Annotated in this window: 51 protein-coding genes (2 of these 51 running past the window's edge); 18 read left to right on the forward strand and 33 right to left on the reverse strand. The window is 55.8% G+C overall.

The genetic code is table 11. The features are described from left to right. The 3 genes in view from ACT3TF_RS09935 to lptF are tightly spaced (at most 11 nt apart) and all read right to left on the reverse strand, a layout consistent with a single transcriptional unit that may run on beyond the window. On the reverse strand, nt 1-314 hold the 5' portion of the coding sequence (locus tag ACT3TF_RS09935; RefSeq protein ID WP_096282136.1) for an RDD family protein. 160 nt of this gene lie to the left of the window's left edge; 314 of the gene's 474 nt are visible here — the first part of the coding sequence; the start codon lies at nt 312-314; its stop codon lies off the left edge, out of view. A gap of 4 nt (nt 315-318) precedes the next feature. Then, a complete protein-coding gene (lptG, locus tag ACT3TF_RS09940; protein WP_096282437.1) occupies nt 319-1,383 on the reverse strand; it encodes an LPS export ABC transporter permease LptG in 1,065 nt (354 codons plus the stop codon). Nucleotides 1,384-1,394: 11 nt separating this feature from the next. Next, nucleotides 1,395-2,474, reverse strand: coding sequence for an LPS export ABC transporter permease LptF (gene lptF / locus ACT3TF_RS09945; protein WP_096282137.1), 1,080 nt, complete (start codon nt 2,472-2,474; stop codon nt 1,395-1,397). A gap of 146 nt (nt 2,475-2,620) precedes the next feature. Here lptF and ACT3TF_RS09950 point away from each other — a divergent pair, with 146 nt between their 5' ends. The 3 genes from ACT3TF_RS09950 to ACT3TF_RS09960 all read left to right on the forward strand — a co-directional run bounded on the left by ACT3TF_RS09950 (nt 2,621) and on the right by ACT3TF_RS09960 (nt 5,962). Continuing rightward, a complete protein-coding gene (locus ACT3TF_RS09950) occupies nt 2,621-4,141 on the forward strand; it encodes a leucyl aminopeptidase (RefSeq protein ID WP_444672151.1) in 1,521 nt (506 codons plus the stop codon). A gap of 161 nt (nt 4,142-4,302) precedes the next feature. Next, nucleotides 4,303-5,442, forward strand: a complete 1,140-nt coding sequence (locus ACT3TF_RS09955; protein ID WP_096282139.1) for a branched-chain amino acid aminotransferase — start codon at nt 4,303-4,305, stop codon at nt 5,440-5,442. Nucleotides 5,443-5,530: 88 nt separating this feature from the next. Continuing rightward, nucleotides 5,531-5,962 (forward strand): DNA polymerase III subunit chi, encoded by a 432-nt coding sequence (locus ACT3TF_RS09960; RefSeq protein WP_096282140.1) that lies wholly within the window; start codon nt 5,531-5,533, stop codon nt 5,960-5,962. Nucleotides 5,963-6,049: 87 nt separating this feature from the next. On the opposite strand, the gene ACT3TF_RS09965 is transcribed toward ACT3TF_RS09960, so the two are convergent. Continuing rightward, nucleotides 6,050-6,505 carry a Spy/CpxP family protein refolding chaperone gene (locus ACT3TF_RS09965; RefSeq protein ID WP_096282141.1) on the reverse strand — a complete coding sequence of 152 codons (456 nt, stop codon included), beginning with the start codon at nt 6,503-6,505 and terminating at the stop codon, nt 6,050-6,052. A 170-nt stretch (nt 6,506-6,675) separates the two neighbouring features. Here ACT3TF_RS09965 and ACT3TF_RS09970 point away from each other — a divergent pair, with 170 nt between their 5' ends. Next, nucleotides 6,676-7,836: an MFS transporter gene (locus ACT3TF_RS09970; protein WP_096282142.1), complete on the forward strand. Its 1,161-nt coding sequence runs from the start codon at nt 6,676-6,678 to the stop codon at nt 7,834-7,836. A 61-nt stretch (nt 7,837-7,897) separates the two neighbouring features. After that, the gene (locus tag ACT3TF_RS09975) at nt 7,898-10,744 is read left to right on the forward strand and encodes a valine--tRNA ligase (protein ID WP_444672153.1); all 2,847 of its coding nucleotides are present in this window, start codon (nt 7,898-7,900) and stop codon (nt 10,742-10,744) included. A 130-nt stretch (nt 10,745-10,874) separates the two neighbouring features. Here ACT3TF_RS09975 and ACT3TF_RS09980 read toward each other — a convergent pair whose 3' ends face one another. Next, nucleotides 10,875-12,185 (reverse strand): serine hydrolase domain-containing protein, encoded by a 1,311-nt coding sequence (locus ACT3TF_RS09980; RefSeq protein ID WP_441683941.1) that lies wholly within the window; start codon nt 12,183-12,185, stop codon nt 10,875-10,877. Nucleotides 12,186-12,320: 135 nt separating this feature from the next. On the opposite strand from ACT3TF_RS09980, the gene ACT3TF_RS09985 reads away from it, so the two are divergent. The 8 genes from ACT3TF_RS09985 to ACT3TF_RS10020 all read left to right on the forward strand — a co-directional run bounded on the left by ACT3TF_RS09985 (nt 12,321) and on the right by ACT3TF_RS10020 (nt 21,657). Then, complete coding sequence (locus ACT3TF_RS09985) at nt 12,321-13,364, forward strand: aminoglycoside phosphotransferase family protein (RefSeq protein ID WP_444672154.1); 1,044 nt, start codon at nt 12,321-12,323, stop codon at nt 13,362-13,364. A gap of 56 nt (nt 13,365-13,420) precedes the next feature. Beyond that, the gene (locus tag ACT3TF_RS09990) at nt 13,421-14,641 is read left to right on the forward strand and encodes an ABC transporter substrate-binding protein (protein WP_444672155.1); all 1,221 of its coding nucleotides are present in this window, start codon (nt 13,421-13,423) and stop codon (nt 14,639-14,641) included. A gap of 3 nt (nt 14,642-14,644) precedes the next feature. Then, on the forward strand, nt 14,645-16,324 hold the full coding sequence (locus tag ACT3TF_RS09995) for an ABC transporter permease (RefSeq protein ID WP_441683947.1): 1,680 nt from the start codon (nt 14,645-14,647) through the stop codon (nt 16,322-16,324). Further along, entirely contained in the window at nt 16,321-16,953 is a 633-nt protein-coding gene (locus ACT3TF_RS10000) for an ATP-binding cassette domain-containing protein (protein WP_444672156.1), read from the forward strand. Before ACT3TF_RS09995 ends, ACT3TF_RS10000 begins: the two co-directional genes overlap by 4 nt. A 25-nt stretch (nt 16,954-16,978) precedes the next feature. Then, complete coding sequence (locus tag ACT3TF_RS10005) at nt 16,979-17,641, forward strand: TIGR04283 family arsenosugar biosynthesis glycosyltransferase (protein WP_407647781.1); 663 nt, start codon at nt 16,979-16,981, stop codon at nt 17,639-17,641. Then, on the forward strand, nt 17,631-18,266 hold the full coding sequence (locus tag ACT3TF_RS10010; RefSeq protein WP_444672157.1) for a TIGR04282 family arsenosugar biosynthesis glycosyltransferase: 636 nt from the start codon (nt 17,631-17,633) through the stop codon (nt 18,264-18,266). Before ACT3TF_RS10005 ends, ACT3TF_RS10010 begins: the two co-directional genes overlap by 11 nt. Nucleotides 18,267-18,385: 119 nt before the next feature. After that, nucleotides 18,386-20,530, forward strand: coding sequence for an FAD-dependent oxidoreductase (locus tag ACT3TF_RS10015; protein ID WP_444672158.1), 2,145 nt, complete (start codon nt 18,386-18,388; stop codon nt 20,528-20,530). Then, entirely contained in the window at nt 20,527-21,657 is a 1,131-nt protein-coding gene (locus ACT3TF_RS10020; RefSeq protein ID WP_444672159.1) for an FAD-dependent oxidoreductase, read from the forward strand. The genes ACT3TF_RS10015 and ACT3TF_RS10020 overlap by 4 nt, the downstream gene beginning before the upstream one ends. 13 nt (nt 21,658-21,670) lie before the next feature. Here ACT3TF_RS10020 and ACT3TF_RS10025 read toward each other — a convergent pair whose 3' ends face one another. Both ACT3TF_RS10025 and ACT3TF_RS10030 read right to left on the reverse strand, forming a co-directional pair. Beyond that, nucleotides 21,671-22,132 carry an META domain-containing protein gene (locus ACT3TF_RS10025; protein ID WP_235041276.1) on the reverse strand — a complete coding sequence of 154 codons (462 nt, stop codon included), beginning with the start codon at nt 22,130-22,132 and terminating at the stop codon, nt 21,671-21,673. 52 nt (nt 22,133-22,184) lie between these two features. Further along, complete coding sequence (locus tag ACT3TF_RS10030) at nt 22,185-22,625, reverse strand: VOC family protein (protein WP_441671776.1); 441 nt, start codon at nt 22,623-22,625, stop codon at nt 22,185-22,187. A 129-nt stretch (nt 22,626-22,754) separates the two neighbouring features. Between ACT3TF_RS10030 and ACT3TF_RS10035 the strand changes: the two genes are divergently transcribed. Beyond that, nucleotides 22,755-23,825, forward strand: coding sequence for a metal-dependent hydrolase (locus ACT3TF_RS10035; protein WP_444672161.1), 1,071 nt, complete (start codon nt 22,755-22,757; stop codon nt 23,823-23,825). 26 nt (nt 23,826-23,851) lie between these two features. Here ACT3TF_RS10035 and ACT3TF_RS10040 read toward each other — a convergent pair whose 3' ends face one another. The 8 genes from ACT3TF_RS10040 to rho form a co-directional block, all read right to left on the reverse strand. Further along, on the reverse strand, nt 23,852-24,583 hold the full coding sequence (locus tag ACT3TF_RS10040) for an MliC family protein (protein ID WP_444672162.1): 732 nt from the start codon (nt 24,581-24,583) through the stop codon (nt 23,852-23,854). Between the two features lie 59 nt (nt 24,584-24,642). Further along, a complete protein-coding gene (locus tag ACT3TF_RS10045; RefSeq protein WP_444672163.1) occupies nt 24,643-25,155 on the reverse strand; it encodes a DUF3087 family protein in 513 nt (170 codons plus the stop codon). 68 nt (nt 25,156-25,223) lie between these two features. Beyond that, nucleotides 25,224-26,381 carry a 3-deoxy-7-phosphoheptulonate synthase gene (locus ACT3TF_RS10050; protein ID WP_444672164.1) on the reverse strand — a complete coding sequence of 386 codons (1,158 nt, stop codon included), beginning with the start codon at nt 26,379-26,381 and terminating at the stop codon, nt 25,224-25,226. Nucleotides 26,382-26,383: 2 nt separating this feature from the next. Beyond that, a complete protein-coding gene (locus ACT3TF_RS10055) occupies nt 26,384-26,542 on the reverse strand; it encodes a hypothetical protein (protein ID WP_441683965.1) in 159 nt (52 codons plus the stop codon). A 136-nt stretch (nt 26,543-26,678) separates the two neighbouring features. Continuing rightward, nucleotides 26,679-26,846, reverse strand: a complete 168-nt coding sequence (locus ACT3TF_RS10060) for a hypothetical protein (protein ID WP_441683967.1) — start codon at nt 26,844-26,846, stop codon at nt 26,679-26,681. Between the two features lie 212 nt (nt 26,847-27,058). Continuing rightward, nucleotides 27,059-27,799, reverse strand: a complete 741-nt coding sequence (locus ACT3TF_RS10065; protein WP_441683969.1) for an FAD-binding oxidoreductase — start codon at nt 27,797-27,799, stop codon at nt 27,059-27,061. Between the two features lie 57 nt (nt 27,800-27,856). Continuing rightward, entirely contained in the window at nt 27,857-29,353 is a 1,497-nt protein-coding gene (gene ubiD, locus ACT3TF_RS10070; RefSeq protein WP_441683971.1) for a 4-hydroxy-3-polyprenylbenzoate decarboxylase, read from the reverse strand. Between the two features lie 76 nt (nt 29,354-29,429). Further along, the gene (gene rho / locus ACT3TF_RS10075) at nt 29,430-30,689 is read right to left on the reverse strand and encodes a transcription termination factor Rho (protein ID WP_007111700.1); all 1,260 of its coding nucleotides are present in this window, start codon (nt 30,687-30,689) and stop codon (nt 29,430-29,432) included. A 501-nt stretch (nt 30,690-31,190) separates the two neighbouring features. Here rho and ppx point away from each other — a divergent pair. Further along, complete coding sequence (ppx, locus tag ACT3TF_RS10080) at nt 31,191-32,741, forward strand: exopolyphosphatase (RefSeq protein WP_441683973.1); 1,551 nt, start codon at nt 31,191-31,193, stop codon at nt 32,739-32,741. On the opposite strand, the gene tilS is transcribed toward ppx, so the two are convergent. The 18 genes from tilS to rpsB all read right to left on the reverse strand — a co-directional run bounded on the left by tilS (nt 32,716) and on the right by rpsB (nt 53,611). Then, nucleotides 32,716-34,002: a tRNA lysidine(34) synthetase TilS gene (gene tilS, locus ACT3TF_RS10085; RefSeq protein WP_444672165.1), complete on the reverse strand. Its 1,287-nt coding sequence runs from the start codon at nt 34,000-34,002 to the stop codon at nt 32,716-32,718. The two genes, ppx and tilS, sit on opposite strands and share 26 nt — an antisense overlap. Then, entirely contained in the window at nt 33,983-34,939 is a 957-nt protein-coding gene (gene accA, locus ACT3TF_RS10090; protein ID WP_441683977.1) for an acetyl-CoA carboxylase carboxyl transferase subunit alpha, read from the reverse strand. The genes tilS and accA overlap by 20 nt, the downstream gene beginning before the upstream one ends. Nucleotides 34,940-35,056: 117 nt before the next feature. Next, entirely contained in the window at nt 35,057-38,563 is a 3,507-nt protein-coding gene (dnaE, locus tag ACT3TF_RS10095; RefSeq protein WP_444672166.1) for a DNA polymerase III subunit alpha, read from the reverse strand. A 79-nt stretch (nt 38,564-38,642) separates the two neighbouring features. Continuing rightward, on the reverse strand, nt 38,643-39,269 hold the full coding sequence (gene rnhB / locus ACT3TF_RS10100) for a ribonuclease HII (protein ID WP_441683981.1): 627 nt from the start codon (nt 39,267-39,269) through the stop codon (nt 38,643-38,645). Then, entirely contained in the window at nt 39,259-40,431 is a 1,173-nt protein-coding gene (gene lpxB / locus ACT3TF_RS10105; protein ID WP_444672168.1) for a lipid-A-disaccharide synthase, read from the reverse strand. The genes rnhB and lpxB overlap by 11 nt, the downstream gene beginning before the upstream one ends. 17 nt (nt 40,432-40,448) lie before the next feature. Further along, nucleotides 40,449-41,216 (reverse strand): acyl-ACP--UDP-N-acetylglucosamine O-acyltransferase, encoded by a 768-nt coding sequence (gene lpxA / locus ACT3TF_RS10110; RefSeq protein ID WP_444672169.1) that lies wholly within the window; start codon nt 41,214-41,216, stop codon nt 40,449-40,451. Next, nucleotides 41,213-41,656: a 3-hydroxyacyl-ACP dehydratase FabZ gene (gene fabZ, locus ACT3TF_RS10115; protein WP_096282168.1), complete on the reverse strand. Its 444-nt coding sequence runs from the start codon at nt 41,654-41,656 to the stop codon at nt 41,213-41,215. The genes lpxA and fabZ overlap by 4 nt, the downstream gene beginning before the upstream one ends. A gap of 151 nt (nt 41,657-41,807) precedes the next feature. Then, entirely contained in the window at nt 41,808-42,842 is a 1,035-nt protein-coding gene (gene lpxD, locus ACT3TF_RS10120; protein ID WP_441683987.1) for a UDP-3-O-(3-hydroxymyristoyl)glucosamine N-acyltransferase, read from the reverse strand. A 53-nt stretch (nt 42,843-42,895) separates the two neighbouring features. Continuing rightward, complete coding sequence (locus ACT3TF_RS10125) at nt 42,896-43,396, reverse strand: OmpH family outer membrane protein (protein ID WP_096282170.1); 501 nt, start codon at nt 43,394-43,396, stop codon at nt 42,896-42,898. A gap of 83 nt (nt 43,397-43,479) precedes the next feature. Further along, nucleotides 43,480-45,831 carry an outer membrane protein assembly factor BamA gene (gene bamA, locus ACT3TF_RS10130; protein ID WP_444672170.1) on the reverse strand — a complete coding sequence of 784 codons (2,352 nt, stop codon included), beginning with the start codon at nt 45,829-45,831 and terminating at the stop codon, nt 43,480-43,482. A 100-nt stretch (nt 45,832-45,931) separates the two neighbouring features. Then, nucleotides 45,932-47,290 (reverse strand): RIP metalloprotease RseP, encoded by a 1,359-nt coding sequence (gene rseP, locus ACT3TF_RS10135; protein ID WP_444672171.1) that lies wholly within the window; start codon nt 47,288-47,290, stop codon nt 45,932-45,934. 47 nt (nt 47,291-47,337) lie between these two features. Further along, nucleotides 47,338-48,546: a 1-deoxy-D-xylulose-5-phosphate reductoisomerase gene (gene ispC / locus ACT3TF_RS10140; protein WP_444672172.1), complete on the reverse strand. Its 1,209-nt coding sequence runs from the start codon at nt 48,544-48,546 to the stop codon at nt 47,338-47,340. Next, nucleotides 48,543-49,385, reverse strand: coding sequence for a phosphatidate cytidylyltransferase (locus ACT3TF_RS10145; RefSeq protein ID WP_444672173.1), 843 nt, complete (start codon nt 49,383-49,385; stop codon nt 48,543-48,545). The genes ispC and ACT3TF_RS10145 overlap by 4 nt, the downstream gene beginning before the upstream one ends. Further along, nucleotides 49,378-50,166 carry a polyprenyl diphosphate synthase gene (gene uppS / locus ACT3TF_RS10150; protein ID WP_444672174.1) on the reverse strand — a complete coding sequence of 263 codons (789 nt, stop codon included), beginning with the start codon at nt 50,164-50,166 and terminating at the stop codon, nt 49,378-49,380. Before uppS ends, ACT3TF_RS10145 begins: the two co-directional genes overlap by 8 nt. A 92-nt stretch (nt 50,167-50,258) precedes the next feature. Beyond that, complete coding sequence (frr, locus tag ACT3TF_RS10155; RefSeq protein ID WP_441683999.1) at nt 50,259-50,816, reverse strand: ribosome recycling factor; 558 nt, start codon at nt 50,814-50,816, stop codon at nt 50,259-50,261. Nucleotides 50,817-50,820: 4 nt separating this feature from the next. Continuing rightward, a complete protein-coding gene (gene pyrH, locus ACT3TF_RS10160; protein WP_096282177.1) occupies nt 50,821-51,600 on the reverse strand; it encodes a UMP kinase in 780 nt (259 codons plus the stop codon). Nucleotides 51,601-51,749: 149 nt separating this feature from the next. Further along, on the reverse strand, nt 51,750-52,619 hold the full coding sequence (gene tsf, locus ACT3TF_RS10165) for a translation elongation factor Ts (protein WP_441684001.1): 870 nt from the start codon (nt 52,617-52,619) through the stop codon (nt 51,750-51,752). Nucleotides 52,620-52,861: 242 nt separating this feature from the next. Beyond that, nucleotides 52,862-53,611 carry a 30S ribosomal protein S2 gene (gene rpsB, locus ACT3TF_RS10170; protein ID WP_235041250.1) on the reverse strand — a complete coding sequence of 250 codons (750 nt, stop codon included), beginning with the start codon at nt 53,609-53,611 and terminating at the stop codon, nt 52,862-52,864. 348 nt (nt 53,612-53,959) lie between these two features. Between rpsB and map the strand changes: the two genes are divergently transcribed. From map to dapC, 3 genes are all read left to right on the forward strand, one after another. Further along, a complete protein-coding gene (map, locus tag ACT3TF_RS10175; protein WP_441684003.1) occupies nt 53,960-54,751 on the forward strand; it encodes a type I methionyl aminopeptidase in 792 nt (263 codons plus the stop codon). After that, entirely contained in the window at nt 54,751-57,426 is a 2,676-nt protein-coding gene (locus tag ACT3TF_RS10180; RefSeq protein WP_444672175.1) for a [protein-PII] uridylyltransferase, read from the forward strand. The genes map and ACT3TF_RS10180 overlap by 1 nt, the downstream gene beginning before the upstream one ends. Nucleotides 57,427-57,517: 91 nt before the next feature. Continuing rightward, a protein-coding gene (gene dapC, locus ACT3TF_RS10185; RefSeq protein ID WP_096282182.1) for a succinyldiaminopimelate transaminase crosses the window boundary here: on the forward strand, nt 57,518-57,671 show its beginning. Its footprint extends 1,043 nt past the window's final position; only the first 154 of its 1,197 coding nucleotides appear in the window; its start codon is at nt 57,518-57,520; its stop codon lies off the right edge, out of view.

Below are 57,671 nucleotides of genomic sequence, written 5' to 3' on the forward strand. Positions count from 1 at the left end.
TAGCCCTCTCGCGTTTGCACACGCAGCCGCCATGCCTGCATTCCCAGAGTCATGCCGCCGCGCGTCCAGGAGAAAACAAAAAACAGGCTGACAAACACGACCAGCATGATTCGCAGGCTCCAAACATCGCAGGCGGTGGCGCCAATGTCTTCAGGCGACTGGCCCAGCATATAGCGGAAAAACATTAGGTGAACCACCGTCACTGCAATCCAGATTGCCGTAACCAAAAAGCCGTCGTAGAGCATGGCGCCTAAGCGGCGGCCTAGGCCTGCTGGCCACGCATCACCCAACTGAGTAAAGCGTCGCGTGCGCATCTTGCTAACCGTTGCGGCGTAAGAAATAGATCCCGACCCCGGCACACACAAGCGTCGGCACTAAGACGGCCCACACGGGTGAGAATCCGAAAATCGTTGATGCAGGCGCCAGTAGGTCTTGCACATATTTAAAGCTGAGGCCGGTAATTACCCCGTAAAACACGCGGGTACCCGCGGCCACGGTGCGCAGCGGGCCAAACACGAACGAGGCCGCAATCAGCACTAATGAGCCCATGGTGAGTGGCATTAGCATTTTCTGCCAAAAATACAGCAGTGCCTGATCATTTTGCAGGCCTTGATCAGCGAGAAACTTCGCGTAGTACCAAAGCTCACTGGGCGCCTGGCTTTCTATATCGCGCAGCAAGCGCTCAAGCTGCGTGGGGGTAAAGGACGTTTCCCACCCCATGCTTGCGGCCTGGTCGGACTCAGTGTGATTATCGAAGATGCGCGTCGTAGAGACGTTTTCCAAACGCCAGGCGCCGTCTTCCCAAAGCGCGCGCTGGGCATAGGTGGCTTCCACTAGCTGCCGGTCATCAAAGCGGTAGCGGGTTAAATCAAGCACCACATCATCAGCACGGATCGCCCCGAAGCGGTAGACGCTGTCGCCCTCAATCTGCCAGCCACTGCGGCTAGTCAGCATCGTGCCTTCGCCCTGAATCTTTTCTAAGCGCCACGCCTCAGCGTGTTGTTCGGTGCGCGGGCTGACGTATTCAGCCACCAGCAACACCACGACGATCACCAGCAGCACAGGCTTCATCACGCCCCACACAATACGTGCGAGGGAGCGCCCAGAGGCGCGCATAACGGTGAGCTCGTTATTAGAGGCCATGCTGCCCAAGCCAATTAACGCGCCAATTAACACTGCCACCGGGGCATATTGATAGAAGCGCCACGGCGTACGCATCAGCAAGTAAAACAGCGCATCAAGGGCAGTATAGCCAGCCTGGACGTCGCCTAAGTTATCGATATAGGCAATCGTAATATCCAAGCCCAACAGCACGAACTGAACCACAACAATAGCCGCCAGCACGTTGCGGGCGATATAGCGGTCCAGGCGGTCAACCATCAGCAGATTCACCATCAGCGCATTCCCTTACGTTGCGAGTGCCACAGCAGCAGCAGGCCCAATCCTAAAAACAGCCCATGTACCGGCCATACACCCAGCGTGGCGGACCACGTTTCACTGCCGATGGCGTCGACCACCGCAAGTAAAAGGCTCAGATACGCGACGTATAAAAATACCGCCGGTAGCAGCTTGCCAAAACGCCCCTGACGGGGATTAACACGGGAAAGCGGCTGCGCCATTAGGGCTAATATAAACACCATTAGCGGGAGCCCTGCACGCCACTGCCACTGTGCCTGTGCACGCGGGCTTGGATCATTCCATAGCGCTGGCGTAGTGGCATACTCCAGGGAATCCAGCGACTGCCGATTACTGTTTAGCCCTAAACGCAGCGTATAGCGATCAAAGGTGAGCCGTTCAGCGCTTTGCTGCCCGGGGGTGACGCCATAGCGCTCGCCTCTATCTAGCACCAGAAAACGGCTGCCCGTATCGATCCGGGTTTCCTGATAGCCAGAGGCGGCACGGGTAATATAGTCGTGGGTATTTTCATCGCCGGGCTGATTCTGCTCGTGCACCAATACATCCTGCATCTCAGTGCCATCACTGGTAAAGCTGCCTATGTACGCGGTGCGGCCGCCACCAAACTCCTGAAAGCGCCCCGGTGCGAGCACAGACACATCCAAACGGCTGCGCTGCTCCTCCAGTACGGTTTCCGTTTGCAGCGCGCCATAGGGTGTCAGCCATAGGCTGCACATGCCTACCAGCACCGCGACAACACTGGCCGGCAGCAGCGTTACTTTCAACAATCGCGTCGGGCTCATACCGCAGGCGACCATGACAGTGATCTCACTGTTCATGTAGAGCTGCCCGTAAGCCAGCAAAATGCCTAGAAAAAACGACAGCGGCAGTATCAGTTCCATAAAGCCAGGCAGGTGAAACATCATCAGGCTGCCTAAAATAGTGACGGGAAAGTCACCCTCCGCCGCATCTGCGAAATAACGGATAAAACGGCTGCCCATGATCACCAACAGCAGAATGCCGGCAACCGCCGCCATGGTGAGTAACACTTCGCGAGTTAAATACCGAAATAAAATCAACGCGCTCTCCGGCTAGTCGTGCAGGATGCCATGCAATACCCGCATGGCTTGGGTACACTAATGAAACTATTCTCACTGCCTTTTCAAATTCAAAAGCAACGAGGCATTATCCCGAATCCCTCGATGCTTGTCTTGTTGGAGACGTCATGGAATTTTCCGTTCAAACTGCTAATCCGGCCAAAACCGAAACCGCCTGTCTCTTAGTGCCGGTTTTTAAAGGTAGTGACCTACTGCCCAGCGTCGCCAAACTGGACGACGCTAGCGAGCGTCTGATCGGCCAATTGATGGAGCGCGGCGACTTTGATGCCTCGCTAGGCAGCGTACTCATGATACCGTTTGCGCCAGGCCTCGGGGCACAGCGGCTGTTATTGGTCGGCTTGGGCGAACGCGAAAAATGCCAGGAAGCGGCCTACATTAAGGCGCTGGATGCCGCCATGGCCGCGCTGGTGAAACTGCCCATTGATGAAGCCAGCGTCATTTTTAATGATATACCTTTAACCGACCGCGACGCGGCCTGGAAAGCTCGTAAAGTATTAGAAGCCGCTGAGCGGGCTATTTATCGCTTCGATCAGTTCAAATCGACGCCTGCGCCAGCCCCCAGTCTTACCAAACTCACACTCGTCATTAGTGACGCCAGCACGCAGCCTATCGTTCAGCAAGGTGCTCTAGTAGGCAACGCAATTGGCCAAGGCATCAACTACACCCGCACGCTAGGTAATCTGCCTGCCAATATCTGCACCCCCAGCTACCTAGCCGAGCAGGCGCAGCAGCTAGGCCGCGAGTCAAACGGTGCGCTGGACGTTGAGATTCTCGATGAAGAGGCGCTCGAAGCACTGGGCGCACGCTCATTACTGTCCGTAGGTCGCGGTAGCAAAGAGCCAACCCGCCTGATCGTAATGAAATATACCGGTGCTGAAAACGCTGAAGACGCGCCCCATGTGCTGGTCGGAAAAGGCATTACCTTCGACACCGGCGGCATTTCGCTCAAGCCTGGTGAAGGCATGGACGAAATGAAATTCGATATGTGCGGCGCCGCCAGCGTCTTCGGGACCGTCAAAGCGGTACTGGCGATTAAGCCAAAGCTCAACCTAGTCTTTATCGTTGCCGCCGCGGAAAACATGCCCGACGGCCATGCCACCAAGCCTGGCGATATTATCAAGACGATGAAAGGCTTGACCGTTGAAGTGCTCAACACTGATGCAGAAGGCCGCTTGGTGCTATGCGATGCGCTGACCTATGCCGAGCGCTTTACGCCGGCAAGCGTGGTGGATATCGCCACCCTCACTGGCGCGGTGATTATTGGCCTGGGCCACCACGCCACCGGTCTGCTTTCCAACAACGACGATTTGGCACTCGACTTATTAGATGCAGGTGAAGCCGCGTGGGACCGCGCGTGGCATTTACCGCTGTGGGACGAGTACCAGGAGCAGCTAGACTCTAACTTTGCCGATCTTGCCAATATTGGCGGTCGTCCAGCGGGCACGATCACCGCAGCGTGCTTTTTGTCACGTTTTGCCGATCACTTCCCCTGGGCACACCTAGATATCGCAGGCACCGCGTGGCATTCCGGCAAGCAAAAAGGCGCAACGGGTCGCCCTGTTGGCCTATTAACCCAGTACTTGCTTGATCGTGAAACCGACACTCAGGTCGAAAATAGTGACGCTTAACGCCTCGTTCATGCGTGAAACGGTTGCCTTTCTGCGCCGCAACCGTTAAACCTGGACATATCAAGCAGCACCGAGCCGAGGCTCGGTGCTGCTGTATCGAATTCACCATCGTATCCAACCGTGCCCAACCCTGGGCGTGGTTCTAGCGGAGACAAATAGCCGTGCCCACTGCAAGCTTTGAAACGGGTTTTGAAACGAGTTTTGAAACTCTGCCATCCAATCAGCCGATGGCAGATGATATTCGTGGCAATATCCTAAGTAACCCAGGTTTTGGCAAGTATTTCACTGACCACATGGCCCACGTTCGCTGGACCCAAGACGCCGACTGGCACGGCCATCAGGTGCGTCCGTATGGCCCGTTGATGCTAGATCCTGCAGCGTCAGTGCTGCACTACGGCCAGGAAATTTTTGAAGGCATTAAAGCCTATCGCCATGCTGACGGTTCGATCTGGACGTTTCGCCCTGAGAAAAACGCCGAGCGTTTTCGCCGCAGCGCGCGTCGTTTGGCACTCCCAGAACTCTCCGATGAAGACTTCATTGGTTCGCTAAAAGCGCTGCTGGCCCAAGATCATGCTTGGGTCCCCACGCCCGCCAGCACCTCCGACGAGTGCAGCCTTTACCTACGCCCCTTTATGATCGCTTCTGAAGCGTTTTTAGGCGTTCGCCCGTCTCAAGAGGTCGATTACTACGTGATCGCTTCACCAGCGGCGGCCTACTTTAAAGGCGGCGTTGCGCCGGTATCGATCTGGCTTTCCTCGAACTACAAGCGCGCGGCCGCAGGCGGCACTGGCTTTGCCAAGTGTGGCGGTAACTACGCGGCGTCCTTAGCTGCGCAGAAAGAAGCTGAAGCTCATCAGTGTGGCCAGGTTGCGTTTCTAGATGCTGCTGAAAACAAGTGGGTTGAAGAGCTGGGTGGTATGAACCTGTTCTTCGTGTTTAAAGATGGCCGTTTGGTAACGCCACGTTTAACCGACACTATTTTGGAAGGCGTGACCCGCAACTCGATACTGACGCTGGCCAAAGAGGAAGGCTTAACGCCAGAAGAGCGCCCGATCAGCATTGATGAGTGGCGCGAAGGCGCGGCGTCGGGTGAGATCATCGAAGTCTTTGCCTGCGGTACCGCCGCAGTGATCACCCCGGTGGGCGAGCTGGTTTCCGAAAACGAGCGTATTCGCCTCAAATCTGCCATTGAAGGCGCTGGTGACAGCAACGAAGTCGCTATGCGCATTCGTAGCAAGCTGCTCGATCTGCAGTATGGCCGTAGTGAAGATACGCACGGCTGGCTAACTAAGCTGGTTTAACGCCGAAGCGCTTCTTCTCGCCGCCGCATTCTTTGCGGCGGCGTCGTTTGGAGCCGCTTACTCTAGACCCGACTTATCTGGAATCGCTATGGCGCGCATTGATTTTTACATCCTGCCCGACACGACCCTAGAAGCCCGTTTGCAGTTTGCCTGTAAGCTCGCCGAGACCATCTGGCGTAAGGGCTATCAGCTGCATTTGCACTGCGAGGACAAAGCGCTCGCTGAGCAGGCCGACAGCGCGCTGTGGAATTTTCGCCCCGATGCCTACCTGCCCCACGCGTTGGAAGGTAGCGAAATGGCCGCCAGCGTGCCCATTACGCTTGGCTGGCAACAGCTTCCGGTACCTGCGCAAGAGACTGCGCTGCTTAACCTGCACCCCGATATTCCCGACGGCGTAGAAAACTACGCGCGGATCGCCGAGATCATCAATCAACACCAACAAGTGCTGGTCGCCAAACGCGCCTGCTGGCAGCGCTATAAAGAGCTCGGCCATGAAGTTGTGCCGCATAAATTGGGGTAATGGCTGAACGGCACCCATAAACACGTGACCCCGCACTTGGCGGGGTCATCAGCAGAACCAGGCAATCTCTGTCAGTACGTCGTCGCCTTAGCCTCCCTGTTGCTGCATCTGCTCCTGCATCTGTTGCATTTGCTCCTGCTGCTGAGCCATGGCCTCATCCAGTTGATCGCGCTGCTCCTGAGTGAAAACGCCTTCGATCTGAGACTGTATGATAATGCTATCCGCGGTCATCTCGGCCGTTAGGTCACCAAGACGCTCTGCATCCGCCCGAATGGCAGCTTCGTCGTAATCAGGCTGAACGTGCTCACTGAGTTGCTGTTGCAACTGCTGGGCTTCCTGCTCATTGGCACCAACGTCGTCTTGCATCTGGGTCAAAAGGTTGCTGAGTTCTTCCTTCTGCCCATCATTCAGATCCACCATTTCGTCGAGTTGGTTAACCTGGTCATCGACACTGGGGGCACCACCACCCATTTGCTGAGCCATAGCGGGCACACTGAACACCAGGGCGGCGACTGCTGGAACGAAAAGTTTAGCTAACTGCATAAAAACTCCAATTGCGTACAAAATGAATTTCCTCCCCGGCACAATCCTGGCGGGTCTTGCGGTACTCTCGCTCTCCGACAATGCTGTTTTCAAAAAATTCGTCGCAATGAAAAATTGTTGATTACCATTAGGGGCCTTGCCGCGCCCGTTACACTATTGGAGACTCAAACGTGCTCACGCGCTACCCCTTGGCCGTTATTGTCATCGCCCAGCTATTTGGCACCTCGCTGTGGTTCAGCGTTAACGGCGTTGGCCTGGCGCTCCAGGAGGCCGTAGGCCTGAGCGAAAGTGATCTGGGCCTATTAACCATCGCCGTTCAAGCCGGCTTTATTACCGGCACCCTACTAATGGCCACCACAGGCTTGGCCGATCGTGTCCGCGCCAGCCACCTGTTTGCGATTTCAGCGGTGCTGGGCGCATTGATCAATGCCGCCTTTATTGGCGTCGCCGAGAGCGTGACGCTCGCCGCAGTGGCGCGCTTTGCCACCGGGCTTTGCCTGGCAGGCATCTATCCGCTCGGCATGAAGCTAGTCGTGAGCTGGACGCCAAGCCATGCTGGGGCGGCGTTAGGCTGGCTAGTCGGCATGCTGACCCTAGGCATTGCGTCCCCACACCTGCTGCGCGGTTTAACGCTGCATCTTCCCTGGCAGTGGCCGCTGCTGCTGGCGTCACTGCTGGCACTGGTCGCCGCACTGATGATTGCTCGCTTGGGCGTTGGCCCTCACCTACCGGCCATCGCCAAAAGCGGCCAGCCGTGGGCGGGGTTAGCAGCGTTCAAACAGTCCCGCTTTCGCGCCGCTGCGCTGGGCTACTTCGGCCACTGCTGGGAGCTGTACGCGCTTTGGGCACTGGTGCCGTTTTTAGTCGCCCGGGAGCTAGAGCGCCTAGGCGCCGCCAGCAGTGCCCAGCCGTGGCTGAGCTTTGCCGTTATTGCCTTGGGGCTACCCGGCTGTGTGCTGGCGGGTAAATGGAGCCGTCATATCGGCAGCGACAGAGTGGCCTGTATCGCATTGGCGGTTTCTGGCGCGCTGTGTTTGATATACCCGCTGCTTGGCAACGCCTCGCCCTGGCTGCTTTTAGCGCTGTTAGGCATATGGGGGATTAGCGTGATTGCCGACTCTGCCCAGTTTTCAGCATTGGCCAGCGCCGCCGCGCCGCCTGAACGTTTAGGGGCGGCGCTGGCGATGATGAATGCCATTGGCTTCGGGATTACTATTCCCTCCATTGCGCTGGTCACCGCACTGTGGTCAAGCCAGTCGCTAGCGGTCATTTGGTGGCTGCTGCCAGGCCCGATTCTTGGACTCATCGCGATGCGCACCCGAAGCACCTGACGAGCCAGCACCTCTCGCGCTATACTTGTGCACATTTTTTGCCAGCCGTGAGCCGACTCCCATGGAAAAGACCTACCAACCCGAGCAGATCGAAACCCGCTGGTACGAACGCTGGGAAGCCGACAACCGTTTCGCCCCTTCCGGTAAGGGCGCGCCTTTTTCGATCATGATCCCCCCGCCTAACGTCACCGGCAGCCTGCACATGGGCCACGCGTTCCAGGACACCATTATGGATACCCTGACGCGCTGGAAGCGGATGCAGGGTAACAACACGCTGTGGCAGGTAGGCACCGACCACGCCGGTATCGCCACGCAAATGCTGGTGGAGCGTAAACTCGCCGCGGAAGAGGGCAAAACCCGCCACGACTTAGGCCGTGATGCGTTTATCGATAAAGTGTGGGAATGGAAGGAAGAGTCAGGCGGGCAGATTACCCGCCAGCTGCGCCGCATGGGCGCAAGCGTAGATTGGAGCCGTGAACGCTTCACCATGGACGACGGTTTCTACACAGCAGTACAAGAAGTATTTGTTCGTCTTCACGAAGAAAAGCTGATTTATCGTGGCAAGCGTTTGGTCAACTGGGACCCGACGCTGCACACCGCCATTTCTGATTTAGAAGTAGAAAACAAAGAGCAGCAAGGCAGCTTCTGGCATTTCCGCTACCCGCTGGCAGACGGTGTGCAAACCGCTGATGGCAAAAACTACGTGGTAGTCGCCACCACCCGTCCTGAAACGCTGCTCGGTGATACCGGTGTAGCCGTGAACCCAGACGACGCCCGCTACGCCTCATTGATCGGCACCTTTATTGAGCTGCCGCTGGTTGGTCGGCGTATTCCGATAGTGGCCGACGAACACGCGGATATAGAAAAAGGCTCGGGCTGCGTCAAGATTACCCCCGCCCACGACTTTAACGATTACGAAGTCGGCAAACGGCATAACCACCTGCTGATTAACGTTTTCTCCAAAGATGCGGCGATCCTTGAACGCGCAGAAATCTTTGACCTGAAGGGTCAGCCTCATCCTGACGAAGATGCCAGCCTGCCTGCCAAGTACGCCGGCCTGGATCGCTTCGAAGCGCGTAAGCAAATCGTTGCGGACATGGATGCACTTGGCCTGCTGGAGCAGGTAGAAGCCGTTAACAACACCCTGCCCCATGGCGATCGCTCAGGTGACGTGATTGAACCGCTGCTCACCGACCAATGGTTTGTGGCAGTGGAATCTCTCGCCAAGCCTGCCATTGAAGCGGTGGAAAACGGCGATATTCAGTTCGTACCCAAGAACTACGAAAACATGTACTTCGCCTGGATGCGCGACCTGCAAGACTGGTGTATCTCCCGCCAGCTGTGGTGGGGACACCGCATTCCAGCGTGGTACGACACCGAAGGCAATATCTACGTTGGCCGCAGCGAAGAAGAAGCACGTGAGAAGCACGGCCTTGGTGCCGACGTGACGCTTACCCAAGACGAAGACGTGCTCGACACCTGGTTTAGCTCGGGCCTGTGGACCTTCGGCACTCTCGGCTGGCCAGAACAAACGCCAGAGCTTGAGACGTTTCATCCTTCCAGCGTGCTGGTCACCGGCTTTGACATCATCTTCTTCTGGGTTGCTCGGATGATCATGATGACCCTGAAGTTCACCAAGCAGGTGCCGTTCAAAACGGTGTATGTGCACGGTCTAGTGCGTGATGGTCAGGGTCAGAAAATGTCCAAATCCAAGGGCAACGTACTCGATCCCATCGATTTGATCGACGGCATCACCTTGGATGAACTGCTCGACAAACGCACCGGCAATATGATGCAGCCGAAGCAGGCGAAGGCCATTGCCAAGGCAACTAAGGACGAATTTAAAGACGGCATCGAAGCTCACGGCACCGATGCGCTGCGTTTTACCTTCCTCTCCCAAGCCACCACAGGGCGCGATATCAAGTTTGATATGAACCGCTTGGATGGCTACCGCAATTTCTGCAATAAGCTGTGGAACGCCTCGCGCTATGTGCTGATGAATGCCGAAGGCGAAGATTGCGGGATAGACGGCAGTGACGTTAAGCTCTCTCTGGCTGACCGATGGATTATTTCGCAGCTGCAGAAGGTTGAGTCTCATGTCACTAAAGCGATGGATGAATATCGTTTCGACCACGCCTCACAAGCGCTGTATGAATTTGTCTGGAACGAGTACTGCGACTGGTATCTGGAGCTTTCCAAACCGGTGATGTGGGACGAAAATGCCACTGCAGAAGCGAAAAGAGGCACCCGCCGCACGCTGGTGCGCGTACTCGAAACGATTCTGCGCCTCGCCCACCCGATGATGCCCTATATCACCGAAGAGATTTGGCAGCGCGTCGCGCCGCTGGCGGGCGTGTTTATGGGTGAAGGTGCTTCGATCATGCTGCAGTCTTGGCCGGAAACCGACGCAAGCAAAATTGACGATCAGGCAAGCCTGGATATCGAGTGGCTGAAAGGCGTCATCATTGCCGTGCGTAATATCCGCGCCGAGATGAACATCTCCCCCGGTAAACTACTCGACGTGATGCTCACCAAAGGCAAGCCCGAGGACATCGAACGTCTGGAAAGCAACCGTCACTTCCTGTCTAAACTCGCCAAGTTGGAAAGCGTTAGCTGGCTTGAAAACCCCAACGACGCACCGCTTTGCGCCACGCAGCTTGTGGGTGATATGGAAGTGCTGGTACCGATGGCAGACTTAATCGATAAAGATACCGAGCTGGCCCGCCTAGCCAAAGAGATCGAAAAGCAGGATAAATTCATCGACGGCATCGAGAAAAAGCTCGGCAACGACGGCTTTATCGCGAAGGCGCCGGTTGCCGTGGTCGACAAAGAGCGCTGCAAACTCGCGGAATTCCAAGCCACCAAGCAGTTGTTGGAAGAGCAAAAGGTGAAGATCGAGGCGTTGTAAGGCTATTCGGGCGCGCTGAAAACGCTAAGCCTAGTATTGAAAACGGCGCGCCCTCTTTGAATGGGCGCGCCGCTTTTTTGGCTTTAGTACTGAGTTACTTTAGTACTGAGTTACTTTAGCACTGAGTTGCTTACGGTGTTTCTTGCTGGTCATCCAAGTGCTCAACGATAGCGTCGAAAAACACCATGGGGTCAACGACCTCTTTACCCACGGGTTTGGGCTCGGCGGCGTTCTGGGCGATGACTATATTGTGGGCCGGATTGATGTAGACGTACTGGCCTTGAATGCCCACCGCAGAAAATGCCTGGTCTTCTCGAGACTGCGGAGTCCAGCCGGTCCACCACATGTAGCCGTAGTCTAAGTCATCGCCGCCTTCCAATGTTTTGGGCGTAGACGCCTCCTCCACCCACCCCTCAGGCAGTAAGCTCTCGCCATCGATGACACCGTCGTCGAGAATAAACTGACCGAAGCGGGCATAGTCACGAAGCGTCGCACCAATACCGCTGCCGCCAATTTCTACACCATCCGGCGACTCAAGCCACCAGGTCGCATCACTTTGCATGCCGTAGGGCTGCCACAGTTTCTCCGAAAGGTATTCCGCCAAGGGCCTGTCGATAGCGCCGCGGATAAACTCGGCAAGAATCTGCGTTTCACCAGTGCTGTAGTTGTTGATCGTGCCGGGCTCAGCGGCTCGTGGCAGCTCTGACATTACCTCCATGGCGCCACCCGGGGTCTGGGCGATCTGGGCACGCAACAATTCCCGGCGGTCCGAACTCACATCGGTATAGGTCTCGTTCCAGGCGACCCCCGATGACATCATAAGGATGTCGCGCAGACTGACGCCGTCATAGGCACTGCCTTCAAGTGCTGGCACGTAGTCCACCACCTGGGCATCGAGGCTCTCGATCAGGCCATCCTTGATTGCCATGCCCGCAAGCGTTGAGGAGATAGACTTGGCCACAGACATCGACATCCAACGCGTATTCTCATCGTTACCCCGCTGGTAAGTCTCATAAACGACGTCGCCATCTTTCATGACCAACAGACCTGCAACGCTGTTCAACGCCAGGTAGTCATAGAGATCATACGTTTTATCATCGCTCTCAACGGAGAGTCCCTCCAAAGAAGCATCAGAGGTCGGCAAAGGGCGAGGAGACTCTCCAGCGGCAATGGTCCGCGAAGGAAACAATCGATCGATATTACGAAACGTATTGACGGCCATATCCGGCGTTAAGTGGCCACTGTAGACGTCTTCCACGTCGCCAATGGGCTCTTCGGCGTGACGATACTCAGCGCCAATCGCGCCGTTGGAAAGTAGCAGGCAGATCGGCAAAACACCCAGCATGCACCAGCGTTTCCGACGTTCTATCGCCCTTTCTTGCAGAGCATTTCGGCAACTACGATTAATGGGCGTGAGCTGTACCCATGTGATATTCAGCATCTCGGTTCTCCTAGCATGTTGTATTTTGCGTCCTGCTATCGCAGCTTAACTACTTTTTCTTACCAACCGTGTAAGGTTAGTCTCAAAACTCTGACTTACTAGCATCGCTGATTCAGCAACGACACGGACTGCTTTATGCCGACACCTATCGAGGCGCGACTAGAGGCGCTGGCAAGCGAACTTAAGCGGGCAGGGATTTCGTACCGCGAGCTATCGCCGATGGCGGATACCGGGCTTGCTCACGATCACGTATGGGTTCACCGCAGCGATGGTGACGACTGGGTGGCACGACTGCCAAAGCAGAGCCAAATGAACCTGCCACCACAAGAAAACCTGGCCTACCAAGCCGCCTGTTATCAGCGCGCTAGCCCAGGTGGTCATATGCCAAGGTTTTATGGCACCTTGCCACCCAGCGATACCCTGCCACGCGGCGGGCTATTGGTCGAGGCTATCCGTGGTCGCTTAGCCCAACTGCCGGATGATCTACCCGCCATTGCGGATGCCTTGGCGAACCTGCATCGCCAACCGCTGCCCAGTCTCGCGGCGCGAAAACCGCTGCTTGCGCCTGACGACCCGTGGCAAGCAATGGTCACTGAAGTGCGCCAGCAGGCTAACTGGCTGAGTGATGCCCAGCTTTCAAGCAAAGTCACGCAACGCATTCAGCAAGAACTGGATATGCTCTCGCCCCGCTTGCGCGATGCCACGCCTACGCTCATTAGCTTTGATACTCACCCTGGCAACTTTTTAATCCGTGACGATGGCCGCGCTGTCTTAGTGGATTTGGAAAAGTGCCGCTATGGTTTACCGGGCATTGATCTTGCGCATACCTCGCTTTATACCTCGACTACGTGGGATATCAATAGCCAAGCGGTACTGTCGCTGGGCGAGGTGATTACGTTTTACCGCCGCTGGCAAACCGCCATGGGCGAAACACCCAGTGCAGAGACCTTGGTCGCTTGTCGTCGCGCCACCTGGCTCTGGTCGCTGACATGGTGCACCAAATGGCGAGCCCAGCACTTAAACGCCAAGGATGCCCAACAGCGCGGTGAAGACTGGTCGGCGGAACTCACCGATGCGGCCGTCATTGAGCACGTCCGTGATCGCGTTGAGCATTATCTATCCTTACCCATTATTGACCATGTTCACAGCGAGCTGCAGTGCTTACAGGCCTCCCTGTAGCGCTTTACGCTTTTTCTATTGCCAATCCTAAAATATCAGTCCCCACGAGGTGTGCGATGCCGATGAACCGTAATTCCTTTCGTGCCACTATTGCCATAGCGATGATGCCCATGGCTGTTACTGCCATGGCCAACAACCCCGATCCCAACGATTGGCAAAGCGTAACGGCGCAAGCTGAAGGCCAAACCGTGTATTGGAATGCCTGGGGCGGCGAAGCACGTACCAATGCGTATATCGAGTGGGTGGCACAGCAAGTTGACGAGCTTTATGGCATCGACCTAGTTCACGTCAAGCTAGGCGATACGTCAGAATCGGTGTCACGGGTTTTAGCAGAGAAACAGGCGGGCAATGACGACGCAGGCAGCGTCGATATGATCTGGATTAACGGCGAGAACTTTGCCGCGATGAAAAGCAGCGACCTACTGTTCGGGCCTTGGGCGGACTCACTGCCCCACTACCCGCTTACCGACCCAGACAATACGCCTGCCGTGCGTTACGACTGGACGATTCCCGTCGACGGGCTAGAGTCCCCCTGGAGCAGCTCCCAGGTAGTGTTTTATTACGATACAGCGCTGGTAGAAGACCACCCTCACAACATGCCAGAGCTTCTGGACTGGGCTAAGCAACACCCTGGAGAGTTTACCTACCCACAGGTGCCTAACTTCCTGGGCAATGCGTTTATTACCCAGGCCCTGCTGGAGCTAGTCGACAACACAGATCTGTTCTATGAACCGATGCAAACAGACGACTTTGACCAGGCCACCGCACCTCTTTGGGCGTATCTAGACGAGCTTCATCCACAGTTATGGCGTTCGGGCAGGGCCTTCCCCTCTAATAGCGCCGATTTACGCGGCTTAATGGGCGACAGCGAAATTGGCATTGCCCTTTCGTTCAGCGCCACGGAAGCATCGGGCGCTATCGCCAACTATGAGCTTCCCGAAACGGTACGCAGCTATGTTCACGACAGCGGCATGATCGGCAATATGAGCTTTATGGCAATTCCTTATAACGCCGAGCACAAGGCGGGAGCCATGGTGGTGGCCAACTACCTGATGTCCCCCGAGGCTCAGGCGGAAAAACACGATCCTGAAGTGTGGGGCAGTGGCACTGTATTAGCGATGGAGCAGCTCACTGACGAAGAGCGCGCACTGTTTGATGATATTGACCTAGGCATTGCCACACTCCCGCCTAGCGAGCTTGGTGAAGTGCTCGGCCAGCCGCATCCCAGCTGGGTGGATGCCCTCGCTGACGCGTGGCAACAACGCTACGTGAACTAAGCCATGCTTTTTCTGGCGCCCTGGGTCTTGATAAGCGCGCTGGTGGTGCCGTTAGCGGCGGGCCTTGCGATGATCATCCTTCCGGCGTTTGGCTATTTGCCGGTACTGGGCGGTGAAACCTTTCACTTTGATGCCTGGCGGACTCTTTGGGCGTACCCAGGGCTTCACCGCTCAATACTGCTGAGCTATGCGAGTGGGCTGATCACCACCCTGGTAGCGCTTAGTGTCGTGGTACTGTTCCTGGCGGCCAACCGTGGCACTTGGTTAGACCGCAGCATTCGACGACTGGTCTCGCCGCTACTAGCGATTCCTCATGCGGCAGTGGCGTTTGGTTTAGCGTTTCTTATCGCTCCTTCCGGGCTGTTTGTACGATGGATATCGCCTGGGTTGACCGGCTGGGAACGCCCACCGGATGTGTTGATCGTCAATGATCCTTGGGGGCTCTCATTGATGGCCGGGCTGATGCTTAAAGAAGTGCCTTTTTTACTCTTGATGTGCCTTGCAGCCCTCCCCCAGCTAGGCACAGAAAAGCGCTTAATGATGGCGCGCTCTCTGGGCTATACGCCCACGATTGCCTGGTTAAAAACCGTGCTGCCCTCACTTTACCCGCTGATTCGGCTGCCGGTGTATGCAGTGATCGCCTATGCCACGTCGGTTGTCGATATGGCGCTCATTCTCGGCCCCACACTGCCGCCAACCCTTAGCGTGTCGATTCTTAGCTGGTTCAATGATCCGAATTTGGATCGACGCTATATGGCCTCTGCAGGGGCGGTATTGCAACTTGGGGTCACTCTGGCGGCGCTATTAACCTGGTGGCTGGGCGAACAGTGCGTAAGGCGATTCAGCCATTACTGGCTCGTGAATGGTGCCAGGAAAGCTGGCTCTACAACTATCGCCATTAGCGGCCGGATGCTGTTAACAACGACAACGCTGCTGGTCATCAGCGCGATAGGAGGGTTGGTCGTATTTTCGCTCGCCGGTTTTTGGCGCTTTCCTGATGCTTTCCCTGGCACTTTCACGCTGGATCACTGGCAACGCATTTTGCCGAGTGTGATAACACCACTGATGAATACGCTAAGCGTGGGACTTGCCTCAACGCTCATTGCTGGCGTACTGGTCGTGGCAACGCTTGAGAACGCTGTGCGTCACCACTTGCCGGTTAGCCGCTCCCAGTGGCTGCTGTATTTACCTCTTATCGTTCCCCAGGTCGCCTTTCTATTTGGCTTAGTCGTCGCGGCGGAGAGTATGCGTATTCGCCCCCAGTTAGCATTAGTGATTGTGGCGCATTTACTGTTTGTGGCGCCTTATCTTTACTTATCGCTCTCTGAAGCGTATCGGCGTCTTGACCCGCGCTGGGTACAGGTCGCTCATTCCCTTGGAGTAGGGCCATGGCGTGCGTTCTGGCAGGTGCGCCTGCCGCTGCTATTGGCCCCGTTGCTCACTGCCTGCGCGGTCAGCTTAGCGGTCAGTATCAGCCAGTATTTACCCACGCTGTTGCTGGGCGGCGGGCGTATTCCTACGATTACTACCGAAGCGGTAGCCATGGCTTCTGGGGGCAATCGGCGCCTCATCGCGGTGCTTGCCTTACTGCAAGCGCTGCTGCCCTTTATCGGTTTTAGCCTCGCTTTATTGATCCCGCGATGGGTGTGGGCGAAACGGCGCACTATGCAAGGAGTGGTATGAACGCCAATCCCAGGCTTCACATCAAGCAACTGACTATCTCGCTAGAGAGCGAGATGCTGCTCGCTATCGACCGTGTGATACCACCGGGCGACGTATTGACCGTGATGGGCCCTTCCGGCTCGGGCAAGTCCACCCTGCTGGCTTATCTGGCGGGCTTTTTGTCACCCGCCTTCACGGCCTTGGGCCAGCTCTACCTGGATGAACAGCGCCTGGACACACTGCCCGCCGAGAAGCGTGGTATCGGGCTACTGTTTCAAGATCCACTGCTGTTTCCACACCTGAGCGTCGGCGGCAACCTACGCTTTGGGCTACCTCGTCAGAGTAACGATAAACACCGGAAAATCTCGCATGCCCTTGAACAGGTAGGTCTGGCAGGCTTTGAAAAGCGCGATCCCGCCACCCTTTCCGGTGGCCAGAAAGCACGGGTAGCCTTAATGCGCCTGCTGCTTTCGAAGCCGCAGGCAGTACTGTTGGATGAGCCGTTTTCAAAATTGGATACGGCACTACGTCAGGAGACGCGCTCGCTGGTATTTGGCCAGCTGCGCGAGGCTGGCCTGCCTACACTGCTGGTTACCCACGACCGCGCTGATGCCGACGCTGCAGGAGGGCCGGTCATTGAGCTTGGCTAAACAACTGCCTCGGCTCAGCATCATAATGCCGGTGCTGAACGAAGCCGCCAGCATTAAGAATGCGTTGGAACCACTGCGCACACCGAACGCGGCTCAGCAAATCGAGGTCATCGTAGTTGATGGCGGGAGCAGCGATGACAGCGTTCATATCGCCAGGCCGCTGGCAGACCATTTACTCAACAGTCCGGCCGGCCGGGCGACGCAAATGAACGTGGGCGCACAGCAGGCGAGTGCACCTACGCTATTGTTTCTGCATGCTGATACTCGCTTGCCCGAGGGCGCCATGGAGCAGATAGCCCAAGCGCTAACAACCCATGCCTGGGGCCGCTTTGATATTCAGCTTAACGGCCACAGTGGCTGGCTACCCGTGGTGAGTTGGATGATGAATAAGCGCTCGCGGCTCACCGGCATCGCGACCGGCGATCAAGGCATCTTTGTACGCACCAGCACGTTCCAAGCCATGGGCGGCTTTGCCGAGCAGCCGCTGATGGAAGATATTGAGCTGTGTAAGCGGCTCACTCGCGCATCGCCTCCCGCCTGCCTAACGGCAAAAGTGATAAGCTCAGGCAGACGCTGGGATCAGCACGGCGCGTTGAAAACCATCTGCCTGATGTGGCGGCTACGCTATCGCTACTGGCGCGGCGTTAGCGCCACTCAGCTTGCCAAGGAATATCGCGATGCCCGCTAAGATGCCTATTCAGCGCAAACCGCTGCCTCATTTGCACCTGCTGGCCAAAGCGCCGCTTGCTGGGCAGGCAAAAACGCGCTTGGCACCATTGCTGGGAGAAAGCGGTGCGGCCAATGCACACGCTGAACTGGTGCGCCACTGTGTTGCCAACGCCTGCGGGGCACTGCCCGCTGAGCAGATTACGCTATGGACGGCGCTTGACCACACCCACCCGCTATTTATTGAGTTGCACAATCAATACGGCTTGGCGTTACGCCCTCAGCCGGACGGCGATCTAGGCACTCGGGTTCGCCAGGCTCTCAACAGTACGCCGGGGCCCGCCATGCTGATGGGCAGTGATTGCCCCAGTATTACCAGTGCGCTGATTACCACCTGTGCACAGCAGCTCGCCCGCTACGATGTGGTTATTTTACCCGCGGAAGACGGCGGCTACGGTTTTGTCGGCACCCAGCAAGATTACCCTGCACTCTTTACCGACATCCCCTGGGGAACCCACACCGTGCTGAAAACCACCCAGCAGCGTATTCAGGCGATGGGGCTGAAGGCCGCTTATCCGGCAACCATCTGGGATGTAGACCGTCCAGAAGATTGGCAGCGCTGGAAAGCGTTAGCGCTTTCCGTGTAAGGAAACGGATTCTGTTCTCACTGAGTGAATCTCCCTCTTTATATAAAAGCAGTTAAACGCAATATAAAAGCAGTTAAACACAGCATGCTTACTCACTCCCCCTGCCCCTGGAGCTTATCGTGACCCGACAACGTTTGATTCTTGCCGCGCTACTGGTCATTGCCATTGGCGTGTTTTTTCTGAGCGGTGCCCACCAGTGGTTCACGCTAGAAACCCTTAAGGCGTACCAAAGCGACTTTCAAGCGGCGTTTAATCAAAATCCATGGCAGGTGGCGGGACTCTTTTTTGCCGTCTACGTGGTGATGACCGCCCTTTCGCTACCGGGTGCCACGCTGCTCACACTGCTTGGCGGTGCGCTGTTTGGTTTGGGCTGGGGGCTGCTAATCATCTCGTTTGCCAGCACGCTGGGTGCGACGTTAGCTTTCGTACTCTCACGGTTTTTATTTCGCCAACCGATTGAAAAACGCTTTCCGCGCCAGTTTGAAGCGGTAAACCGCGGCGTTGAGCGCGACGGCGCTTTTTATCTTTTTATGCTACGCCTTGTGCCGGTGTTTCCATTTTTCATGATCAACCTGGTCATGGGGCTAACGCGGATTAAAACCGTGACGTTTTACTGGGTGAGCCAGCTTGCGATGCTGCCGGGCACGGCGGTTTTCGTCAATGCCGGTGGCCAGCTGGGTGAGCTTGAGAGCCTGGGCGGCATCGTTTCCCCGACGCTGTTAGCCTCGTTTGCGCTGCTGGCGATTTTCCCCTGGATTGCCCGGCGCATCGTGCTATTAGTGCAGCAACGCAAGGCCTACCAAGGCTTCACCCGCCCCCAGCGCTTTGATTATGACATTGTGGTGATTGGCGCAGGCTCAGCGGGGCTGGTCACCAGCTACATCGCTAGCGCCGTGAACGCCAAAGTGGCGCTAGTGGAAAAAAATAAGATGGGTGGCGATTGTCTGAATACTGGCTGCGTACCGTCTAAAGCGCTGATACGCGCCGCCCGCGCAGCCCATGAGATTCGCACCGCGTCACGCTTTGGCGTCAGCGCCAGCGAACCCGAGATCGATTTTTCCAAGGTGATGGGGCACGTTCATCAGGCAATTCGTGATATCGAACCCCACGACAGCGTAGAGCGCTACAGCAGCTTAGGCGTGGAAGTGCATGAAAATCACGCCACGCTCCTCTCGCCGTGGGAAGTCCAGGTCGGCGATAAAACGCTGACTGCCCGCCATATCGTGTTGGCCACCGGGGCACGGCCACGTATTCCAGCCCTGCCGGGCATTGAGGGCGCCCCCGTTTTAACCTCAGAAAACCTTTGGTCGCTCACGGAGCTACCCAAGCGCCTAGTTGTACTGGGGGGTGGTGCCATTGGCTGCGAGCTGAGCCAGAGTTTTGCTCGCCTGGGCAGCCACGTCACGCTGGTAGAAGAAGCTGCCCAGCTGCTGGGGCGTGAAGACCATGACGTTGGTGAACTGATTGAAAACACCTTGGCTGGCGAAGGCGTCACGGTGTTGTCCCATACCAAGGCGTTCGAAGTGATGAATGATGCCGCTGGCTACCAGTTGGTCGTTGAGCAGCAAGGCGAACGCACGCTGCTCGCCTTTGACTATCTATTAGTGAGTGCAGGACGCCAAGCCAACGTTGAGGGCTTGGGGTTAGAAGCGCTGGGTATCACTACCACTCAAGCGGGCACGCTGGAGCTTAACGAGCGGCTGCAAACGCGGCTTCCTAATATCTGGGCCTGCGGTGATTTAGCCGGGCCTTACCAGCTCACCCACGCTGCGTCACATCAAGCATGGCACGCAGCGGTCAATGCACTGTTTGGTGAATTCAAGAGCTTTGCGGTGGACTATCGCGTTATGCCCGCCGTCACCTACGTTCAGCCTGAGGTGGCCAGAGTAGGGCTGAATGAGAAAGAAGCTGAAGCAAAGGGTATTGCATTTGAAGTGACTCGCTACGCGATGAGCGAGAGCGACCGCGCCATTGCCGAAGGCGCCACTCAAGGCTTTATCAAGGTACTCACCGCACCCGGTAAAGATAAAATTCTCGGCGCGACGATTGTGGCTGAAAATGCTGGCGAGTGGCTGGGTGAGTTTACCCTCGCCATGAAGCATGGCCTGGGGCTTAACAAGCTGTTGGGCACTATTCATCCCTATCCCACATTAGGTGAGGCGGCCAAGGCCACGGCAGGCGTATGGAAAAATGCGCATAAACCCGAGCGGGTGCTGGCGCTATTGAAACGCTACTTCAACTGGCGTCGCGGTGACGGAAAATGAAACAGCTGCTGCTGATCGGCGCAGGCCATGCCCATGCCTTTGTGCTGGAAGCGTTTGCCAATCGGCCAGCCCCGAACATTGCCATTACCGTTGTCAGCGACAGTGCTTTAGCAGCTTACTCAGGTAGCGTGCCGGCATGGCTAGCAGGTGAATGTACGCTGCGTGAGACTCAGATCGACGTGGCGGCACTGTGCCAGCGCGCCAATGCACGGCTGCTGCTTTCTTCCGTTCGCCACATCGACACGCTATCTCGTTACGTAACGCTGGCAAACGGCGACCGGATTGATTTTGACATTGCCTCGTTCAATATCGGCTCCACTCTCGTTCCACCTCAGCAGCATGGCGAACAGCTGCCCAAGCTGATGGCCATGCGCCCGTTAAGCTCGCTACACGAACGCTGGCAAGCCCTGCTGGCGCATATTCAGCACCTGCCCAGCGGCGGCGTTCAACGCGTTGTCGGCATTGGCGGCGGTGCGGCAGGCTGCGAAACGCTGATGAGCGTGATGGCGCAGCTACGCCACCAGCGTGCAGATATTGACTGGCGGGGGCATCTGCTCAGCGCATCCAACCGGCTTTTGCCCGGCGCGGGACGTCTGCCTCGCGGCCTAACCCAGCGTGCGCTATCACGCGCGGGTATTAGTGTGCATACGCAAATACGCGGAGTCGCGTTGGTTGACGGCGGTGTATTAACTCACTGCAACATGCTGATTCGCGCAGATATCGTGCTATGGGCAACCGGCGCCGTCGGCCATCGCTGGCTGGCAGAGTCGGCATTACCGCTGGATAAATATAACTTTATTCGGGTAAACAACACACTAGAAGCCAGCGATCAGCCGGGGATTTTTGCCGCCGGTGACTGTGCAGCGCTAACGCCAGCACTACCTAACGCCGGCGTTTACGCGGTGCGCATGGGCCCCCTCCTGGCGGAGAACCTTCGCCGCGCTTGCCACGGTGAGCCGCTGACCAACTGGCAGCCACCGAAGCGCGTCCTGGCACTGATTGGCACCGGCGATGGCCGGGCCATTGGCAGCCATGGTGACGTTGGCATCTCAGGCCGATGGGTTTGGAAATGGAAAAAGCGGATTGATGCGCGCTTTATCGCACGCTTCAATCCGCCTAATAAGTAGTGCTCAGAACAGCCTACTTGCCTTCGCGCCAGCCGCCGAGTACTCGGCTATCCGGGCCAAAAAAGACCAGCCGATCATGGTCAATTAAATAACGATAGGCCGTTTCCATCATATCCGTTACCCGCTTTGCATCGGCCATTTGGGGGCACGCCATGCGGGTTGTCGCTAATTCGCTAAACGCTATGCGCTGGCTATCGCCGAGCGTCACTTCGCCGGTAAAGCGGTTGCAGCCATCATAACCGCTGACCTTGCCGTCCTTTGCAATCTGGAAATAGGGCGTTTCCGACATGGACAGCCGCTCGTCAGTGCCAACCAGCAATAGATTCCAGCGCTGCTCAACGATAGGGCCTGAGAGCGAGGAGCCGCTCATTTGGCCTCCGGTTGCTGAGCTCGGCCCCGGGGTGCTGCTACAAGCACTCAATAACAGCGCAGCCGAAGCAAGCAGCGGCAGTAAACGCCAACCTTTCATGGTCATGATGATCCATTCCTTCTCTAGCGATTAAGCTTAACGACGATCAGCAGATTGACTACCAGCTACCGCTATTTTCCATAGAGGCCCAGGGCTCTTGGGGTGCTAACGCATCGCCTTTCTGCAGCAGCTCCACCGAAATACCATCCGGCGATTTAACAAACGCCATATAGCCGTCGCGAGGCGGGCGGTTGATAGTAACGCCGTTATCCTGCAGGTATTGGCAAAGCGCGTAAATGTCATCGACACGATAGGCTAAATGGCCGAAATTGCGCCCGCCTGAATACTCTTCTGGGTCCCAGTTGTAGGTCAGCTCTAGCTCAGGCGCCGTCAGCCGCTCTGAACGCTGCTCGTCCGCTGGCGCCGCTAGGAAAATCAGTGTGAAGCGGCCTTTCTCATTTTCTTTGCGACGCACTTCCTTGAGCCCCAGCAGGTCGCAGTAAAAATGTAGTGACGCGTCTAAATCGCTAACCCGTGCCATGGTATGAAGATATTGCATAACGACTCCTGTGAATAATTCATCTTAGCCATGCTTTACAAAAGCGTGACGATAAGACCAAAACATTGCAACGCTGTACAATGACACCATAACGTTTATCTTAACTGGGTTTACTCGATGGAGAAACCTGTGGATTCAGTCACTCAAGCCGCGCTGGGTGCTGCCATTGGCGGCGCAGTGCTAGGACGCCGCCTTGGCGGCAAAGCATTACTCATTGGCGCAGTACTCGGCACCTTGCCGGATCTTGACGTAGTGTTGGATTATGGCGATGCCGTGGCCAATGTCACCGAGCATCGCGGCTTTAGCCATTCGCTGTTTGTGCTTACCGGATTAGCCACGCTAATGGCACTGCTGTGCACACGCTTTGCCCCTGCCCGCGATATCTCCTTTCAACGCTGGTGGTGGCTTTTTACTCTTGGGCTGACCACTCACCCATTGTTAGATTCGCTGACCACTTACGGCACCCAGCTGTTGTGGCCTCTGGACCTACCCCCAGCCGCGCTGCCCATCGTTTTTATTATCGATCCGTTCTACACGCTGCCCCTGCTGATTGCCCTCGGCATTGGCCTGGCTTCAAGGCGGATAGCTAAAGCCTGCACCTGGGGATTAGCCATCTCCAGCGTTTACCTCATCATGGCGATAGGCGCCAAAACCGCAGTGGAGCATCGTTTAGCGCCGGTGCTAGCGGCACAAGGCCTGGAAGATGCGCCCTTACTTATCCAACCAGCGCCGTTCAGTATCGCGCTGTGGCGCGTAACGCTGGTGGACGGCGATCGCTACTATGAAAGTTTGGTCAGTCTGTTTGATGGCCAGCATTCACCACATCTTGAGCCGCTACATCGAAACGCTGAGTTAGAACAGGCCGCCCTCGCTAGCCAGCAGGGCCAGCGTTTAGAATGGTTTGCCGGCCCATTCTTACGCTACGAGACACGCTTGCTGGACGGTAAAGAGACGCTGATCGCCACCGATGTCAGGCTCGGCTTTCCAGGCTTTCACCCGTTTAGCTTTACACTCGCAACCTTAGAGGATGGCGGCTGGACACCCGTGGTGGTAACCGAGCAGCTAGAAAATACGCGTGAGCTGTCTATGCAAACGCTGTTAAGTCTAGCCGCTCGCGCCACCGGCAACCCTTCCGCTCTATGCGCCAGCGAATTTGTGGCGGATGCATGGCGAGCGGAGCCCACGGCTTATCGCTGTTAAGTTAATGCCTGAGCATTGGGCAGGGCTTATGGAGCGATACCCTGGCCGCAGCCACTGTACTGCTCACCACCATAGGTCAGCGTGACTCGGGCGGGGAAAGGTTTGCCGCTCATGTCATCGAAGCAGGCCCCCGCCTCAATGCGAACGCGAAAGAAGGGCTCGACATCGCCATTTTCAATCACCACTCGGCCGGCCTCGTTATCCATCACGCTGACCATGTAGGGCAGTTGGATTTTATCCTCACCATAATTGAGCTCAATCGTTAGCGTCGGCGTGTCGTGGGCTAACGCAATCGACCATCCTGGCTCATTGCCCTGGCCAAAGAACATGACGCCGGGCCGTTCAGCGCGGGTTAAGGCATCACGCTGCTCAGCAAGCGAGCACTGTAGCTGACCCCGTGGCGTTTCCACGCGCGCCTGCTCACCGCGATTCCAGAAGCTGATTTCACCATCCTGATAGCGAGCGCCGCTGGCCACAATCGCCTGAGGCAATCGCCAAGCACCATGCAGTGACCAAAGGCGCAGGTCGCTGTCATTGGTCGCGGTGACGAGGTGCTGCTGAGCGGGCATGCAGTGCCAAGCTTCAAACTGCTGTGCAGAGCCGGGAAAAAGCGCCGACGGTAGAAAAGGTGCCCGGTTTTCCAGCGTTGCCTGGTTAGCAACGGCCGTTTCGGCTGAAGGCGTTGCTGCACAGCCCGTTAAGGCGAACATCAGCCCTGTCACGACCGACGCCCATACGCGTGTTGTTAGCATGTTCATTGTACTGGATTCATTGTACTGGGTTCCCTGTAGGACGGATTCTATAGCTTGCGTTGTGCCTACCCGCGTTTGAACGCTTGCAGGTCTTGAGTATCGACACTTTCTACTTGTGGTGGCAACCCCTGCTCTTCGCGCTTCATTTTAAGCTGGTTTTTTTCGGCGAGACGCTCTGGATCACTATTGGCGGCACGCCCATTAAGCTCTGCTAACTGCGCCATGCCCTGATGATAAAAGGTCAGTAGGTCCAGCGCAGTGCGATTGTTCTCTTCGAATTCACGCCGCAGCGGAGCAAGATAGCCGCTGACTTGTGACAGTTGATGCTTAAGCTGCCAAACATAGCGTACCTCAGCCATCCACGGGCGCTCACGCAGCACGGCAAAGAGTGCGCTGGTTGCCAGCAATCCAAGCACAACGCCTAAGACGTTGAGCCACAGGCTGCTGCCAAAGGTAGAGGTCAGCAGCATTGAAAATAATAGACCAAAAATAATCAGCTGCCCCGCCATGGCAAAGCTGATCATACGAGCTTTGCGACGGTAAGCCTCTGGGTCGTGATGTTCTAGGTTAAATACCATAGCCAGCCTCGTTATCTTTGGAAACGCTCTTATGATACGGGGCTGACCAGGGCAAACAAGCTCTTGCGCTAAGCTAAACGCTCCGCGGCCGTTTTGAGCAGATGCTCGGTGGTTTCCCAACCCATGCAAGCATCTGTTACCGACACACCGTAGCGCATTGCGCCGGGCTTTAATGGCTGTTTTCCTTCAAACAGATGGCTTTCTAGCATTAGTGCGACTAGGTTGGCCTCGCCTGCCTGGCGCTGAGCCAACACATCCAGCATAACCTCACTCTGGCGACGATGGTCTTTACGCGCATTGGCGTGACTGCAATCCACCATCAGCCGCGGGTTTTGCCCAGCGTTACGCAGCGCGGTAATGGCCGCACGCACGTGATGCGCCTGGTAATTGGGCTCACCGTGGCCACCACGTAATACGACGTGAGTATGCGGATTGCCCGCTGCTTGCTGGACAATAGGGTGGCCCTGAGAATCAACCGCGAAGCGCTGGTGTGGATGAGCCGCCGCCTCCATGGCATCAATCGCCACCTGTACATCGCCGCTGGTGGCATTTTTAAATCCCACCGCGGCGGCTAAATCACTGGCTAGTTCGCGATGCAGCTGCGACTCCGTTGTGCGTGCGCCAATCGCCACCCAGCTCAGTAAATCGTCCAGATAAGGTGCCAGCATCGGCTGCAAAAGCTCGGTAGCCACCGGCAGACCGCGTGCTGCAACCGCATGCATCAGCTTGCGGGAAAGCGCTAAGCCACGCCCCATATCGCCGCTGCCATCCAAATCAGGGTCGTAGGCTAGCCCCTTCCAACCCACCGTAGTGCGTGGCTTTTCGATATAAACGCGCATCACAGGCAAAATATGCTCGCCCACTTGCTCGCTGAGTGCGGCCAAACGATCGGCGTACTCTAGCGTCGCCTTGGGGTCATGCACCGAGCAGGGGCCTACGACGACCAGCAGGCGATCATCCTGACCGCTTAAAATTTGCTGCACGGCGTGACGCTGGCGCGAAATCTGCTCACGTAGCGAGTCATTAAGCGGAACACGCTGACGAAGCGCATCGGGAGTAGGCAGCCTTTCGGACGGCGCGGTGAAGGCCGTATCGCCGTTAGGGCTATGTTTTGAAGGACTATGTTTTGAAGGACTATGTTTTGAAGGACTATGTTCTGAAGGGCTATGGTTTGAATGACTTGATCTTGCAGGGCTATTGACAACAGAACTGATGGGCGCATTCATGATTAACTCTCCGTAATCGTACATCGATTGACTAAGTGACCACCCAGGCGAACACGATCGGAGGTGGCAGCTAGCACCGATCGCGCGCCACTAAATCGCCAGCCATAGCAATAGCCCACAAAGCCAATAGCAAAAGCGTTAGTCAGTACGCGATAAATCATGGTGCCGCTCCTTAATGAAATAATGATGACGATCACTATAGATACGTCCAAAAACGCCAAAAGCCCCGGCGGGGTTACCGACCGGGGCTTCTGTGCTTGCGGCAGGCAACCGAGTGGTGTGCCTGGTAGCGCGACGTTAGACGTCGGCCAAGGGCACACCGTGGCTAAACCAATACCAATAAGATGCAATGCTGTTAGCCAGTTCAGCGCTACGCGCTGGCTGAAGGCTTTCCACGCTCACACGCAAGCCATCAGCCATTATCGGCTGGGGCTTAACTGTGAATGGCGTGGCGAGTCGTCGCATGCTGATTTTCCGTTGGTAATGGTGAGCCCTGACCGATCGCCCTAAGGGCTGCCGCAGTGGCGTAATGCCTTTATCCTGCCTGCAAGCGTTTCAAATGGCAATACTCATATGTTAAAAGCTTGCAGCTAAGCGGTGCCCTTCAAGTCAAACAGGGCTAAAAAAGGGCTTAGAAAAGAGCTTTAGCGGGCCTAAGAAAAATCATGTTTGGGATATTAGCTAGCCCGTGGCGCATAGGCGAACACGTCTGAAAACACGCGCTCTAATGGCATGCCTTTACTTTCAAGCACGTCCAGGCAGGCATACACCATGCCTGGCGAGCCTGATAAATAAACATCATGCGCATGCGGGGCAATATCCGCGGCCTTCAGGGCATCATCAATACGCCCCTGCTGATGGCTAATCCGCGCTCCTGCCGCTAGCGGCTCCTCTAACGGAAGCTCGGTGACAGCATGGAATGAAACGTTGGGATACGTTTGCGCCCAGTGGCTGGCCAGCTGTTCTAGATAAAGATCACGGTGTTCGCGTGCGGCCCACCATAGCGATACTTGCCGATCGGGCTGTTCGTGCAGCACCGCCTCAACCATGGCTTTCATCTGTGAAAAGCCGGTACCCGCGGCGATGAGCATAAGCGGCCGCTGGCTTTGACGATCCAGCACGCATTCACCGCCCGGCAATCGCAGCGTTAGTTGGTTCGCGACCTTCAACAGCTCTCGTAGGCGCACGGAATTGTTTCGCTCCGGCCAATGCTGAATATGTAGTTCAACAATGCCATCCCCGCGATCGAAGCTGGCAATCGAAAACGGCACCCAGGTGGTATCGTCTAACTTAAGCTCTAAATACTGGCCCGGTGCATGCTGCATAGCTTCGGCGCGCCCTTCGAGCGTCACGCCAAACACATCGGGATTCAAGTTCTCAACTTCGGTAACTTGGCAAGTCAACGTCCTTGCACTCATGAAAGCCTCTTTTTGCAAATTCGGTCAACTATTTCGGTCAACTATAACGCGGCACGTTTAACCGCCGTGGCGAGAGGGCGGCAAATCAAGGCCAATCCCAAGTGCTTCCCAGCGATCATCCACCCGCGCTTTAACGGCTTCGTCCATCACAATGGGGGTGCCCCACTCCCGGTCTGTTTCACCCGGCCATTTATTGGTGGCATCTAGCCCCATTTTCGACCCAAGGCCTGAGACCGGCGAGGCGAAATCGAGATAATCAATCGGCGTATTCTCTACCAAGACGGTATCGCGTGCGGGATCCATTCGCGTGGTGATGGCCCAAATGACGTCTTCCCAGTTGCGCGCATCAACGTCGTCATCCAGCACAATCACAAACTTGGTGTACATGAACTGCCGCAGAAAGCTCCAGACCCCCATCATTACGCGCTTGGCATGGCCAGGATACTGCTTCTTCATAGTGACCACCGCCATGCGGTACGAACAGCCTTCTGGCGGCAGATAAAAGTCGACAATTTCTGGAAATTGTTTACATAGAATCGGCACAAATACTTCGTTCAACGCTAACCCAAGGATCGCCGGTTCGTCAGGCGGACGCCCGGTGTAGGTTGAATGATAAATCGCGTCACGGCGCATGGTCATACGGGTGACGGTAAAGACAGGAAAGTGATCGACCTCATTGTAGTAACCGGTATGGTCACCAAAGGGACCTTCCGCGGCCATGTCGTCGGGATAGATGAAGCCTTCGAGGATGATTTCGCTCGATGCCGGCACATCAAGATCCGCATGGCCGCACTTGACTAGCTCAGTACGCGAGCCACGTAGCAGCCCTGCAAAGGCATACTCCGAAAGAGAATCTGGCACGGGCGTAACGGCGGCAAGAATCGTTGCCGGATCAGCGCCCAAAGCCACCGCCACCGGAAACGGCTCACCGGGATGTTCTTTTTGAAACTCTAAGAAATCCAAAGCGCCGCCGCGATGGGATAGCCAGCGCATAATCAGGCGGTTTTTACCGATTTTCTGCTGACGATAAATACCAAGATTTTGGCGCTTTTTATGCGGCCCTTTGGTAATCACCAACGGCCAGGTGACCAACGGCCCTGCGTCGCCTGGCCAGCAGTGCTGGATTGGTAGCAGGCCCAGGTCGACGTCGTCATCCTCATAAACCACTTCTTGCACCGGCGCCCGCTTGACGTTTTTGGGCCCCATGCTGAGCACTTGCTTGAAAATCGGCAGCTTGTCCCAGGCATCTTTTAAGCCTTTAGGCGGGTCGGGCTCTTTGAGAAACGCCAGCAGCTTGCCGACTTCTCGCAACGCTTCTACCGAGTCCTGCCCCATTCCCAGCGCTACCCGCTTGGGCGTGCCAAAGAGGTTGCCCAGCAGCGGCATGTCGTGGCCCTTGACGTTTTCAAACAACAGCGCCGGGCCACCGGCACGCAGCGTGCGGTCGCAAATTTCGGTGATTTCCAGATAAGGATCGACTTCGACGTGGATACGTTTGAGTTCACCACGGGCTTCTAACGCCGCGATGAACTCACGCAAGTCTTTGTACTTCAAGGCACGCTCCCTGGCTGGCTACTGCGCGGCGGCGTTTGTCCTACTCAACGCTAGCAGCGCTGATATGAACAACACGCTAGCGGCGCTTCATCGCTTCAAAGAATTCGAGATTGGTCTTGGTGTCTTTCAGACGATCAATCAGGAACTCGGTCGCGGCGGTATCTTCCATCGGATTGAGAAGCTTACGCAGAATCCACATGCGCTGCATTTCATCCTCAGAGGCCAGCAAGTCTTCACGACGAGTGCCACTGCGACGGATATTGATCGCCGGGAATACGCGACGCTCGGCCAGCTTGCGGTCCAGGTGGGCTTCCATATTGCCGGTACCCTTGAACTCTTCAAAGATGACTTCGTCCATCTTAGAGCCGGTATCGACCAGCGCAGTAGCGATAATCGTCAGGCTACCGCCCTCTTCGATATTACGCGCAGCACCGAAGAAGCGCTTTGGCTTCTCAAGCGCGTGGGCATCCACACCACCGGTCAGTACTTTGCCGGAGCTAGGCACTACGGTGTTGTAAGCGCGCGCTAAGCGAGTAATCGAGTCAAGCAGGATGACCACATCTTTCTTGTGCTCAACCAAACGCTTGGCTTTCTCGATGACCATTTCCGCCACCTGTACGTGACGCGCTGGCGGCTCATCGAAGGTCGATGCAACCACTTCGCCACGCACGGTGCGCGACATTTCGGTCACTTCCTCAGGGCGCTCATCGATCAACAGTACGATCAGATGACACTCTGGATTGTTACGCGTGATAGAGGTCGCGATGTTTTGCAACATCAGCGTTTTACCCGCTTTAGGCGGCGATACCAGCAAGCCACGTTGGCCTTTACCAATCGGCGCGGTGAGATCAATGATCCGCGCGGTAAGGTCTTCCGTGGAGCCGTTACCGATCTCCATACGCATGCGATCGTCTGGGAACAGGGGTGTTAAGTTCTCAAACAGTATCTTGTGCTTGGCGTTTTCCGGACGGTCAAAGTTGATTTGACTGACCTTCAGCAGGGCGAAATAGCGTTCACCCTCCTTCGGCGGACGGATTTTGCCTGAAATGGAATCGCCCTTGCGCAGATTGAAACGACGGATCTGTGAAGGCGAAATGTAAATATCATCTGGACCGGCCAGATAGGAGCTGTCAGCGCTACGCAGGAAGCCAAAGCCATCCTGAAGAATTTCCAGCACACCATCGCCATAAATATCCTCGCCACTTTTGGCGTGTTTTTTCAGGATGGCGAAAATGATGTCCTGCTTGCGCGAACGGGCCAAGTTATCAATACCCATTTCACGGGCGATATCGAGGAGCTCGGGAACGGTTTTTTGCTTGAGTTCAGTAAGATTCATCGGTGTGTTAGAAAATTGCTCATGGAAGCTGGGCGCTAGGCGCCGGGAATAAGACAGGAGGCGTTTCAGTTACGCCGTGTGATGCGTTCAGACCCCGGAAAAGACACGCGCTCGAAAATGAAAGGAACTTGATTGGGCTCAGTTAATGACACTATTGGTTAGTGTGATTAAGGCTCAACTCGAGGGTGCTAACGGTTGTTTAATCTGGTTCGCACAGGAGAGTGGCGAAACCAGTGGGCTATCTGACGACTTGGAAATCTGGCTGACGCTAACGAGATAAACCATGAGTAGCGTCTGGGGCGACCAAGATGCCGTACTTGAACGACGAATGTAAAACGATTTATTACCATAACGCCGCGCTTGTGGACACACTAACAAACTAGGTCATATCAAGCCAGTAGCTCGATGGTAGTCAAGCATCGCGACAAACGCAAGTCTTTGGTAATTGACAATGGATAAAGCTCACCGCAACCTTGGCACAGACCATAAGAAGGATAGCGTATGCCCCAGGACCTTTCGACACCCACTACCGCCACTGCGGAGACAGAAAGCGTTGCGCCACAGCGCTTTGCCGCGATTGACCTGGGCTCCAACAGCTTCCATCTTTTAGTGGCCAACTATCAGCATGAGCGCCTGCAGGTCGTCGCCCGACTGGGCGAAAAAGTCCAGCTGGCAGCGGGTTTAGATGATGATGGGCTGCTCAATGAAGCCGCCATACAGCGTGCGCTGGACTGCCTGGGCCGCTTCGCGCCGTTTCTTAGCGACATTCCCCATGGCAACTTACGCATCGTCGGCACCAACGCGCTGCGCGACGCACGTAACAGCCAAGCCTTTATTGAGCGCGCTGAAGCTCAGCTAGGTCACGCTATCGAGATTATTGCCGGTCGCGAAGAAGCCCGCCTCATTTACCTAGGTGCTGCTCACGCGCTGGCCGAAAACGGCCGCCGCTTAATTGTCGATATCGGCGGCGGCTCCACCGAGTTCATCATTGGCGAAGCCTTTGAACCCAAAGCATTGGAAAGCCTGCGCATGGGCTGCGTGACCTTTTCTCGACGCTTTTTCCCCGATGGTGAGTTAAACGAAAAACGCATGCGCCGTGCTGAAATCGCCGCCCTCTCAGAACTCGCTAATATCCAGCGCCCTTATCAGCGTTTAGGCTGGGACGACCCTGTCGGCTCAAGCGGCACGATCAAAGCTGCCGCTAGCGTGCTGCATGCTTACGGCGATACGCCTCATGAAGGGGTTATTACGCGCAGCGGGTTAAAAAAACTGCGCGAGCGCCTGCTGAAATGCAAGCAGCTGGACAAAGTCGAACTCGATGGCCTAAAGGCTGATCGCGCCAAAGTCTTCCCTGCGGGGATTGCCATCCTAGGAGCGATTTTTGAAGCCTTCGATCTCACGCAAATGCGTTTTGCGGACGGCGCCCTGCGCGAAGGCGTGCTCTACGATATGGCGGGACGCAATAGTGCTGAAGATTCACGCTCGAAAAGCCTGGAATCGCTGAAGCGAATCTACGATGTAGATACTCGCCAAGGAGCCAATGTCGCCGATACCGCCGAGCGTTTATTTAACCAGGTACGCCATGCCTGGTCGTTGGGCCCCGCCCAGGCGCGCCACTTACAGTGGGCAAGCCATGTGCATGAAATTGGCCTTGCGATTTCCCATAGCCAATTTCACCGCCATGGGGCCTACCTGCTGGAACACTCCGACCTGGCCGGCTTTTCACGCCCGGAACAGCGCCAGCTGGCCTTTCTAGTGCGCGCCCATCGACGCAAATTTCCACTCAAAGAGTGGCAAGCGCTGCCAGAAACACAGCAGGCGAGCGCTCAAAAGCTCGCCCGGCTGCTGCGCTTGGCGGTTTTATTTAATCATTCTCGACCTGAAGCGACGCCAGCGCTGCCGCTATTAAACGTCGATAGTGATCGCCTGACGATTACACTGCCGGAAAGCGATGAACCCACCCTGCTGAGCACCGACCTCGAACAGGAGCAGGCATTTATGCAAGCCGCGGGGTTTAATTTTACGGTTAAGCAGGTGAAGGCTGAGGAGTAAACTCGACCCCTTCAGCCTGCCAGAGCAGCCTACCAGAGGGTGCAACCACGCCAATACAGGTCTCTGCCTGCATCACCACCACTAGCCGCTCGCGCTCCCAGGGCGGCACGGATGCCTCTTGCAGCAACCGCTTTAAATCGCGCCGACCACGCCCGGGCAGTTGGATCACCTCGCCCCCCTTGCGCCAGGCTACCCGCAGCTGTTGTGAGCAAGCCACCTGCCAACCTAACCGCCCCACTGGCGTTTCGAGCGGCGTTTGACCATCCCAGAAAACGTCCCACGGCAGTAGCGATTCAAGCCTTGTCATCACATAGAGCCGCTGACGCCATAGCCGTGCCTGACCACCCGGCCACTCAACGCAGACCGCTGCATCGGCCTTAGCCGTAAGCTGCTGCAACAGGCTTTCTAAGCGTTTTTGCGGCGGCGGCGGCAAGCCTTGCTGTTGGCACAGCGCCCGCACCAGCAGCCGCTGACGCGGGCGTGAGCATCGATTAAGCGCATCGACATCCACCTGGCCATCATTGGTCATAAGGCCCGCTAGTTCTGCTGCCACGTACTCACCCAGCACGGTATCCGCCTCATACGCATGCGCCGCGCTATTCGCTAACGCACGCGCGGCTCCTGGCCAGCGCTCCTGGATTTCCGGCAGCACGCGATGGCGCAGGCGGTTACGGTCGAGGCTAATATCAGCATTAGTAGGGTCTTCACACCACGTTAGTGCTAGTGAACGCGCCGCGGCTTCCAACTCGGCTCGACGTGCGCTCAGCCAGGGGCGCACAAGCGTAATGCCCTGAGATTCACGCCGATAAGGCATGCCCGCCAAGCCACGTAACCCGCTGCCACGCAGCGCAGCGAGCAGAAACGTTTCTGCCTGATCATCCTGGTGCTGGGCAAGCCATAGCGCATCGCCAGCGGCTAGCGTGGCGTAAAACGCGGCGTAACGAGCGTTACGTGCAGCGCCTTCGATACCCTGCCCCTGCACAGCCACCGTGACATTGACCACCGTCAGCGGCACATTCAAGCGCTCACACAGCGCCCGCGAATGCGCCTCAAAGGCCTGGGCAGCCGCCTGAAGGCCGTGATTGATATGAACAGCGCGAACGCAGCGATTAGCCTGCTTGCCTACCATGGCGGCGAGTGTCACCAGTAGGCACGAATCTAAACCGCCGGATAGCGCCACCCAAACAGAGCGCCCCGGCGGGGTTTCCGCCAGGGCGTCGTTAAGCAGGCTTTGCAGTGTGCTAAGCGGCTGGGGCGCCATAGCTCATTAAGCGCTTGTAGCGGCGCTCCAGCAGCGCCTCGGTGTCCATCGACTGCAAACGCTCTAAGCTGGCAGACAGCGCCTCTTTAACGCGCTCAGCGGTGGTTAGAGGATGCCGATGCGAGCCGCCTAACGGCTCTTTAATCAATGAATCGACAAACCCAAGCTCTTTTAGACGCTCGGCGGTAATACCCATGGCCTGAGCAGCGTCAGAGGCTTTGGTCGCGCTCTTCCATAGAATCGAGGCGCAGCCTTCCGGCGAGATAACCGAGTAAGTCGAGTACTGCAGCATTTGTAGCTCGTCGCAGACGCCAATAGCCAGCGCGCCACCGGAGCCGCCCTCACCCACCACGGTAGAAATAATCGGTGTTTTCAGCCGTGACATAACGGCCAAATTGTAGGCAATTGCTTCTGACTGACCGCGCTCTTCGGCATCAATGCCGGGATAAGCGCCGGGCGTATCGATAAAGGTGAGAATCGGCATTTTGAAACGTTCGGCCATCTCCATCAAGCGGCACGCTTTGCGATAGCCTTCTGGACGCGGCATACCGAAATTGCGGCGCACTTTCTCTTTCACGTCGCGGCCTTTTTGATGGCCAATCACCATCACCGGCGCATCGTTCAACCGCGCAACACCCCCGACCAGAGCCGCATCATCGGCGAAGTTACGATCGCCGTGCAGTTCATCAAAGTCGGTGAATACATGCTCAAGATAGTCCAATGTATAAGGACGCTGAGGATGACGCGATAGCTGAGAAACCTGCCAGGGAGTTAAATCCTTGAAGATAGATTCCGTTAGCTTGCGGCTTTTTTCTTCCAGACGAGCAATCTCATCGGAGAGATTCACTTGGCTGCTGGAGCCGACTAAACGCAGCTCTTCAATTTTTGCCTGAAGCTCGGCAATGGGCTGTTCGAAATCGAGATAATTAGGATTCATCGGCGCTACCTGTAAAAAGAAGCCTGATCAAAATAAGCATTGATAAATAATGAGAGAATAAGAGCATTATCGCACCCTGATTCTGCCACGCAAGGTGAAGGCTTCTTTGCCGCTTGGTTAGCGGTAGCGAAGCTGGACGCCCGCCTGGCCCTGTACATCTCGCAGCGCTAGTAATAAATCATCGCTAGGCGCAACTTTCCACTCATCGCCAAGCTCAAGCCAAGCCACTGCTGCTGGATGGCGGTACTGCAGCCGCACGGGCAGCCCCGCTTCATCGCGGTATGGCGTAAGGCTATCACGCAGGCTCTCAACTAAACGGCCGTTGATTTGCTCAGCGTCTAGGGCAAGCTCAACCGCCTGACCATAGCGAATCCGCGCCGTCACCATGGGCGTGACGTCTTTACCGCGCAGGCGCAAACCGCCAGAAAATTCGTCGCTGGAGACTTCACCTTCAACAATTAACACCTGATCGGACTCAATCTGGCCGCGCAACTGCTCGAACACCTCGCCAAACAACGAGGCCTCAATGCGTCCGGTGCGGTCATCCAAGGTGATAAACGCCATGGTATCACCACGCTTGGACTTCATCGTGCGCACGCCAACCACCAGCCCTGCCACACGCTGAGGATCGCGAGAAGGTTTTAAATCGCTGATGCGAGTGGAAACAAAGCGCTTTAACTCACGCTCGTACTCATCAATCGGGTGACCGGTTAGGTAAAGCCCTAGGGTATCTTTCTCCCCCGACAACCGCTCACGATCGGTCCACTCCCGGGCGCTGAGATACTCGGCGTAAACGTTGCTATCGCTGTCGTCAGTTTCAGCGAACGCATCGCCAAACATGTCCAGCATGCCCAGATTCTGATTAGTATGATTCTGCGCAGCGGCTTTTAGCGCGTCTTCCATCGCCGCGAACAGCACCGCACGATTAGGACCTATCGTATCGAGTGCACCGGAGCGAATCAGCGCCTCCAGGGTGCGCTTATTCATCCGTTTAGGATCCATACGCCGGCAAAAGTCGAAGATATCCTTAAACGGGCCGTCTGCCTTGCGGGCATCAACAATGGCACCAATAGGCCCTTCGCCCACACCTCGGATCGCGCCCAGGCCATAAACAACGCGCGCGTCCGTATCCACCGTGAATTTATAGCCCCCCACGTTGACGTCTGGGGGCGTCACCGTGAGCTTAAGATTGCGACACTCTTCAATCAGCGGCACCACTTTATCCAGGTTGTCCATTTCGGTGGACATGACGGCCGCCATAAAGGGACCCGGATAATGGGCTTTCAGCCAAGCGGTTTGATAAGACACCAGCGCGTAGGCAGCCGAGTGCGACTTGTTAAAGCCGTAGCCGGCGAATTTTTCTACTAAGTCAAAGATGTTACCGGCCAGATTCTTATCGATACCGTTGGCGGCACAGCCATCCATAAAGCCGTCGCGCTGCTTAGCCATTTCTTCGGGTTTTTTCTTACCCATGGCGCGGCGCAGCATATCGGCCTGGCCAAGGCTGTAGCCTGCCATGACCTGAGCGATCTGCATGACCTGCTCTTGGTAAAGAATGATGCCGTAGGTAGGCGCCAGCACCGGCTTAAGCAGTTCATGCTGGTAATCCGGGTGTGGATAAGAAACCTCGGCCCGGCCGTGCTTACGGTTGATAAAGTCGTCGACCATGCCCGACTGAAGAGGCCCAGGACGGAACAGGGCCACCAGGGCGATCATGTCGTCTAGAGAGTCGGGCAGCAGGCGCTTAATCAGCTCCTTCATGCCACGCGATTCAAGCTGGAACACCGCGGTGGTTTCGGCGCGCTTTAGCATTTCAAAGGTCGGCGCATCGTCCAGAGGAATGCTGTCGATATTCAGCGCCCCCTGACCGTTAACGCTACGCACCTTATCGACCATCTCCAGCGCCCAGTCGATAATCGTCAGCGTACGCAGACCCAAGAAATCGAATTTGACCAGGCCCGCTTCTTCGATATCGTTTTTATCGAACTGGACGACGAGGCCTGAGCCGTCTTCATCGCACAGCAGCGGTGAGAAATCGGTGAGTTTGGTCGGCGCGATTACTACGCCACCCGCGTGTTTGCCGGTACCCCGCGTGGTGCCCTCTAGCTTGAGCGCCATCTCCCAGATTTCTTCGGCCTCTTCGTCGTTGCCGATAAACTCTTTAAGCGCTGGCTCTTGCTCAATCGCTTTGGACAGCGTCATACCAACTTCAAAAGGGATCAGCTTAGAGAGCTTGTCGCCCAGCGAATAAGGTCGGCCCTGAGCGCGAGCAACATCGCGCACCACGGCCTTCGCCGCCATGGTGCCGAAAGTAACAATCTGCGAGACTGCGTTACGCCCGTAGCGCTCGGCCACGTATTCGATGACCTTGTCGCGTTTTTCCATGCAGAAATCGACGTCAAAGTCGGGCATGGAAACACGCTCAGGGTTCAAAAAGCGCTCGAACAGCAGGTCGTAGCCAATCGGATCTAGGTCGGTAATTTTTTGCGCGTAGGCTACCAGCGAACCTGCACCCGAACCACGCCCTGGCCCTACCGGCACACTGTTATCCTTCGCCCACTGGATAAAATCCATAACGATCAGGAAGTAGCCGGGAAAGCCCATCTGAATAATAACGTTCAGCTCAAATTCAAGCCGATCTCGATAGCGCTGGTCGATCGCTTTGTATTCGTCACTCTCGCGAGGATAGCGCTCAGCGGGAAATAAGAAATCCAAACGATCCTTCAGGCCGTCGTGGGAAACCTTACGAAAAAACTCGTCCTGCGTCATGCCCTCGGGAATTTCGAACTCAGGCAGGAAAATCTCGCCAAGGCGCACATTGACGCTGCAGCGCTGGGCAATCATCACGCTGTTTTCTAGCGCTTCGGGGATATCGGAGAACAGCGCCGCCATCTCCTCGGGGCTTTTCAGATACTGCTCTTCGGTATAACGACGCTCGCGGCGCGGGTCGTCCAACGCTTTGCCTTCGCCAATCGCCACACGGGTCTCATGGGCCCAGTAATCCTCGCGAGCCAAAAAGCGCACGTCATTGGTAGCGACTACCGGCGTCCCGGTCTCGATGGCTAACTTGACGCTTGCGTGAACACAGGCCTCTTCTAAGGGGCGCCCGGTGCGCACTAGCTCCAGATAAAAACGCTCCGGAAAAGCTGCCTGCCATTCTTTCAGCAGCGCCCGCGCATCCTGCTCGTGATCAGATAGCAGATGGCGACCAATTTCGCCCTCGCGAGCGCCGGAGAGCGCAATCAACCCCTCGCTCTGCTCCATCACCCACTGTCTGTCGAGAATGGCGCGCCCCTGGCGCTGGCCGTGAGTCCAGCCCTTAGAGATCAGTTCGGTGAGATTACGATAGCCAACGTCATTCATCGCCAGCAGCGTTATACGGTAAGGATGCGATTCGTCGTGCGGGTTCTGGAGCCATAAATCGCTGCCAATCACGGGCTTTAATCCCGCGCCCTGGGCCGCTTTATAGAACTTTACCAGACCAAATAAATTGGTTTCGTCGGTCAAGGCCAGCGCCGGCATCGCCCGTTCAGCGGTGGTACTGACCAGCGATTTAAGCTTAACCAAGCCGTCAACCAGGGAGTACTCACTGTGCAAACGCAGATGGACAAACGGTACCGTCATGAGACTCTCGCTAACGTCATAATACCCTCAACAAATTCATAACATTCTCGGCAAATAAAGACATTGGCTTAAAGCAGCGCTAGGGTATGTTGATCGCTGATAGCTGACGCTGAACAGGCGCAAAGCTGCGTCGATGTTCGGGTAAAGGCCCATGCGCAGACAGTGCCGCTAGGTGCTCTTTTGTGGGGTAGCCTTTGTGACGGGCAAACCCATATTCAGGATAGCGCATATCCAGCGTCACCATCTGTGCATCGCGCGCCACTTTAGCCAAAATCGATGCCGCGGCGATAGCCGCATGGCGGGCATCGCCTTTTACCACAGCTTGTCCGGGCAACCGGTGACCGGGCAGCTTGTTACCATCGATGAGCAGATACTCCGCCGAAGGCGCCAGCGCATCAATGGCTCGGCGCATAGCTAAGTGAGTGGCGTGATAAATATTTAGCGCGTCCACTTCGGCGGCACTGGCCTCTGCTACCGCAAACGCTATTGCCCGCGCGCGAATCTGCTCATCCAGCGCTTCACGCCGACGCGCGCTTAATTTTTTCGAGTCAGTCAGACCTTCAATCGGATGGGCAGGATCCAGCATGACCGCAGCGGCCACTACGCTGCCGATCAGTGGTCCGCGTCCCACTTCATCGACCCCGGCAAGCCGCTGGCCGCTATAGGCAATCTCTAAAGGCGGATAGTCGGCGTAGTTAATCGTCATAAGCCTCTTCCCATGGCTGCCCTGCTGCCAATGCGCCGAGCGCTTGCGCCGCGCGCCGGCTAGCGTTGCGCTGCAGCGTAGCGTGTATCTCGGCAAAGCGCGTTTCAAGCGCGTAACGGCCCGGTTCATCGGTCAACATAGCACTGAGCTGGTCAGCAATCGCCTCAGGCGAGGCGGCCTCCTGAATCAGCTCAGGCACCAGCGTTTCTTGCGCAATCAGATTCGGCAGCGACACCCACTGAGTTTTCACCAGCCGCTTCGCCAGCCAGTGAGTCACCGGCGCCATTTTGTAAGCGACCAGCATCGCTCGGTGGCAGAGCATCGCTTCAAGCGCCGCCGTACCGGAGGCGAGCAAAACAATATCGCTTGCCACCATGGCTTCGCGGGCTTGCCCCTCTAGCAGGCTAGTGCGTTCCGCGAGCAGCGGATAGCCGGCAAGTAGTGCGCTTATTTCACGACGTCGATCAGGCGTAGCGGCGGGAATAACAACGTACAGCGCGGGATGACGCTGACAAAGCTGCTCGGCAGCGGCCAAAAAAGTAGCGCCTAAAAAACGCACTTCGTTAGCCCGCGATCCCGGCAGCAGAGCCAGCACCGGCGCATCAGCAGGCAAGTGGAGTGCATGTCGCGTAGCATCACGATCATTTTCAAGCGGTAGCTCGTCGGCCAGCGGGTGGCCAACAAACACGACGGGGACTCGATGGGCACGATAAAAAGCAGCTTCAAAGGGCAGCAGAGTTAGCATGCCATCGACTGATTTGGCGATGCCTTTCACTCTGCCCTGACGCCACGCCCAAACGGAGGGGCTAACGTAATGGGCGGTCGTAATACCCGCCTCGCGGAGCTGTCTTTCTAGCCCCAAATTGAAATCAGGTGCGTCGATGCCCAGCATAATATCCGGCTGCCAGGCCAGCGCTTCTGTTTTTAAGGTACGCCGCACACGAATCAGCTCAGGCAGATGCTTGAGCACTTCAACCAGCCCCATGACTGACAGGGTTTCTAATGGAAAACGACTTTCCATACCCTCAGCCTGCATGCGAGGCCCGCCGATACCACGAAACTCAACGCCCGGATGACGCGCTTTCAGCTCGCGCATCAACCCTGCGCCCAGAATATCGCCGGAGAGCTCCCCGGCCACGAGATAAACGCGTTGCAGGGTCATAAAATAACTCGCATGGGCTAGCGGGTAATGCCGCGTGTCGAGCGCTCAATAGAGGCGGCAAAATGCTCGACCTCAGGCAAATCAAAACGGCGGCGCATCTCGGCAAGCGCTTGCTCTGTCGTCAAGCCCTGGCGATACACCATTTTGTAGGCTGCAGTAAGTGCGTTAATCGCTTCGCGACTAAAGCCTCGACGCTTCAAACCTACTAAATTAAGGCCGCGTGCTTCAGCAGGATTACCATTAATCATGATATACGCGGGCGTGTCTTTGGTAATAATCGAGCCACCGCCCGCCATGGCATAATCGCCAAAGTGGCAGAACTGATGTACTGCCGACAAGCCACCTAGGATGACGTGGTCGCCGACGGTGACATGGCCAGCCAAGGTGACCTGATTAGCCAAGATGCAGTCGTTACCAATAACGCAATCATGCCCAACGTGCACATAGGCCATAAATAAATTGCGCGAACCAATCGTGGTTTCACTGCGATCCTGAACCGTACCGCGATGCAGCGTGGCGCCTTCGCGAATTACGTTATCGTCGCCCATCACCAGGCGCGTTGGCTCGCCTGCGTATTTTTTATCCTGGCAGTCTTCGCCTACAGAGGCGAACTGAAAGATACGCGTACGCTCGCCCAGAGTAGTGGGGCCTTTAACCACCACATGAGGGCCAATGACAGAGCCTGCGCCGATAGTGACGTCTGGCCCAATAACACTAAAAGGACCCACCTCAACGTCATCGGCTAGACGCGCCGCTGGGTCGACCAAGGCAGTAGGATGTATCAAGCAACCTTCCTCTCGGCACAAATAATTTCCGCTTCGCAGGCTAGCTCGCCATCAACAGAAGCGCGACAGGCGAATTTCCAGATACCGCGTTTACCTTTGATAACGTTAGCTTCTAACGTGAGCTTGTCGCCGGGCATAACCGGGCGTTTGAAGCGCACTTTATCGCTACCTACTAGATAATAGACGTAGCCATCGGCCGGTAGTTTATTAACCGTTTTAAAGCCAAGAATGCCACACACCTGGGCCAGCGCTTCGATAACAAGCACGCCGGGCATAATCGGATGGTGCGGAAAATGTCCGTTGAAAAACGGCTCATTGATACTAACGTTCTTGTACGCAACGATGGACTCACCGATGGTCAATTCCGTTACTCGATCCACCAGCAAAAACGGATAGCGGTGAGGCAAGTATTCGCGAATTTCATTGATATCCATAACCATCGTAGCGACCTCTAAAATGACAAAAAAACCTGATGAACACCGTAGGGGGAATCAGGTAAATACCAGCACGCCTGCTGGTGAAAAGGCTGTGGATTATACCCCGCTGCTGCCTAGCCTCAAGCTAACGGCGGATAAAATCATTCAGCACTTGTTAATCTCGCTGCTTTTTTTCCAACCGCGCTAAACGCTTGGCGATATCATCGAGCTGCTTAAAGCGCACCGCGTTTTTCCGCCACTGGTTATTGGCCATGGCACCAGTTCCCGAAGAGTAGACTCCGGGTTCATGAATAGAGTTCGTGACCAGGCTCATTCCTGTCACCTGAACGCCATCACAAATGGTCAAGTGGCCAGATAGCCCGACGCCTCCGCCCAACATGCAGTGCTTGCCGACTTTGGTGGAGCCCGCAATACCTACACAGCCCGCCAATGCACTGTGGTCGCCAATAATAACGTTATGGGCAATTTGCACCTGACTATCGATTTTAACGTCATTGCCAATCACCGTATCACCCAGCGCGCCACGATCAATACTCGAGCAACTGCCGACTTCCACATCATCACCCAGCACAACGCCACCCAGCTGAACAATTTTATGCCAGCCGCCACCATCGTGAGCAAAGCCAAACCCATCGCCGCCAATGACACAGCCACTTTGCAGGATCACGTTCTTGCCAATAACGACGCTATGACAGACGGTAACGTTGGCGTGCAGGCGCGTACCTTCGCCGAGCTGGCTATCGGCCCCGACCATACTACCGGCACCAATAACGACACGGTTGCCAAGCACCACTCCTGCTTCTACGACTGCGTGCGCCTGGATAGACACATCGACACCTAGCTGCACGTCATCGGCCACCACCGCCGTCGGGTGAATGCCAATCACGTCACGCGCTGGCAACGGATCAAACAGCTGAGAGAGCTTGGCATAGCCTAAATACGGGTTATCAATTTCCAGACGCGGCACAGGGCAATCTTTGCCATGCTCGGGGTGCAGTAACACTGCCGCCGCCTGGGTCGTCGCCAAATCTTTCAAATAGGCACGGTTCGCCAAAAAAGCCACTTGATCTGGCTGCGCTTCTTTTAGCGTCGCAAGACCGCGTATCGGCTGCTCAGCATTGCCCTTAAAGGCAACGCCTAAGTGGCGAGCAATGTCTGCAAGAGTAAGGTGATGAGAAGCGTGCGTCATGGGAACCCAGAGAAGCTTTGGTGTGGCCAGGCCACACCAAACATCGTTTAAATTTAGTTCAAGCCATCAAAAATCTGAGTGACTTCGTCGGTCAGATTAGGCAGGTCCACACCAGAGTGCAGTACGCCTTGTGGCTCAACCAGCACGTCTATGCCGTGACGTTCCAGCACTTGCTCTACGGCTTGCTCTAGCTTGGATTCAGCGCTTTCTAAAAACTGCTGCTCAGAACGCTGCTGCGCCTGCATCACTTCTTGACGAAGCTGCTCAAAACGACTGCCCTTTTGCTGCAATTCGCCTATCAGCGACTCACGCTGGGACTGCCCCATTGTTTCACCTTCGTTTTGCAAGCGCTGCTGGAGCTGCTGGAGCTCGTTGCCAAGAGACTGCGCCTCCCGCTGCTGGCTGCCGATTTGACCTTCCAGACTGCTCAGGGACGCTTGAGCAGACTGGGTATTCATCAACGCTGCTCGCCAATCAAGCACGGCCACTTCCGCCGCATGAGCAGGTAAAATCATCGCGCCCAACAAGCATACAACCGCTGTCAGTTTACGCATTGTGTTAACTCCTTAGGTCACGCTAGTGCGCGCCATCATGGCACGCGACCTAGCAAAATTAGAGCGGCTGCCTCTTAGAGCTCTTAGAACGTTTGTCCCAATGAGAACTGGAAGAACTGCGTATCGTCACCGCTCTCATCATTCAATGGCCGAGCAACACTAAACGTTAGCGGGCCTACCGGTGTCAGCCAAGAAAGGCCAATACCTGTGCTGTAGCGCAGATCACCTAAATCAACGCCCGAGTTACACTGCTGACGACCGGCATCTTCATCCAGCACATCGTAGCAAGAACTCAGGAAGGTATTACCACCATCTAAGAACAGCGATGTTTGCAGTGCGCGCTGATCTTCAACAAAGGGCAGCGGGAAAATGATCTCGGCGCTGCCTTCGATTGAAACATTACCGCCCAACGTACGATTACGGCCGCCTTCAGAAGATGGCGTCGTGCGTTGGCCTAGCGTATTAGAGGTAAAACCACGCACCGAGCCTAGGCCACCGGCATAGAAGTTTTCATAGAAGGGGAACGGATCGTTGCCGCCTAACGTGTCGGCATAGCCGACATTACCGGTAAATTTGAACGCGAAGGACTCATCAGCGTTGAGCGGGAAAAGCTGCTGGGCTCGCGCACGCAGTTTATAGTATTCCGCATCGCTGCCCGGCACACCGGTTTCTACTGAAAAACGCTGGTAGTTACCATTCGTCGGCATGATACCGCGGTTAAGGTTGTTACGTGTCCAGCTGGCCGTTAACTTGAGGCTTTGCGCGTTTTCACCCTGGTCTTCAACATAGCGGCGAATTTCAGAGGCCGTATCAAAGTAAGTTTTGACCGTTAGATCTTCAACACTGGCGCCAAAGTTAAGCCGCGATAGCTCGCTGACAGGGTAACCGAAGTTAATACCGGCACCGTAGGCATCCGTCGAGAACGTAGAAATATCGGAATCGGCGTAGTCAGTTTCGCGGTAGAAAACATTGTAACCGCGAGAAATCCCATCGAGCGTCCAATAGGGGTCGGTGAAACCAAAGTTGACGCTGGTAAAGGTATCGCTGCGCTGAGCCCCTACGTTGACCCGATTACCCGTGCCAAGGAAGTTGTTCTGCGATAGGCCTACGCCGTAGATAACGCCGGCACTTTGAGAAAAGCCAACGCTCGCCGACACCGAACCGGAAGGCTGCTCTTCAACGTTATAGGTAACATCCAGCAGATCCGGCTCACCCGGGACTGGCTGCGTATCCACTTCTACTTGGCTAAAGAAACCCAGTCGCTCTAGACGCTGACGCGATTGAGTGATGGCATCCGTCGAAGCAGGCGCGCCTTCTAGCTGAATCATCTCGCGACGTAGCACTTCATCTTGAGTGGTGGTATTACCGAAGAACTCAATGCGGCGTACATAGGCACGCTCACCAGAATTAACGGCGATGACCAAATCGACCGTCTCGCCGTCGTCCGACAATTCAGGTACGCCCTGAATATCAGCAAAGGCAAAACCTTCAGCACCCAGCCGCTGGCGCAGGGCTTCAGTGGAGGCATTGACATCGCCACGCGAGAATATCTCACCTTCGTTAACGGTGAGCAGCTGGCGGGCCTCGTTTTCACTGATCTGTAAATCACCCGCAAAACGAATATTGCCAACGCGATACTGTTGACCTTCATCAACGTTTAACGTGATGAAAATCTCCGATTTTTCGGGACCAATCGACACCTGAGTCGAGGTAACGTCAAAGTTGACATAGCCGCGATCCAGATAGTAAGAACGCAGTCGTTCAATATCGCCCGACAGGGCTTCGCGTGAGTACTCATCGCTAGAGAACCAGCCAAAAAACCGCCCTGGGCGATCGTCTAGCTCAAATACTTGGCGCAGCGTTTCGTCGTCAAAGGCTTCATTACCGATAATATTGATCTGGCTAATTTTAGCAATTTCGCCTTCATTGATGTTGATATTGACCTGAACGCGGCCTTCATCAATTTCTTCAACTTCGGTATCAATACTGGCGCTGTAGCGACCCTGAGACTGATAAACGCCTTCCAGCTCACGCTGAATTTCCTCTAGCGTAGAAAGCTCCAGCACCTGCCCCTCAGAAAGGCCCGATTGGCGTAAGCCATTACGCAGATCATCTTCAGATATCTGATCGTTGCCGTTGATCTGTAGCCGTGCAATGGTCGGGCGCTCAACGACCTGAATAACGAGCACATCCCCCTCACGGGCCAAAGAGACATCGTCAAAAAGTCCCGTTGCAAACAAATCACGAGCAGCGTCAGCCAACTGGGCCTCGCTGACGCGCTCGTTGGCACTAACGGGGAATGCATTGAAGACCGAGGCGGCAGATACCCGCTGTAGTCCTTCCACTCGAATGTCTGAAACATCAAAGGATTGTGCTTGGGCGCCGCTGGCGCCTGCCAGCAAAAGTGCCGCCATTCCAAGGGTCTTGATTTTCATGCAGTCAATTCGCTCGCGTTGGTCTGCCCATCATTCCAGACAGGCACCATATACATTTGTGCAGGCAGATGACAAGGCATCCTGCGCGCTACACGCGTCATTACCACAGGCGCATCAGATCAAAATAGAGGGCCATCAACATTAGGGTGCCAACCATGGCAAGCCCAATGCGCAATCCTACGGCTTGTGTTCTTTCAGATACTGGCCGTCCACGCACGACCTCCATGAAATAATAAAGCAAATGGCCACCATCAAGCACGGGGATTGGTAGTAAATTAAGCACCCCAAGACTGATAGAAAGATACGCTAGAAAGCCAACAAACGCTTCTATCCCCGCACGCGCTGAATCTCCAGACACCTGCGCGATGGTAATCGGCCCGGATAAGTTGGAGGGAGAAATGAGCCCAACCAACATCTTCCGTATGGCATCTACGGTTAATAGCGTCATCTCTCCGGTGCGCGAAAGCGCCTGTCCAACCGCTTCAATAGGGCCATAGCGAATTTCACGCTGGAACTTTGCAGGCCATTCAACCTGCTGCGCGCCGGCACCGATATAACCAATTTCAACCCCCGTATCTAAGCTGTTACGCCCTGGGGTTAAATCTATATTCGACCGTTCGCCGTCTCGCTCGTAGGTGAGGTGCAGCGTTTCACCAGGGCTGCCCCGCACGATATTGACGAAGTGCATCCAATCATCCACCGGCTCGCCATTAATCGCTACCATGGTATCGCCAGCCATAAGGCCCGCCTGCTCGGCGGCCTCGCCACTCACTACTTGGCCTAAAATAGCCGGAAACGCTGGCTGCCACGGCGTGATACCCAGCGTTTCCAACGGCTGCGGTGGGTCCTGACGCACCAAATAATCTGCCACCGGCAGCATATAGCGCTGTGAATCGCTCGCCCCTTCGGGCCGTGCCTCAATACTCAGCTCGCCATTAAAGCCAATGATAGACACTAGCTTTAGATTAACATCTTCCCAGGAGCGCATTTCATCGCCCTGAACAGCGACAATTTCATAGCCCCGCTCAAGCCCCGCCTGCTCGGCAGGGGAATTCGGAATAACGCTTCCCACCATGGGCGCGACGACCGTGGTACCGGCCACAAATAGCCCCCAGTACACAACGATCGCTAGCAAAAAATTAGCGATCGGCCCCGCTGCCACAATAGCAATGCGTTGCCAAACTGTCTTGCGGTTAAACGCCTGGTCTAGTTGATCTTCTGGAACCGGCGCTTCGCGCTCATCAAGCATTTTGACATAGCCGCCGAGCGGAATCGCCGCGATGGCGTACTCGGTGCCTTGACGATCAACCCGGGACCACAAAGGCTTACCAAAACCTACCGAAAAGCGCAGCACTTTGACGCCGCAACGACGCGCCACCCAAAAATGGCCAAACTCGTGAAAAGTCACTAACAGGCCCAGCACCACAATGACCGCTAAAATATTTTGTATCAGGCCCACACTACACTCCTTTACGCCCCGCTCTTAACGACCAGCTCAGCGGATGCTTAAGCGGACCACCTTGTTACCAGCTCAATCGCCTGATGTCGCGCCCACTGGTCGGCTGCCAGTACGCTTTCCACACTGTCAACGCGACCTTCAGAGGGGCGTGAAAGAATTTCTTCTACCAGCTGCCCAATCGCAGAGAAGCCCAGCCGACGCTGCAAAAATGCTTCAACCGCTATTTCATTCGCTGCATTTAATACGGCCGGCGCCAAGCCGCCTTGCTGCATCGCTGCGCGAGCAAGACCTAAACAGGGAAAACGCGCTTCGTCAGGGGCTTCAAAATCGAGCCGTGCCACCTGAAAAAGATCAAGAGTTCCCACTCCAGCGTTAATACGCTCAGGCCAAGCAAGCCCGTAGGCAATAGGCGTGCGCATATCTGGATTACCCAGCTGGGCAATCACTGACCCGTCATGATACGCCACCATGGAGTGAATCACGCTTTGCGGGTGAACCACCACCTGGATTTGCTCAGGCGTTGCATCAAATAACCAGCAGGCTTCAATAAGCTCTAACCCTTTATTCATCAACGTTGCGCTGTCGACTGAAATCTTGCGCCCCATCGACCAATTAGGATGGGCACAGGCCTGCTCTGGCGTTGCGCTATTGATCTCGGCCTGACGCCAGGTGCGAAACGGCCCCCCAGAGGCCGTCAACATAAGCTGGGTAATGCCGTGTTGTGCCAACCCACCGCGGTGCTCCACGGGTAGACACTGATAGATGGCATTATGTTCGGAATCAATTGGCAATAACGTTGCGCCCGAGCGGGAAACAGCCTCCATAAACAGCGCGCCACTCATGACCAGTGCCTCTTTATTGGCCAGCAGCACTCGCTTACCCGCCTCCGCCGCCGCCAGTGCTGGCAGCAATCCTGCGGCGCCCACAATCGCGGCCATAACACAGTCGACACTGGCATCTCGAGCAACGTCACATAGCGCCTGCGGGCCGGCATTGACATCGACCTGCTGCCCAGCTTGCTTAAGTTCACGGCGTAGCCACGCGGCATCAGCGTCGCTATCTAGCACGGCGACCGCGGGTCGATGCACCAAACACTGGGCTAGCAACGCCTCCTTTGACGTGTGCGCAGTTAGCGCGTGAACTGCATAGCGCTCGGGATGGCGGGCAATCACGTCCAGCGTGCTAGTCCCCACAGAGCCCGTCGATCCTAGCACCGTAACTCGCTGCAACGATGATGGCTTAGCTGACTGAATCATAGCGGCAGCCCTTGGACCAGCATTGGGGCAAACCTTGCGACCAAGACCTCGAGATACAGCAGCGCAAACAGCGGGATGGCGGCTGTCAGGCTGTCAATACGGTCTAAAACTCCGCCGTGACCAGGCAGCAGCTGGCTGGAATCCTTGATATTGCGATATCGCTTCAACATACTTTCTAACAAATCACCAAGCACGGAAATCAGAGTGACCAGAGCGGTGATTATGATCAACGCTAATCCTCCCGCGACGCCCAGCGGTTGCCAAATGGCAAACGCTAGTGCCAGTAGCGAGGTTGCCACCAGCCCTCCAATAACGCCTTCCCAGGATTTACCGGGGCTAACGCGGGGAGCAAGCTTGCGCTTACCCCATCGACGGCCGGCAAAATAAGCACCGATATCGGCGGTCCAGACAAGCAGCATCACGAACAATAGCCAAATCGCGCCGCTATCACGCAGCACGTTAAAGCCCACCCAACACGGTAGTAGCACCCATAAACCCATTGCTAAGCGGCGCCCTGTGGCTTGCCACTGCGCCCCCGCTGCCGGGTAGCGCACGACCCAGTAAAGGTTTACTAACCAGCCCACTGCGGCTAGCCATAGCGGCCAAACGGCAAATACCGCGCCACTAAGCCACATACCCGCCATCAGTAAGGCTAGAGCGGCTACCAGCTGTAAGCGGGCACGCTGGCGAGTAACGCCGGCTAAATTGGTCCACTCCCAAGCGCCAAGCAGAACTATCAAGGCTGTAAACAGCGCAAATGCACCGCCTTGTAATCCGAACAGGCCGATTAGCGTAAGAGGCGCTAACCAAGCTGCGGTGATAATCCGCTGTTTAAGCACCTTGCGCCTCAATTTGTTCGTCTGTCATACCAAAGCGACGACGACGCTGACAGAAGTCGTTTAACGCCAAATCAAAAGCGTCTGCGCCGAAATCAGGCCATAACAGAGGTGAAAAGTGCAGCTCAGCGTAAGCGAGCTGCCAAAGCATGAAATTTGATAGCCGCTGCTCTCCGCTCGTCCGTATGCACAGGTCGACCGGCGGCACTCGCTCGCTCCCCATCGCTGCATCGAAGCAATCTTCATCAATGGCGGAAGGTGCTAAGTCACCGGCGGCGACCTGCTCAGCTAAAGCACGGGCCGCGCGAGCGATCTCCCACTGCCCACCATAGTTGGCGGCAATAACTAAATGCATACCAGTGTTGTGCGCCGTTAGCGCCTCAGCACGCTGAATATGCTTTTGGATAGCATGAGAAAAACCACGCTCCTCACCAATAATCGACAGCCGGACATTGCGCTCATTGAGTTTTTTGACTTCACGCTTAAGCGCCATTAAAAATAGCTCCATCAGCGCGTTAACCTCTGCTGCTGGACGTTTCCAATTTTCGCTGGAGAACGCGAACAGACTAAGCGTTTTCACCTCACGCTCAGCGGCCCGCTGAATCACCGCACGAACCGCTTCAACGCCTGCGCGGTGCCCACGCACGCCAGAAAGCCCGCGCGCGCGCCCCCAGCGGTTATTACCATCCATAATGATGGCAACATGGGACGGCATAGCCTCCCCATCCAGGGAAAGAACGCTGGCATCGTCCGGTTGTTTTTTGGGAAACTGCGGTGACGTCATGGGTTCTCGCGCCAAAGTTCAGTCATAAAACACCCGCCAGAGCGTCGTCAAACGGGCAGCTAACGCTGCCCGTCATTGAATAAAACACAGAATTATACCTGCATAAGATCCTGTTCTTTTGCGGCCAACGCTTTATCGACTTCAGCGATATATTTGTCGGTCAATTTCTGAACCTCATCTTCACCTTGACGCTGATCGTCTTCGGTAATGTCTTTTTCTTTTAACAGCGACTTAAAGTCACCGTTGGCATCACGACGCACGTTGCGCACGGCAACACGGGCATTCTCTGCTTCGCTGCGCGCCTGTTTAATGTAAACCTTGCGGGTTTCTTCGGTCAGCATCGGCATCGGAACACGAATGACGTTACCCGCGCTGGCCGGATTAAGGCCAAGGTCAGACGTCATGATGGCTTTTTCGATCTTCTGAATCATGCCCTGTTCCCACGGTGCAATGCTCAGCGTACGAGCATCTTCAACGTTCACAGAGGCTACTTGGGTGAGCGGCACCTGGCTACCGTAATAATCAACGGTGACCGCGTCCAGAATGCTCGGATGAGCGCGCCCGGTACGAATTTTATTGAAGTTACTATTCAGCGCCTCAACGCTTTTCTTCATGCGCGATTCGGCATCTTTCTTAATATCGTTGATCACGTCATTACCCTCTATATATCAGCGTGCCTTCCTTGCCCCCCACCACCATATTCAGCAGGGCACCAGGCTTATTCATATCAAACACCCGCACCGGCATATTATGGTCACGTACCAGGCAGATAGCGGTCAAATCCATAACGCCCAGCTTTTGATCTAGGGCGTCGTCGTAAGAAAGCTGGTCATACTTAACAGCATCCGGGTGTTTTACCGGATCTTTATTGTAGACGCCATCAACTTTGGTCGCCTTGATCACCACGTCAGCATCCACTTCAATGCCGCGCAAACAGGCAGCTGAATCAGTCGTAAAGAAGGGGTTACCCGTTCCCGCCGAGAAAAGCACAACGTCGCCGGAGGTTAAGTAGCGAATGGCAGTGCGCCGATCGTAGTGCTCAACCACACCGCTCATCGGGATAGCCGACATAACGCGCGAACGAATATTGGAACGTTCGAGTGCATCACGCATGGCCAGCGCATTCATGACGGTGGCCAGCATCCCCATATGGTCGCCAGTCACACGATCCATACCGGCCTCACTGAGCGCGGCGCCGCGGAACAAGTTTCCGCCGCCAATCACGATACCCACTTGCACACCAATACCCACCAGCTGACCGATTTCCAGCGCTAGGCGGTCAAGCACCTTAGGGTCAATACCAAAATCGTGTTCACCCATCAGCGCTTCGCCCGAAAGCTTGAGCAAAATACGTTTGTATTTTGACTTCGAACTCTCAGCGTTGCCTTTGCTGGGTGCGACGTAAGGGGTCGGCTCTTGAACATCACGTGACATGGCATCTCTCCTGAGGCAGGCCTGAACACAAGCAGGCGGGGCAGCCCTGATTTGTACAACCATCCGTTGCACAGGAACCAATTACAAGGGCCGGATACGCAAAGGCGTGCGCTCGCGCGCACGCCATCTTCTTCTTGAAACCTCTGACCCTAGCGACGGCCAGCCTGTTCCATAACTTCTTTAGCAAAATCGACTTCTTCTTTCTCGATACCTTCGCCTACTTCAAAGCGCGTGAAGCTAACGACTTCGCCACCCGCTGCTTTAACGAACTCAGCGACTGTCTGGTTAGGATCTTTAACAAACGGCTGCTCAGTCAGGCTGTTTTCGGCCAGGTACTTTTTCAAGCGACCCTGCACCATTTTCTCAGCGATCTGCTCCGGCTTACCGGCCATATCCGGCTGTGCCAAGATAATAGCTTTTTCTTGATCAAGCTGTTCTTGGGGCATGTCAGCAGGAAGCGCAACCGCAGGGTTGATAGCAGCCACGTGCATCGCAACATCTTTCGCGACGGCCGCGGTACCGCCAGTCAACACAGTCAGAACGCCAATGCGGCCACCGTGGACGTATTCGCCAACCAGGCCACCTTCTACAGCGTTAACAACGACGGCACGACGCACGCCGATATTCTCGCCAATTTTCTGAACCAACTGCTCACGTGCAGTTTCCAGATCGCCCGCCATTACAGCAGCGACATCTTCGTTTTTAGCGGCGAAGAAACCACCAACGATTTTGTCAGCAAACGAAATGAAGTTGTCATCACGCGCAACAAAGTCGGTCTCGGAGTTGATTTCGACCATTACGCCGTAGCTACCGTCTTCCGCTACGCGCGTAACTACCACACCTTCTGCGGCGATACGGTCGGCTTTCTTCGCGGCTTTAAGGCCTGAATTTTTGCGCAGGTTTTCGATTGCAACGTCGATATCGCCATCGGTTTCGGTGAGTGCTTTTTTACACTCCATCATGCCGAGACCGGTACGTTCGCGAAGTTCCTTGACCTGAGAGGCGCTAATAGCTGCCATGAGAATTCACCTCTGAAATAGTGCTATTGAAGTAGCACTTGAAAATAGTGCTATGAGAGTTAGACGCAACACAGGCGAGTATAGTCAGAATAGATGACCATCATGTATCACTTTGCGTTACGGGGCCTGCTTCGATGAGCTGGCAAATGCGACTCGCCCAGATTATTCATCTGTAGCGCGACAAAGGGGGCATAGCCCCCTTCATCACGATGCGGCATAAATCACCGCATCCACAGCAGCTATTACTCAGCAGCCGTGTTGTCTTCAGCTGCAGCGGCCTCTTCGGTCACTTCAACAAACTCTTGAGCATTGCTTTCTTTGGCACGACCACACGCATCCGCAATCGCTTTAACGTAGATCTGGATAGCGCGGATAGAGTCATCGTTGCCTGGGATCACGTAATCAACGCCATCGGGGTTGGAGTTAGTATCCACCACGCCGATGACCGGGATGCCAAGCTTGTTGGCTTCGTTGATCGCAATACGCTCATGGTCAACGTCGATGACGAACAGCGCGTCCGGAAGGCCGCCCATGTTCTTGATGCCGCCGATAGAACGCTCAAGTTTTTCTTGCTCGCGAGTCGCCATCAAGACTTCTTTCTTGGTCAGCTTCTCGAACGTACCGTCTTCACGCATTGCTTCAAGTTCACGCAGACGCTTAATCGACTGGCGAATGGTCTTGAAGTTGGTCAGCATGCCGCCCAACCAGCGATGGTTGACGAACGGCTGTCCGCTACGGTTGGCTTCTTCTTTAATTACCTTGCTAGCGCTGCGCTTGGTGCCAACAAACAAAATTTTGTTGTTGGATGCCGCCATCTTCTCAACCACATCGACCGCTTCATTCAGTGCCGGCAGAGTGTGCTCAAGGTTGATGATGTGAATCTTGTTGCGCGCGCCGAAGATAAACTTGCTCATCTTCGGGTTCCAGTACTTGGTCTGGTGACCGAAGTGAGCGCCTGCTTTAAGCAGGTCACGCATATTGACGTGAGACATGGTAAAACTCCTCAAACTCGGGTTAGGCCTCCACGCACCCCATGGATCCGACCGTTGACTGCGTTAGACGCTGCCAGCGGCACCCGGGACCATGTGCCGGTGCATGTGTGTTTTTAAGGCTTGACGTTTTTAGTGATTAAGCAAGCAACGCGCCGCTTCGTGGCACACTGCATATTCATTGCCCCGCCCTTCAGTGTGCACCCAGCCAATAAAGAAGCTCGGAATCACGATTGCAGGAAAGCGCGCGGCTTTATACCATAGATCATCGCCAAGATGAAGTCGCGCCCCGTTTGACGGTTTTAAATTGCGCCATCTTCTTTGCCCCTTTTACATTCAAATCGAGTATTCATGAACGTTCCTATCAAAACGCCTTCTGAAATCGAACACATGCGCGAAGCCGGACGCCAAGCGGTCAGCGTCATCGAAATGATCACCCCGCATGTGCAGGCAGGCATCAGCACCGGCGAAATCGACCGCCTTTGCCACGCATACATTGTTAACGAACTAGGCTCAATCCCTGCGCCGCTGAACTACCATGGCTTTCCCAAGGCAACCTGCACCTCGCTGAATCACGTGGTGTGCCACGGCATTCCCGACGATGCCAAGACGCTGAAAAAAGGCGACATCATGAACCTGGATATCACCGTTAAGACCCCTGCGGGTTATCACGGTGACTCCAGCGTTATGTTCATTATCGGTGAGAACATTCAGGGCGAGCGACTAAGTCGCATCACTCAAGAGTGCCTGTATAAAAGCATCGAATTAGTAAAACCCGGCGTGCGCCTTTCTGAACTCGCGCGGGTGATTCAAAAGCACGCTGAAGAAAACGGCTATTCGGTCGTCCGCGATTTCTGCGGCCACGGGCTGGGTGCCGAGTTTCACGAAGAGCCACAGTTTTTACACTACGATGGCTACGCGCCGGATGCCGACATCAAACTCGCGGCGGGCATGTGCTTCACGATCGAACCGATGATCAACGTTGGCGGTTACAAAACCAAAGTATTGCGCGATGGCTGGACGGCTGTCACCAAAGACCGCAGCCTTTCTGCCCAGTGGGAACATACGCTGCTGGTCACTGAGTCTGGCGTTGAAGTGCTGACTGCACGTAGCGAAGAAGACTTCAGCTTTTTGCCCAACTGATGCTTCTACACCACTACCGGTTTGAACCGGACACCTCGCTTTACGACCTGCACGCCTTTCGCGCGGAGCTTGCAGGTTCGCGCTCACCGATTGCCCCGTTTAAGGCGGCCCTGCGCGAGCTACAGGCGCGCCTAGATGACCAGTTCCGTGCCGGTGCGGATATTCGCAACCTGGTGCGCGGCCGCGCCTGGTACCTAGACCAACTGCTGGCAATCGCCTGGGCACTGCAAACGTGGCCCGATGACGGTATCGCGCTGGTCGCGGTAGGTGGCTACGGCCGGGGTGAGCTACACCCTCACTCGGATATCGATCTGCTCCTGCTGCTGGCACAGGACGATGACACCGCTTACCGCGAGCCGCTCACCGCGTTTATCACTTTCTTGTGGGATATCGGCCTTGAAATTGGCCATAGCGTGCGCTCACTCAACGACTGCGAGCGAGAAGCAAAAGCCGATGTGACGGTCATTACTAACCTGCTCGAATCGCGCCTAATCGCAGGCCCCGAAAGCCTGCGTGTCGTTATGCAGCAGCGCTTAAGCGCCAGCAACATTTGGCCCGCCGATCATTTTTTCGAGGCCAAATGGCAGGAACAAATATCTCGCCACTACCGCTACAACAACTCTGAATACCACTTGGAGCCCAACCTTAAAAGCTCCCCAGGCGGTCTGCGCGATATCCAAATGATCGGCTGGGTCGCTAAACGCCATTTTGATACTGAGCAGTACACGGACATCGTGGCCAAAGGGTTTATGAATGATGCCGAGTTGCGCATTCTCAGCCAGGGCCAGGCGTTTTTATGGCAGGTACGCTATGCCCTGCATATGCTCACCGACCGCGCTGAAGACCGCCTGCTGTTTGACCACCAGCGCACTATTGCCGACATGTTTGGCTTTCGCGATACGCCGGAACGCCTGGCGGTTGAGCAATTCATGAAACGCTACTACCGGCATGTCACCGCGCTCGCAGGCCTTAACGACATGCTGCTACAGCATTTTGACGAGGTCATTCTGCGTGGCAAAGAGGCCCTAGAAACCGTCAAGCTCAACGAGCGCTTTGAGACCAAAGGCGGCTACATTCAAGCGCGCTCACGCACCTTGTTTCGCGAGCAACCCGCGGCCATGCTGGAACTGTTTCTTCTCATGGCCCAGCACCCTGAAATTGAAGGGGTTCGCGCAGATACGATCCGGTTGATTCGCGATCACCGCCATCAAATTGACGACCACTATCGTGACGAGCCTCGCCATCAGCGGCTATTCATGGCCATCATGCGCGCCCCTGGCAACGTACCGCGCCAGCTGCGCCGCATGAACCGCTACGGCATTTTAGGCAAGTATCTGCCTGAATTTGGCCGCGCGGTAGGTCTCATGCAGCACGATCTGTTTCATATCTATACCGTCGATGCCCACACGCTGCGGCTGCTTAAGTTTCTGCACGGCTTCCGCAAATCGGACGCCAAGGACGACTTCCCGGTAGCGGCTGCGCTAATACCTCAGCTGCCAAAGCTGGAGCTACTGTGGATTGCCGGCCTGTTCCACGATATCGGCAAGGGGCGCGGCGGCGATCACTCGGAAATCGGCGCTCGCGACGTGGAGCAGTTTTGCCAAAAGCATCACGTATCGCTGCATGACACCAACCTTGTTAGCTGGCTTGTCGAGCACCACCTGCTGATGTCGATGACGGCACAAAAGCGCGACATTACCGATCCTGACGTGATTCGCGATTTCGCTTTAATAGTGCGCAATGAGACCCGCCTAGATTATCTGTATGTGCTCACCGTCGCCGACATCAATGCCACTAACCCTACGCTGTGGAACGGCTGGCGTGCATCGCTGCTGCGCCAACTTCACGCCGAAACCAAGCGCGCCCTGCGCCGCGGCCTGAACAATCCACCGGACCGTGACGACTGGGTACGCGAGACGAAAACAGAAGCGCGTTCGCTGCTACAAACCATTGGCGTCAATCGTGGGCAAATTGACCAGCTTTGGGACTCGCTTGGGGAAGACTACTTTCTGCAGTACGCGCCGAGTGAAATTGTCTGGCAAACCCAGGGCATCCTCAATCACAACCAGTCACCGCTACCGCTGGTACTGATTAGCGCGCCCACAGCAGACATGGCCGAAGGCGGCACCAAGGTGTTTATCCACACCCGCTCGGTGGATGATTTATTCGCCGCCACCGCGGCCGCCATGGAGCAGCTGGGGCTTTCGATTCACGATGCGCGCATCGCCACTTCCCACAACGATTGGACGCTAAATACCTTTATCGTCCTCGATAGCCACAGCCAGCCAATCCGCGATCCTGCGTACATCGAAGAGATGCGCCAGCATTTAGTCGAAGAGCTCGATGACCCTGACGACTACCCCAACATTGTCACCCGCCATACGCCGCGTCAGCTCAAGCATTTCAAGGTACCCACGGAGGTCATTATAGAGCAAGACCCGGCCAACGAGCGCACCCTGCTAGAGCTAACGGCCCCCGACCGCCCCGGCCTGTTGGCCCGAGTAGGGCGTATTTTTATGGAGCAGGACATCGCGCTTTCTGCGGCAAAAATTGCCACGCTAGGCGAGCGCGTAGAAGACGTATTTTTCATTACCACCAAAGCAGGTGAGCCGCTTACTGACCCCGAGCGCCAGCAGCAGCTGCGCGAGCGCTTAATAGAAGTATTAGGGGTTTAGAATGCTCTGCAAGCCCAGTAAGGTTTGAGCCAACACTGGGGCTTGCTTATAATTGTCGGTCTACGCCCGCCACGCCATCAACGGACATATCATGAACGCCGACCTTGACGCCCTGCATCCCTACCCGTTTGAAAAGCTGGCCGCGCTCAAGGCAGCGCTCACCCCACCGGCTGAGATCGCACCTATCTCGCTGACGATTGGCGAACCCCAGCACGCCCCCTACCCCGCAGCGCTGGAAGCCATGG

This window comes from Halomonas sp. AOP25-F1-15 (genome assembly GCF_052378675.1).
Taxonomy (GTDB): Bacteria; Pseudomonadota; Gammaproteobacteria; order Pseudomonadales; family Halomonadaceae; genus Vreelandella; species Vreelandella casei.

What these genes read in the sequence shown, in the direction of transcription:
- ACT3TF_RS09950 (WP_444672151.1), top strand. Translation starts at nt 2,621, where the DNA reads ATGGAATTTTCCGTTCAAACTGCTAATCCGGCCAAAACCGAAACCGCC.
- ACT3TF_RS09960 (WP_096282140.1), top strand. Translation starts at nt 5,531, where the DNA reads ATGGCGCGCATTGATTTTTACATCCTGCCCGACACGACCCTAGAAGCC.
- ACT3TF_RS09965 (WP_096282141.1), bottom strand. Translation starts at nt 6,505, where the DNA reads ATGCAGTTAGCTAAACTTTTCGTTCCAGCAGTCGCCGCCCTGGTGTTC.
- ACT3TF_RS09975 (WP_444672153.1), top strand. Translation starts at nt 7,898, where the DNA reads ATGGAAAAGACCTACCAACCCGAGCAGATCGAAACCCGCTGGTACGAA.
- ACT3TF_RS09980 (WP_441683941.1), bottom strand. Translation starts at nt 12,185, where the DNA reads ATGCTGAATATCACATGGGTACAGCTCACGCCCATTAATCGTAGTTGC.
- ACT3TF_RS09985 (WP_444672154.1), top strand. Translation starts at nt 12,321, where the DNA reads ATGCCGACACCTATCGAGGCGCGACTAGAGGCGCTGGCAAGCGAACTT.
- ACT3TF_RS09990 (WP_444672155.1), top strand. Translation starts at nt 13,421, where the DNA reads ATGCCGATGAACCGTAATTCCTTTCGTGCCACTATTGCCATAGCGATG.
- ACT3TF_RS09995 (WP_441683947.1), top strand. Translation starts at nt 14,645, where the DNA reads ATGCTTTTTCTGGCGCCCTGGGTCTTGATAAGCGCGCTGGTGGTGCCG.
- ACT3TF_RS10000 (WP_444672156.1), top strand. Translation starts at nt 16,321, where the DNA reads ATGAACGCCAATCCCAGGCTTCACATCAAGCAACTGACTATCTCGCTA.
- ACT3TF_RS10005 (WP_407647781.1), top strand. Translation starts at nt 16,979, where the DNA reads ATGCCGGTGCTGAACGAAGCCGCCAGCATTAAGAATGCGTTGGAACCA.
- ACT3TF_RS10010 (WP_444672157.1), top strand. Translation starts at nt 17,631, where the DNA reads ATGCCCGCTAAGATGCCTATTCAGCGCAAACCGCTGCCTCATTTGCAC.
- ACT3TF_RS10020 (WP_444672159.1), top strand. Translation starts at nt 20,527, where the DNA reads ATGAAACAGCTGCTGCTGATCGGCGCAGGCCATGCCCATGCCTTTGTG.
- ACT3TF_RS10025 (WP_235041276.1), bottom strand. Translation starts at nt 22,132, where the DNA reads ATGACCATGAAAGGTTGGCGTTTACTGCCGCTGCTTGCTTCGGCTGCG.
- ACT3TF_RS10030 (WP_441671776.1), bottom strand. Translation starts at nt 22,625, where the DNA reads ATGCAATATCTTCATACCATGGCACGGGTTAGCGATTTAGACGCGTCA.
- ACT3TF_RS10040 (WP_444672162.1), bottom strand. Translation starts at nt 24,583, where the DNA reads ATGAACATGCTAACAACACGCGTATGGGCGTCGGTCGTGACAGGGCTG.
- ACT3TF_RS10045 (WP_444672163.1), bottom strand. Translation starts at nt 25,155, where the DNA reads ATGGTATTTAACCTAGAACATCACGACCCAGAGGCTTACCGTCGCAAA.
- ACT3TF_RS10050 (WP_444672164.1), bottom strand. Translation starts at nt 26,381, where the DNA reads ATGAATGCGCCCATCAGTTCTGTTGTCAATAGCCCTGCAAGATCAAGT.
- ACT3TF_RS10055 (WP_441683965.1), bottom strand. Translation starts at nt 26,542, where the DNA reads ATGATTTATCGCGTACTGACTAACGCTTTTGCTATTGGCTTTGTGGGC.
- ACT3TF_RS10060 (WP_441683967.1), bottom strand. Translation starts at nt 26,846, where the DNA reads ATGCGACGACTCGCCACGCCATTCACAGTTAAGCCCCAGCCGATAATG.
- ACT3TF_RS10065 (WP_441683969.1), bottom strand. Translation starts at nt 27,799, where the DNA reads ATGAGTGCAAGGACGTTGACTTGCCAAGTTACCGAAGTTGAGAACTTG.
- rho (WP_007111700.1), bottom strand. Translation starts at nt 30,689, where the DNA reads ATGAATCTTACTGAACTCAAGCAAAAAACCGTTCCCGAGCTCCTCGAT.
- ppx (WP_441683973.1), top strand. Translation starts at nt 31,191, where the DNA reads ATGCCCCAGGACCTTTCGACACCCACTACCGCCACTGCGGAGACAGAA.
- tilS (WP_444672165.1), bottom strand. Translation starts at nt 34,002, where the DNA reads ATGGCGCCCCAGCCGCTTAGCACACTGCAAAGCCTGCTTAACGACGCC.
- accA (WP_441683977.1), bottom strand. Translation starts at nt 34,939, where the DNA reads ATGAATCCTAATTATCTCGATTTCGAACAGCCCATTGCCGAGCTTCAG.
- dnaE (WP_444672166.1), bottom strand. Translation starts at nt 38,563, where the DNA reads ATGACGGTACCGTTTGTCCATCTGCGTTTGCACAGTGAGTACTCCCTG.
- rnhB (WP_441683981.1), bottom strand. Translation starts at nt 39,269, where the DNA reads ATGACGATTAACTACGCCGACTATCCGCCTTTAGAGATTGCCTATAGC.
- lpxB (WP_444672168.1), bottom strand. Translation starts at nt 40,431, where the DNA reads ATGACCCTGCAACGCGTTTATCTCGTGGCCGGGGAGCTCTCCGGCGAT.
- fabZ (WP_096282168.1), bottom strand. Translation starts at nt 41,656, where the DNA reads ATGGTTATGGATATCAATGAAATTCGCGAATACTTGCCTCACCGCTAT.
- lpxD (WP_441683987.1), bottom strand. Translation starts at nt 42,842, where the DNA reads ATGACGCACGCTTCTCATCACCTTACTCTTGCAGACATTGCTCGCCAC.
- ACT3TF_RS10125 (WP_096282170.1), bottom strand. Translation starts at nt 43,396, where the DNA reads ATGCGTAAACTGACAGCGGTTGTATGCTTGTTGGGCGCGATGATTTTA.
- bamA (WP_444672170.1), bottom strand. Translation starts at nt 45,831, where the DNA reads ATGAAAATCAAGACCCTTGGAATGGCGGCACTTTTGCTGGCAGGCGCC.
- ispC (WP_444672172.1), bottom strand. Translation starts at nt 48,546, where the DNA reads ATGATTCAGTCAGCTAAGCCATCATCGTTGCAGCGAGTTACGGTGCTA.
- uppS (WP_444672174.1), bottom strand. Translation starts at nt 50,166, where the DNA reads ATGACGTCACCGCAGTTTCCCAAAAAACAACCGGACGATGCCAGCGTT.
- pyrH (WP_096282177.1), bottom strand. Translation starts at nt 51,600, where the DNA reads ATGTCACGTGATGTTCAAGAGCCGACCCCTTACGTCGCACCCAGCAAA.
- tsf (WP_441684001.1), bottom strand. Translation starts at nt 52,619, where the DNA reads ATGGCAGCTATTAGCGCCTCTCAGGTCAAGGAACTTCGCGAACGTACC.
- rpsB (WP_235041250.1), bottom strand. Translation starts at nt 53,611, where the DNA reads ATGTCTCACGTCAATATGCGTGACCTGCTTAAAGCAGGCGCTCACTTC.
- map (WP_441684003.1), top strand. Translation starts at nt 53,960, where the DNA reads ATGAACGTTCCTATCAAAACGCCTTCTGAAATCGAACACATGCGCGAA.
- ACT3TF_RS10180 (WP_444672175.1), top strand. Translation starts at nt 54,751, where the DNA reads ATGCTTCTACACCACTACCGGTTTGAACCGGACACCTCGCTTTACGAC.